The following is a 56,685-nucleotide window of genomic DNA, read 5'->3' as shown; positions in this document are numbered from 1 at the left end:
TCGCAATGCACGTAATGCTGGCCCAGTTCCTGGGCCAGAGCGTGACCCGGTTCGTCCTGCAGGTCGGCGATGACGACCTTGGCGCCGTTGGCCGTGAGCATGCGCACGGTGCCGGCACCCAGGCCGGAAGCGCCGCCGGTGACGATAAATACTTTGTTCGCGATTTCCATATGAGCTGCCTTGCGTGATTCCGATAGGGGGATTCCAGGGGCGCGCGGGTGCCGCTCAGCCCTGCAGGGCGCCGAGCAGGCGCTGGGTGATTTCGTCCACGCTGCCTACGCCGGAGATCTTGCGGTACGTGGGCGCGGCGGCCGGCTCGCGTGTCGACCAGCCTGAGTAGTAGTCGACCAGCGGGCGGGTCTGCTGCTGATAGACGCTCAGGCGGTTGCGCACGGTTTCCTCGCGGTCGTCGTCGCGCTGCACCAGCGGTTCGCCGGTGACATCGTCCTTGCCTTGCTCCTTGGGCGGATTAAATACCACATGGTAAGTGCGGCCGCTGGCCGGATGTACGCGGCGGCCGCCCATGCGGGTGATGATGTCGTCCTCGGGCACTTCGATCTCGACTACGTAGTCGAGTTTGACCCCGGCGTTCTTCAGGGCGTCGGCCTGCGGGATGGTGCGGGGAAAACCGTCGAATAGGTAGCCGGTTGCGCAGTCGGACTGCTTGAGGCGGTCCTGCACCAGGCCGATGATGATCTCGTCCGACACCAGGCCGCCCGCATCCATGATTTTCTTGGCGGCCAGGCCCAGCGGCGTGCCGGCCTTGACCGCGGCGCGCAGCATGTCGCCCGTCGATATCTGCGGAATGCCGTAACGCTGAGTCAGAAAAGCGGCTTGAGTGCCTTTACCGGCGCCGGGCGGTCCGAGCAGGATGAGACGCATTGTGTGGCTCCTAAGGGGATGTTGTATTCTTTTTGGGATGCCCGCGTGATGCTTGTTACGCACGGGCAACGCGAAATAATGAAGTTTTATAACCGATTTGCCGCGTACCAAGCCCGGACGCGCTCCAGGTCGGCAGGCGTGTCCACCCCGGCGGCCGGGGCCTGGCCCGCACGGTGTACCGCGATGGCGTGGCCATACTCCATGGCGCGCAGCTGTTCGAGCGATTCGAATTTTTCCAGCATGCCCTGCGGCAATTGCGGAAAACGGCGCAGAAAGGAAACGCGATAGGCGTAGATGCCGATATGGTGCAAAGCAGGGAAGCCCGCTGGCAGAGATGCCCGTTCGCCGTCGGGCCTCTCCAAGGCGAACGAGCCCCCTTGGGGGGCGGCAAGCGCGTAGCGTGCGGCGTGGGGACTCCATTCATCCCTGGCCCACGGTATGGGCGCGCGCGAGAAGTACAGGGCGCGGCCGTCCTGGCTGCACACCACTTTCACGGCATTGGGATTGAAGAGCGTTTCGACGTTGGCCAGAAGGCAGGCGCAGGTGGCGATCTCCGCCCATGGGGAGTCCGTCAGGCAAGCGGCCACCGCGTCGATGAGCGCGGGTTCGATGAGCGGCTCGTCGCCCTGCACATTGACCACCACGGCATCGTCGGGCAGGTCTAGCAACTGCACGGCCTCGGACAGGCGGTCGGTGCCGGTGGCGTGGTCGGCGCGGGTCATCAGCGCACGATGGCCGTGAGCCTGAACCGCGGCCAGCACGCGCGCATCGTCGGTGGCGACATGGACGCGGCTGGCGCCCGACTGGCTGGCCCGGTCTGCCACGCGCACCACCATGGGCTTGCCGGCGATGTCGGCAAGCGGCTTGTCCGGCAGGCGGGTCGAGGCAGATCGGGCGGGGATGAGTACGGTGTAGTCCACAGCGCGGCGAAATTCAGGCCGCGCAGGTCGGGACGGCCGTCGCGTCGAGGTCGCGGGCCTCGGGTTCCAGCATGACGGGGATACCGTCGCGCACGGGAAAGGCCAGACGGTCGGCCTGGCAGATCAGTTCTGCCTGCGCGCGGTCGAATTGCAGACGGCCCTTGCACAGGGGGCATACGAGGATGTCGAGCAAGCGGGATTCCATGCCCGGCATTCTAAAGCAGAAAGCCGTGGGGCAGGCCACGTCAGCCGCGATTGCGGTCGGTCTTGCGCACAATGGCCGCATTCAGCCAGGTCGTCAGGTCGAAGGGTTCGAAGCGTGCCTGTACGCCGACTTCCCACAGCCTGGCGTCGTCCAGCCGAGCGCATTTGATCGCGTCCTTTGCGGTGACCAGGATCTGTCCCGACTGCAGGCCGCCGAAAGGTGACTCGTCGTAAGCATAGTGATCGGGCAAGGGCAGCGTCTCGGCCAGGGCGATGCCGGCAGCGCGCAGCGTGTCGAAAAAGCGCTGCGGATTGCCGATGCCGGCCGCCGCCGCAACCGGCGGGCCGGCTGCGAAATCGGCCAAGGGGCGCGTATTGCCGTCCGCTAGGCATCGAGCCGCCCCGGGTTCGAGCCGCATGGATAGCTGCACAGGGCCGGCACGGGGGGAGCGCAGTCCCGTCGCCATCGCATTCGCATCGGGTTCGGACGGTGTCGATTTCAAATCGGCAGGCCTGGAGCCGAGGTTGGTGACCACGACATCGACCTCGTTCAGGCGCGACGGCGGCTCGCGCAGCGGGCCCGCGGGCAGCATGCGGCCGTTGCCCAGGCCGCGCTCGTCCTGCACCACGATTTCCACGTCGCGCGCCAACTGCAGGTGCTGCAGACCGTCGTCGGCGATGATGACATCGACGCCGGGGCAGGCGCGCAGCAGCGCCTGCGCAGCAAGGACGCGCCGCGGATGCACGGCCACAGGAACGGCGGCGGCGCGCGCGATGAGCGCCGGCTCGTCGCCATAAGCGGCCGGGTCCAGGTCCGCGCCCATGCCGACGCGCGGCTCGCTGCCCACGCGCGCACCGTAGCCTCGGCTGACCACGCCGGGTGTCCAGCCCTGCGCATGCAGGCCTTGCGCAATCGCGATCACGACGGGCGTCTTGCCGGTGCCCCCGACATAGAGATTGCCGACCACCACCACGGGCACTGGCGCGCGCCAGGCTGTCCTGCGACCGCTGCGATAGGCTTCGTGCTTGCGGCGCACGGCCAGGCCGGCGAGCCAGGACAGCGGGGCCAGCAGGCGGGACAGTAAGCCATCGTCCTGCCATTGCCGCTGCAGAGAGTCTCGGGCGTTCACGGTGGCCTGCTTATTGCGCAGAAGCGGTGCGCCGTTCAGGCTCGGCCCCGCTCATTGGGCGGTCTGGGCAGCGAAATTGAGCCGTTCGATACCGGCCTGCCGGGCCGCTTCCATCACGTTGACGACGGACTGGTGCGTGGACTGTGCATCGGCATTGATCACGAGCACGGGCGACGATTTGCCCTGCACGGCCTGCACCAGCGCCCGGGCGATGTCGGCCGTCGTGCTGCCGTCGATCAGCGTGCCATTGAGTGCGTAGTGGCCGTCCTGGCTGACGGCGATCTCGAGCGGGGTGGATTCCTGCTGCTCCGCCGCGGCCTGCGGCAGCGTGATCTTGAGCCGCGTGAAGTGGGCGAACGAGGTGGTGGCCGCCAGGAAAATTAGTATGACCAGCAGTACGTCGATGAGGGGAATCAGATTGATCTCGACCTCGTCGCGGCCGCGGCCCTCGCCCCGGAAGTTCATGCGCGCGACTCCAGGGCTGCCAGGTGTCGGGCCAGCTTGCCTGCCGTCTGTTCCATCGCGTTCAGCAGGCCATCGACGCGCGAGCGCAAGTAGCGGTGCGCGATCATGGCCGGGATGGCGATGAGAATGCCGAAGCAGGTGTTGTAGAGGGCCACCGAGATGCCGTGCGCCAGTTGCGCCGGATCGCTGACGCCAGGGGCGTAGGCGCTGAAGATGTCGATCATGCCCACCACCGTGCCGAACAGTCCCATTAGCGGGGCGACGGCAGCGATGGTGCCTATGGCCGGCACGAACCGGCCCAGGTCGTGGGCCACTGAACGGCCGACATCCTCGACCGCCATGCGCACTTCGGCGCGGGGCAGGCCGCGCTGGCGCAGTACTTCGGCCAATATGCGGCCCAGCGGCGAATTGCGTTCGAGCTGGGACAAGGCGTCGGGGCTGTCTTGCTGGTTGCGCAGCATGTCACGCACCTGTTCGGTCAGGTCGCGGGGCATCACCAGACTGCGGCGCAGGGACAGCAGACGTTCCACAATCAGGGCCAGCCCCAGTACGGAGGTGGCGAGCAGCGGCCAGATCGGCCAGCCGGCGGCTTCAAGGAGAGCTAGCAAAACGGGGGGCTCCGGTGCGACGAAAAGGAGTAAGGAGGCGGGCATGCCCAGCATGCAATCGGCCGATCCTTGCAAGGCGAGACTGTAATCGTCGGTCCGGGCCGAAGCAAGCCGAAGGCGCTGACGGGTACGTATCTTTTGTGTTTATCCTGGTGAGGATGCGCCCCAAAGCCCGCAAGGCATGCTTTAGCAGTTTCCCCTGCTACCAAGTTACCCACAATTTTTGTGGATAATTCTGTGCAAAACTAGCCCGCAAGCCGGTTTTCATGCGGGTTGGCGTGGGAGTCGACGAAAGCGGGTCAATTTGAAATGGTTTTTTTATTTATATAAATCAATAATTTACACGGAGAATATTGATTCTCCGGGCGGCAGTGGCGACAGAATAGAGGCTTGACAATCTTAAAACTCCGCACCACGCGCCCTGTGGACATATAGCTCCCCGGAAAGCCTTATGACAATTGGATTTGCAGTCACAGACGATGTATTTACGCGGGAGATCCTGACTGTCGCCCAGCTTAACCAGGCGGTGGGGCAACTGCTGGAGCAGAATGTCCCGCTCATGTGGGTTCGCGGCGAGGTGTCCAATTTCACGCAGGCCGCTTCCGGGCACTGGTACTTCACCCTCAAGGACAGCCGGGCTGCCGTGCGGGCCGTCATGTTCCGCAGCCGTGCCGGCGCGGTCGGCTTTGTGCCCAGGCCCGGCGACCAGGTGGAGGTTCGGGCGCGGGTATCGCTCTACGAGGCACGCGGTGATTTCCAGCTGCAGGCCGAAGGCATGCGGCGCGCCGGTCTGGGCAATCTGTACGAGGCCTTTCTGCGCCTGAAGGCGCAACTGGCCAGCGAAGGGCTGTTCGATGCCGAACGCAAGCGCGAACCCCTACGCCTGCCGCGCGCCATAGGCGTGGTGACCTCGCTGCACGCGGCCGCTCTGCGCGACGTGCTGTCGGCCCTGGCGCGGCGCGCCCCACAGGTGCCGGTGATCGTCTATCCCGCTCCGGTGCAGGGCGCGGACTCGGCGGCCAGGCTGGCGGCCCAGGTGGCGGTGGCCAACGCGCGTGGCGAGGTCGACACATTGCTGCTGGTGCGCGGCGGCGGCAGCATCGAGGACCTCTGGAGCTTCAACGATGAGCAACTGGCCCGTCAGGTGGCGGCCAGCCGCATTACCGTCATCAGCGGGGTGGGGCACGAGACCGACTTCACCATCGCGGATTTCGTGGCCGATGTGCGCGCGCCTACGCCCACCGCGGCCGCGGAACTGGCCTGCGCCCCGCGAACCGAGTTGTTGCGCGCGCTGGATCATGCGGCCCAGGCCCTGGTCCGGGCCCAGCGCCGCCGGCTCGATCAGGCTATGCAGCGACTGGACCGCGCCAGCGCGCAACTGGTTTCGCCGGCTCAGCGCCTGACCCGACAGGGTGAGCGGCTGGAGGCTTTGCGGCATCGGCTGGCGGCGGCTTGGCGCGCGCCGCAGGGCCGCCGCGCGGCGCGCGTGGCGTTGGCGGCGCAAAGTCTGGTGCATCGCGCGCCTGACGCGGTCCGGGCACGCGAACGCGTGCAGGGTCTGGCCGGTCGGCTAATCCGTGCCCAGGCCCGTCTGTTGGAGTCGCGCGGCGCGAAGCTGGCGGCGGCGGGCGGGCAGCTGCGCGCCTTCGATCCGCAAAATACGCTGGCGCGCGGCTATGCCATTGTGCGCGGTCCTGGCGGGGCCATTGTGCGCGCCGCCGCGCAGCTGCAGGCCGGCCAGCGCCTGATGCTGGCGTTCGGGCAAGGCGAGGCGCTGGCCGATGTCGTGCAGGTGGACGGAATTGATGCGTGATTTTGGGTTGTTTGCGGCGCAATCGATGAAGTTCTAACCCTTTTGGGGTTTTCCCTTCGGCAGGCCGGGACTAGCCGATACAATAGATTGGCTTGATTGCGGATAACACCGCAGGAACAAACACCGAGGAAACGATATGGCCCACACTCTGCCCCCCCTGCCTTACGCGATGGACGCGCTGGCTCCGTACATCTCGAAAGAAACGCTCGAATACCACTACGGCAAGCACCACCAGACCTACGTCACCAACCTGAACAACTTGATCCCCGGTACGGAGTTCGAGAGCCTGTCTCTGGAAGAGATCGTCAAGAAGTCATCGGGCGGCGTATTCAACAACGCGGCCCAGGTGTGGAACCATACGTTCTACTGGAACGGCATGAAGCCCCAGGGCGGCGGCGCTCCCGCCGGCAAGCTGGGCGATGCCATAAACGCCAAGTGGGGTTCGTTCGACGCTTTCAAGGAAGCCTTCACCAAGTCGGCCGTGGGCAACTTCGGTTCGGGCTGGACCTGGCTGGTCAAGAAGCCCGACGGCTCGCTTGACATCGTCAACACCAGCAATGCCGCCACGCCGCTGACCACCGCCGACGTGCCGCTGCTGACCTGCGACGTGTGGGAGCACGCCTACTATATCGACACCCGCAACGCCCGTCCCAAGTATCTGGAAAACTTCTGGGCCTTGGTTAACTGGGATTTCGCCGCCAAGAACCTGGACTGACCGCAACGGCCTGCGCGCAAGCCGCGCCTTGTCCGCTTTCGCCCAGCTTCGTGCGTTGCATGATGCGCGAGTCTGGGCGTATTGCATTGTTTTGAATTCTTTTCCTCGTGACGGTCTTCCCCCAATTCCGCTCTAACGAATCCCGGCCCATGACAGACTCCAACCGTACGATACCCACCCGGCTTCTTGATCGGATCCGCAGTCGAGTGCGCACCAAGTTGCGCCATATGGGGCGGCTGTCGCGCAAAAGCCTGCGCCTGGCCTTGCTCCTGATCGGCTCGGCGCTGGTGGCGCTGGTGTCCTTGGGTTTTGCCCGCTTGGCCGATATGGCCCTCGCGTGGAACCGCCGATGGACGAGCGAGTACGGATGGCTGGCCTTTGTCGCCCTGCCGCTGGGCCTGCTGGTCCTGCGCTGGCTCACGCTGCGCTTTGCGCCTTATTCCGGCGGCAGCGGCATTCCCCAGGTGATGGGCGCGCTGTCGCTGCCGCCCGGGCGCGCGCAATGGCGCCTGGTTTCCCTGCAGACAGTCTGGAAAATACCGCTGAGTTTCGCAGGCATGGCGCTGGGTGCCTCGATCGGCCGGGAAGGCCCCTCGGTGCAGGTGGGCGCCGCCGTGATGCTCGCCTGGAGTCGTCTGTGCCAGCGCCTGGGCGTGCCGCTGCGCGATTTCGATCTGCGCGAGTTGATCGCCGCGGGCGCCGCGGGCGGGCTGGCCGCGGCCTTCAACGCGCCGCTGGCCGGCGTGATGTTCGCCATCGAAGAGCTGGGGCGCGGCGTGTCCCTGCGCTGGCAGCGCCATGTGCTGGTTGCAGTGCTGACGGCGGGTTTTCTGGTTGTAGCCGTCGCCGGCAACAATCCGTATTTCGGCCATTTCAACGGCGAGACCTTCGCCCACGGCATGCTGGGCTGGACCCTCCTGTGCTGCCTGATAAACGGTGTGCTGGGGGGCGTTTTTGCCCGCTTGCTGGCGGGCAGCCTGGCGGAGAACCTGCCGCGCAAGCTGGGCACCTTGGTGCGGCGGCATCCTTACTGGATGGCAGCGGGAATGGGGCTGGCGCTGGCCTGTCTGGGCACGCTGACGGCCGGTTCCGTGTACGGTACGGGCTACGACGTGGCCGCCACCCTGTTGGCCGGCAAACCCGCGCCCGTCGACGGTTTTGGCCTGGCCAAGCTGTTCGCCACCGTGGCCTCGTACTGGGCCGGCATCCCCGGCGGCATCTTCACGCCGGCCTTGACCACCGGCGCGGGCATCGGCGCGCAGATCTGGCACTGGCTCGGCTCGGGCGTGGACCAGCGCGTTCTGGTGCTCTTGTCCATGGCGGCTTTCCTGGCGGCGGCCACCCAGGCGCCGCTCACGGCCAGCGTGGTCGTGATGGAAATGACGGGTAGCCAGCCCATGCTGTTCTGGCTGCTTGCCGCGTCGCTGGGCGCATCGGTGGTCTCCAAGCAGTTCAGCCCCCATCCTTTCTACCACCTGGTGGCCGGCCGCTTCCGGCGCCAGACGCTGGCGGCGGAGGCGGCGTTCGCCGCCAAGCCGTCCTGAGGCGCCGGCCGTGGCCGGCACGGTAAGATCGCGGGGTTGAGCCCTTCGGGGACGAGCCCCCCTTCACGCGATACCTACACGAGAGACAGACCATGACCACGCACGCCTTCATTTGTGATGCCGTACGCACTCCTTTCGGCCGCTATGGCGGCGCCTTGTCCCCGGTGCGGGCCGACGATCTGGCCGCCATCCCCCTGAAGGCGCTCATGGCGCGCAACCCGGGCGTGAAGTGGGAAGAGCTCGACGATGTGCTGTATGGCTGCGCCAACCAGGCCGGCGAGGACAACCGCAACGTTGCGCGCATGGCCTTGCTGTTGGCCGGCCTGCCCATCGAGGCGCCGGGCGCGACGATCAACCGCCTGTGCGGCTCCGGGCTGGACGCCGTGGGTTCTGCCGCGCGCGCGATCATCGCGGGCCAGGCCAGCCTGATGCTGGCCGGCGGCGTCGAAAGCATGAGCCGTGCGCCCTTCGTCATGGGCAAGGCCGATACGGCTTTCTCGCGCAACGCGGCCATCTACGACACCACCATAGGCTGGCGCTTTGTCAACAAGCTGCTCAAGGCCCAATACGGCGTCGATTCCATGCCCGAAACGGCCGAGAACGTCGCCACCGATTTTGGCATCGCTCGCCAGGATCAGGACAAGTTCGCCCTGGCCAGCCAGGAAAAGACGGTGCGCGCCCAGCAGTCCGGCTTTTTCGACGCCGAGATCACGCCGGTGATTATTGCCCAGAAAAAAGGCGATCCTGTCGTGGTTGCCAAGGACGAACATCCGCGCCAGACCAGTCTCGAATCTTTGGGCAAGCTCAAGCCGGTGGTGCGCGAAGGCGGCACGGTCACGGCCGGCAATGCATCGGGCGTGAACGACGGCGCCGCCGCGCTGCTTCTGACCGACGAGCAGGGCGCCGTGCGCCATGGCCTGACGCCGCGCGCCCGCGTGGTGAGCATGGCGACGGCCGGCGTCGCGCCGCGCATCATGGGCATGGGCCCCATGCCGGCGACGCGCAAGGTGCTCGCCCAGACGGGCTTGACCCTGGGCCAGCTCGATGTGATTGAATTGAACGAAGCGTTTGCCGCGCAAGGCTTGGCGGTGCTGCGCCAACTGGGCATCGCCGACAACGATCCGCGCGTCAATCCCAATGGCGGAGCGATTGCCCTGGGCCACCCACTGGGTGCCAGCGGCGCCCGCCTGGCGACCACGGCGATCAACCAGTTGCACGCCACAGGCGGCCGCTATGCGCTGTGCACGATGTGCATCGGCGTGGGGCAGGGGATTGCGCTGATTCTCGAGCGCGTCTGATCGGCTGTCGCCTTGACCTTCCAATAGCGGGTCAAGCCGACGCCGTGGTTTCTCAGTCGTTCACGGCAACTTTTCGATCTTGTCGCCGGCTTTGATTCCCTTGGCGGCGAACCACCCTTGCGCCATTTCCAGCGCGTAGCGTACCGGTTTGAGCGAGCAGTGGCTGTCGTCGGTCTCGGCGGCCATGTCTTCGATGTTGACGATGACGCCGTGGTCGTCCATGAAGGCGATCGACAGCGGCAGCGGCGTATTGTGCATCCAGAAGCACTGCTTGGCCGGTGCCTCGAAGACAAACAGCATGCCGTCGTTGCCGGGCAGGTTCGAGCGGAACATCAGGCCGCGCTCGCGTTCGCTTTCGGTGCTGGCGACCTCGGCGTGGATCACCTGGATGCCAGCCTCCAGGCCGACGATGGGCAGCGGAGCCTGTGGGGCGCTTTGTTGGGCCCGGGCCGCCGTGGCGGCCAGCGAGGCTGCGAGCAGGGTGGCGGCCAGCAGGCCTTGGTGTACGGCGAAACGGTGCTTGGCGAACGACGGCATGTACGGCGGATTCGGGAGTCGTAAATAAAAAAGGCGAGGGGAAAAACCCTCGCCTGGCATGATACTTTGAAGATCAGGCCGCGGTGATGTTCAGCGCCTGCTTGCCCTTGGGACCCTGGATGATTTCGAACGAAACCTTCTGGCCTTCTTTCAGGGTTTTGAAGCCATTCATCTGGATGGATGAAAAATGGGCGAACAAATCCTCACCGCCGTCGTCGGGCGTGATAAAGCCGAAACCTTTCGCGTCGTTGAACCATTTGACGGTGCCGGTGGCTTTGGGATTGTTTCCCGGGACAGCGGATGTGTCAGACATGCGGACTGCCTCTTGTATCGTATGTTGAACTGAATGTTCGGCAAGTTGCCGCACTTTCCCGGCGTCAAGTCTGGCGTAACCGGTAAATCGCCTGCAAGCCCCCGAATATCTCCGATAATGCTTTGATTTTCTTTTAATAGTCAAGTATGGAAACTGCGTATGTCTATGTGTAATCCCCGGTAATTTGACTAAAATCAGCAACCTTATGAGTTCGACATTGGATACCCAGCAGGGTCAGGCCGTGGAAACGGCGCCGGCCAAGACCGCGCCACCGCCCATGTACCAGGTGGTCCTGCTCAACGACGACTACACGCCCATGGAGTTCGTGGTCAAAGTGCTGCAGAAGTTCTTCGGCAAGAACCACGAGGACGCCACGCGCATCATGCTTGCCGTGCATAACGAAGGCCGAGGCGTTTGCGGTGTCTATCCGCGCGACGTGGCCGCCACGCGTATCGCTCAGGTATCGCAATATGCCCGAGCCCGTCAGCATCCCTTGCAGTGCGTAATGGAACCCGTCTAGAACGAAAAGGCTCGTTTGCCCGAAGGCGTTCTTGTCCTGCCGGCGGCAGCTCATCCGCAAAAAGGCGGAAAACACGGGTAATCCTGGCGGTCTTGTTCCGATCGATGCGTGGGGTCCATGCGGTATGCTGGTTCCGTCGTGGCGGGCATTGATGCTTATCCATGACAGTCCGTATGGGAAATCCCGGATACGGGCTGGCGATAGGCATAGAATAAGCAATGCGGTACGCGCGCTTTGCGTGTGTGCTTTTTAGTCAGGCAGTTTGGTAAGCCCTGCGGCAAGACCCGGAGGAAGCGTGATTTCCCAAGAACTTGAAGTCAGCCTGCACATGGCATTTGTCGAGGCGCGCTCGGCCCGGCATGAATTCATCACGGTGGAGCACCTGCTGCTGTCGCTGATGGACAATGCCTCGGCCATCGAGGTGCTCAAGGCATGTGCCGCGAATCTGGATGACCTGCGCCGCAACCTGCGCCAGTTCGTTTCAGAGAACACCCCCGTAATCCCCAGCGGATCCGAGGTCGATACCCAGCCCACGCTGGGCTTTCAGCGGGTGATCCAGCGCGCCATCATGCACGTCTCGGCCGGCGGCACCGGCAAGAAGCCGGTTACCGGCGCCAACGTGCTGGTCGCCATCTTCGGCGAGAAGGATTCCCACGCCGTCTACTATCTGCAGCAGCAGGGCGTCACGCGCCTGGACGTCGTCAATTTCCTGTCGCACGGTATCACCAAGCAGTCCCAGGACGAGCCGGTTCCCCAGAAAGAGCAACAGTCCGGCCCGGAAGAGCAGGGCGGCGAGAGCCGCCAGTCGCCCCTGGATCAGTACGCCACCGATCTGAATGCATCCGCCCTGGCCGGCCGCATCGATCCGCTCATCGGCCGCGAGCACGAGGTCGAGCGCGTGATCCAGGTGCTTTGCCGCCGTCGCAAGAACAACCCGCTGCTGGTCGGTGAGGCTGGTGTGGGCAAGACCGCCATCGCCGAAGGTCTGGCCTGGCGCATTACGCGCGGCGAGGTGCCCGACATACTGCAGTCGGCACAGGTCTACGCGCTGGACATGGGTTCGCTCCTGGCCGGCACCAAGTACCGCGGTGATTTCGAGCAGCGCCTGAAAGGCGTACTCAAGCAACTGCGCGGCAACCCCGATGCGATTCTCTTCATCGACGAGATCCACACGCTGATCGGCGCGGGTTCGGCTTCGGGCGGCACGCTCGATGCCTCCAATCTGCTCAAGCCTGCGCTGTCCTCGGGACAGCTCAAGTGCATCGGCGCCACCACTTATACCGAATACCGCGGCGTATTCGAGAAAGACGCTGCCCTGTCGCGCCGCTTCCAGAAGATCGACGTGCCCGAGCCCAGCGTCGAGCAGACGATACAGATCCTGCGCGGTCTGAAGACGCGCTTCGAAGAGCACCATAGCGTGCGCTATTCAGCCGCGGCGCTGACTGCCGCCGCCGAGCTGTCGGCTCGCTACATCAACGAGCGCTTCCTGCCCGACAAGGCTATTGACGTCATTGACGAGGCCGGTGCGGCCCAGCGTCTTCTGGCCGCATCCAAGCGCAAGAAGGTGATCGGCAAGGCCGAGATCGAAAGCATCGTATCCAAGATCGCGCGCATTCCGCCGCAGTCCGTCTCGCATGACGACCGCAGCAAGCTCGCCACGCTCGAGCGCGACCTCAAGACGGTGGTGTTCGGCCAGGACCAAGCCATCGAAGCGCTGGCCGGTGCCATCAAAATGGCGCGCTCCGGTCTGGGCAAGCCCGACAAGCCCATCGGTGCTTTCCTTTTTTCCGGCCCCACCGGCGTGGGCAAGACGGAAGTGGCCAAGCAACTGGCGTTCACCCTGGGCGTGGAGTTGGTGCGCTTCGATATGTCGGAGTACATGGAGCGCCATGCGGTGTCGCGCCTGATCGGCGCGCCGCCCGGATACGTCGGTTTCGACCAGGGAGGCCTGCTCACCGAGGCGATCACCAAGCAGCCGCACTGTGTGCTGCTGCTCGACGAAATCGAAAAGGCGCATCCCGACATCTTCAACATTCTGCTGCAGGTCATGGATCACGGCACGCTGACGGACAACAACGGGCGCCGCGCCGACTTCCGCAACGTCATCATCATCATGACGACCAACGCGGGCGCCGAGATGCTCAACCGCCCAACCATCGGCTTTTCCAACACCCGCATGGCGGGCGACGAGATGGTTGAGATCAAGCGCATGTTCACGCCGGAGTTCCGCAACCGCCTGGACGCGATCATTCCCTTCGGCTCGCTCACGCGCGACATCATCCTACGCGTGGTCGACAAGTTCCTCATGGAACTCGAAGACCAACTGCACCAGCGGCGTGTGGAGGTCGTCTTCACGGACCGCTTGCGCGAACACCTTGCCAAAGCGGGCTTCGATCCGGTCATGGGCGCGCGTCCGATGCAGCGACTTATCCAGGACACCATTCGTCGCGCGCTGGCCGACGAGCTGCTGTTCGGCAAGCTGGTCGATGGCGGGTCGGTCAACGTCGACATCGACGAGTCGGACAAGGTCATTCTCGATTTCGAGGACAACAACAAGCCCACGGGCAGTTCGACGCCTTCCGAGGAAGTCGCGTTGGCCGAGTAGGTCTTGGACGATCGGCCCTTTGACGATCGGCAGCGGGACGACGTCCAGCCGCTGATCGCCTGCGAGCATTGCGCCGGCGTCCATCGTCGGCGCGCCTTGCAGCACGGTGAACTTGCGGCCTGCGAGCGTTGCGGCACGGTGCTGTGGCGCTACAGCCGCCTTACCCTGAACGACTGGCTCGCCCTCGCCGTGGCGAGCCTCATTGTGTTCTGCGTCGCCAATGCCTTTCCCGTGGCGCGCATCGAGATCTACGGCGCCGAGCGCGGCGCCACCTTGCTCGATGCGATAGGCATCACCTGGCAGCAGCATCATTGGGCCGTGGCCTTCATGACCGGTATGGTTGGTTTCATGCTGCCGCTTCTGCAACTGCTGGCCTTGCTGTGGGTATTGTTGCCCTTGTCCCGCGGCCGGATGCCGGCCGACATGGCGCAGGTCTGCCGGCTTCTGGGCTGGCTGCAGCCCTGGAGCATGGTGCCGGTGTTTCTGCTGGGCGTCATCGTGGCCCTGGTCAAGCTGGCCAGTTCGGTGCAGGTGCATGTGGGCCTGGGGTTGCCGGCCTTCGGCGTGCTTACCGTGCTGCTCACCATCGTGGGCCGGCTTTCTCCCCAGGCGCTGTGGCGCCACGCCGAGGACGCCGGTCTGGCCCACACGCCCGAGCCGCAATGTAAGCCGGGCCATCTGCTCGCGGGCTGCCATGCCTGCGGACTGGTGCAGGATCTGGCCGAACCCGTATCCGATGCCGATGACCGCGCGCAGCACTGCATGCGTTGCCATGCCGTGCTGCATAAGCGCAAGCCGCAGTCCCTGGCGCGCACCTGGGCGTTGATGCTGACCGCGGCCATCCTCTACATACCGGCCAATATTCTGCCCGTCATGCGCATCGCCACGGTCGTGGGCGACAGCGGTCATACGATCCTGGGCGGGGTTGTCGAACTCTGGCGCGGCGGCGCCTGGGACATCGCGCTCATCGTGTTCGTGGCCAGCGTGGTCGTGCCGATGACCAAGCTTTTGGCTCTGCTGCTGCTGGTCCTGCGCGTGCAATGGGGCGATGCCACGGGCTTGCGGGCCCGCACGCGCATGTACGAAATGGTCGAAATCATCGGCCAGTGGTCCATGCTTGATGTGTTCGTCGTGATTCTGTTGTCGGCGCTGGCGGATTTCCCCGGGCTGATGCGCATCAGCGCGGACACCGGCGCGGCGGCGTTCGGCTTGGTGGTGGTGCTGACCATGTTGGCGGCCATGAGCTTCGATCCGCGCAGCGCCTGGGATGCCGAGCCAGCAGCCGGCGCATCGGCGCATTTGAAGGAGTCGCATTGAATGGCTGACCAGACCTCATCCCCGGACAAACCCGCCGTGCTGTCCGCTGCGGTGCGCAAGTCCAGGCGCCGCATTTCCTGGATCTGGCTCGTGCCTTTGGTGGCGGCTCTGGCGGGCGTGTCGATGGTGTTGCACGCGTGGCTGAAGGCCGGACCCGACATCACCATTCAGTTCGACACCGCCGAAGGTCTGGTCGCGGGCCAGACCCAGGTGCGCTACAAGGACGTAGTCATAGGCACGGTGCAGCGCATCTACTTCAGCGACGATCGCAGCAAGGTCATGGTCGAGGCTGCGCTGAACAAGGATGCCGCCGATATCGCGCGCCAGGGTACGCGGTTCTGGGTGGTGCGGCCACGGCTGGGGTTCAGCGGTGTGTCGGGACTGGGCACGCTGCTGTCGGGCGCCTATATCGACGTAGACGTACCCAAGAACGCCAGGGCGGTCGAGCAGGACGATTTCGTCGGCCTGGAGACGCCGCCCCCCATTACGCACGACCGGGCCGGCAAGATTTTTACGCTCAGAGCCGAAAACCTGGGTTCGCTGGACGTGGGTTCGCCGGTGTATTTCCGGCGCATCAGTGTAGGACGCGTGGTGGGCTACCGGCTCGAGCCTTCGGGCGCGGCGGTGGACGTCGACGTCTTTGTCGATGCGCCCAACGACCGTTTCGTGACGAGGGCGACGCGTTTCTGGAACGCCAGCGGCGTGGACGTGTCGGTCAACGGCGATGGAGTGAAGATGCGCACCGAGTCGCTGGTTTCGCTGCTTCTTGGCGGCGTCGCCTTTGATACGCCAGCAGATGACGGCCACGACAAGCCGGCTGCCGCGAATACGGAATTCAAGCTATACGCCGGCCAGGCCGAAGCACAGTCGGTGCCGCGCGGTTTCGCCTATCCCGTGCAGATGCGTTTCAACCAATCGGTGCGCGGCCTTTCGGTAGGCGCGACGGTCGAGTTCCAGGGCATTGCGCTGGGCAAGGTCACGGCCATCGAAATCGCCTACGACATGAAGAAGCGGCATCTGTATACGGTGGTCGATGCCACGCTGTATCCTGAATTGCTGGGACAGGTGCTCGAGAACATCGAGACCCGCTTTGGCAGCAACAAGAAGGACTCCGCCGATCAAATGCTGGCTGCGATGATCCGCTACGGCATGCGCGCGCAACTGCGGCCGGTCAACCTGCTCAGTGGGCAACTCTATGTCGCGATCGATAATTTCCCCAATGCGCCGCCCGTGCAGTTCGTGCATAGCGACCCGCCCGTCATCCCCACGGTGCCGGGCCAGCTCGACCAATTGCAGGAGCAGGTGGGCAATATCCTGAACAAGCTGGACAAAGTACCCTTTGACCAGATCGGCACGGCTCTGCGCGACACGCTGAGCAACACGTCGCACCTGATGAAGCAGCTGGACACGCAGGTCGCGCCGCAGGCCCGCGACATGTTCAAGCAGGCGCAGATGTCCTTGCAGTCGCTCAACCAGCTGATCGCTCCCGATGCGTCGCTGCCGAGCAATACGCAGAACGCCATGGTGCAGATCGACCGGGCAGCCCGGTCGCTGCGCGCGCTGGCCGATTACCTGCAGACCCATCCCGAGGCCCTGCTGCGCGGCCGGGGTCCGGATCCCATCCCAGGCGCGGGCCCATCGAAGCACTGACGAGAGACGACGAGCCGCATCATGATCAAGGCAGAAACCATTCCTGGCAGGTTCCTGGGCGCGCTGGCGGTCCTGGCCGCCTTGTCCGGCTGCGCTGGCTCGCCGCCGGTGCGCTACTACACCCTGACGGCGCCTGAGCAGGCGATCGCGCCGGCGGCCGGGTCGGCCGGCTACGCCATCGACGTCGCGCCGGTATCCGTGCCGGCGCAAGCCGACCAGCCGCAGCTCATGCTGCGCAGCGGCTCCGGTGAACTCACGGCTCAGTATTCCGACCGTTGGAGCGCGCCGCTGCCCAACGAGCTGCGCAACGCGCTGTCCATCGTCATGACCAGGCAGCTCGGCGTACCCGACATACGGCGTCTCGCATCGCCGCCCGGCCTGCCGGTGTGGCGGGTGCAGGTGGACGTCCAGCGTTTCGACGCGTCCACGGCCGGTCCGGCGGTGATCGACGCCACCTGGCGGGTGCGGCCGTTGCAAGGCACGGGAGCAGGTTTGCTGTGCCGCAGCCGGGTCGAAGTGCCGGTGCAGATGCCGTCCGGCAGCACCGATCTGGCGCCTGTGGTTGTTGCCGAGCAGAAGGCGGTTGCCCTGCTGGGCTTTGCCATCGCCTCGGCGGTGCGGTCGCAAGGAAAGCAGGCGATTGCTGTGTCGACAGTGGGACATGCCCAGCAGTGCATGCGCTAAGCCAATAGCTGCAGCGGATATTTAAATTACAGGTTAACCATGATTCCCTATGAGGGCTGACTGACGTAGGATTTCGGTGCTACCAAAACGGCAATGCAGGCTAACCAAGTGGGGCGATCTCACTGTCCCAGGGCGCTTGTATTGAGGATATGCCTAAGGTTATGACCGCAATTTCTGCAGTTTCAGCCGAGCCAGCGCCCATACTTCGCGGCCGGTTCTATTGGGCGCGTTTTCTGCATCGTGTCTTCGTGGCGCTGATGTACCTGTTCATCCTCTGCCCGTTGATTGTCGTGGTCTGGCTGAGCTTCTTCAAAGACGCCATTCTTTACTTCCCGCCTTCCGGCTATACGCTCAAGTGGTACACCAAGGCCTGGGCCAACCAGGCCTTTGCCGACGGATTCGTGTTCAGCCTGCAGGTGGCGTTGCTGGCTGCCGTGTGTGGTGTTGTCATCGGCATGCTGGCGGCCGTGGGCATCAGCCGTTACCGCTTCAGGGGGGCTGGCGCGGTCAACACGCTGCTGCTGTCGCCCTTGCTCGTTCCCGGCATCGTTGCCGGCGTGGCGATCTACCTGTTCTACCTCGGGGCGGAAAACTTCTTCAACATGGATATCGTGGGCACTTACGGCGGCCTGGTCGTCGCCCATGTGTGCCTGACCATTCCTTGGACCGTCAAGCTGGTCACGGCCAGCATGTCCGGACTGGATCCTTCCATCGAAGAGGCGGCGCGCAACCTGGGCGCCAACGGGCGCGTGGCCTTACTTCGGATCACCTTGCCCATGTTGCGGCCGGCCATTGTCGCCTCGGCCCTCTTCAGTTTCGTGGTGTCCTTCGAAAACCTGGAGCTGTCGCTGTCGCTGGTGGGGCCTGGCCACACGACGCTGCCCATCGCCATCATGCAATACCTCGAATTCACCCTGGATCCGACTATCGCGGTGGTGGCGACGGTGCAGATTGTGCTGCTGGGTATGGTGATGCTGGTGACCGATCGTTTTGTCAAACTCAGTCAGGTGGTATAGCAACGTGGCAAAAGTTTCCCTGGACAGGCTCAAGAAGCAGTTCGGCGGCGCGGTCGCCGTCAGCGATTTCTCCCTTGAAATTTCGGATGGCGAGCTGGTGGCCTTCCTGGGACCGAGCGGCTGTGGCAAGACCACGACGCTGCGCATGATCGCCGGTTTCGTCGAACCCACGGCAGGCACGATACGCATCGGCGAGACCGACGTCACTATGCTGCCCGCTCATAAACGCAATACAGGCATGGTGTTTCAGCGCTATGCCCTGTTTCCGCATATGACCGTGGCGCAGAACGTGTCGTTCGGCCTGGAGATGTCCAGGATGCCCGCCTCCGAGCGGGCGGCCCGCATACGCACCGTGCTCGATATGGTTCGCATGTCCGATCTGAGTGATCGCTACCCCAGGCAACTGTCGGGTGGCCAGCAGCAGCGCGTGGCTATCGCCCGCGCGCTGGCCATCGAGCCCAAGGTCTTTCTGCTCGACGAGCCTCTGTCAAATCTGGACGCCAAGCTTCGCGTCGAAGTCCGTGAGGAAATCCGGGCCTTGCAGCAACGCCTGGGGCTTACCACCGTCTTTGTCACGCACGATCAGGAGGAGGCGCTGGCGATCGCCGATCGCATGGCCATCATGCACGATGGCAAGGTGCAGCAGGTGGGAGCGCCGCAGGAACTGTACGAGCGTCCTGCGAATTTGTTTGTGGCGGATTTTCTGGGCAAGATGAATTTCTTCACCGGCGGCATGGACGGCGATACGGCGTTCGTCACATCGGCCCACATGCGTGTGTCGGTAGCCAGTGCGTTGTCCAATGCCACGCATCTAGGGGTGCGGCCTGAGCGTACGCGCTTGTCAATACATCCGGTGCCGGGCAATGCCTTGCCCGGCACGGTCGAGTCGACGGTGTACCTGGGGTCCCAGATCGAGGTGAAGGTCAAGCTGGACAGCGGTGCGTCGGTGCTGGCCCAGGTGACCAATGCCGCCGAGCGTGAAGTGTCGGGCCGGCCGGGCGAGCGGGTGCATGTTTGCTTCCAGCCGGCCGACTGCGTTCTTTTCGCTGGTTGAGACGCCAATATGCAATCCGGTTCTTTGCGCACGCCGCGTTATCTGGGTCCCAGCTTGGCTTTTCCGGCCTCGCTGTTGGTTTTGCTGATCATCATCGCGCCCCTTGGGCTGATGTTTAGGTACAGCCTAAACCATTTCGACAAAGTCCAGCTGATGCAGCAGGCCTTTACTGCCCAGAATTACGTGCGTTTCTTCGCGGACCCTTACTATCGCGAGGTGTTCTACTCTACGGTCTGGGTCGCGGCGCTGTGCACCGCGCTGTCCTTGGTGCTGGGTTTTCCGGTTGCCTATTTCCTGGCACGAACGCGCAGCCGCTTCAAAAGCACGTTCATCATCCTGCTGGTGTTCTCCCTGATGGTGGGCAATGTGGTGCGGGCCGCCGGCTGGATGATCATCCTGGGCCGGGCGGGCGTACTCAACGCAATCCTGGTACATCTGGGCTTTGCGAGCCGGGATTTCATGTATACGAAGACTGCCGTCGTGGTGGGCTGCACGGCGGTCGTCATGCCCTATTTCATCCTGACTTTGCAGAGTGTGCTGGAAGGCATCGACTTCTCGATAGAAGAGGCTGCCCAGAACCTGGGCGCGAATTTCTTCACGGCCTTTCGGCGCGTCGTCCTGCCGGTCGCCACGCCGGGCGTGGCAGCGGGTACGGTACTGATCTTCATCCTATGCATGAACGCCTATGCTACGCCGGTGCTGCTGGGCGGAACCAGCATCACGATGATGGCGCCCGCGCTCTATGACCAGATGACCCGCAGTTCCAACTGGCCTTTCGGATCGGCCATCGCACTGATTCTGGTTTTTGCGACCTTGGTGATGGCCTTGTTTTCGAATTGGCTGATACACCGGCGGTATGTAAAGACCATGACTTCCTGATTTTCTTGCGGCGACCTAGTCGCATATGGAGCAACGCAAATGACCGCAGTGCTGTTCAAGAATGCCTCTTTGCTGGATCCTATGGAATCCGAACTGCAGGAGGGCGTCGATGTCCTGGTCGAAGATGGCCGGGTCAAGGAAGTCTCCGACAAGCCATTGCAGATGAACGGGGCGCAGACCATCGAGCTTGCCGGCAGAACGCTCATGCCGGGCTTGATTGACCTGCATGTACATGTCATGGCGACGCAGCTGAACCTGAGCTCGCAGGGCCTGCTGCCCGATGCGCTGGTCATGATGCGCGCGGTGCCCATCATGGCCGCCATGCTGCGACGCGGCTTCACCACGGTGCGCGATGCCGGCGGAGCGGGGATAGGTTTGAAGACTGCCGTCGAGGAAGGCACGGTGCAAGGTCCGCGCCTGTTCATCTCGGGCCGGGCCATCAGCCAGACCGGCGGCCACGGCGATCCGCGTCCGCGCTCCGATCATCTGCGCCCCATGAGTTTTTGCGGCTGCTGCTTTCGCGCCGGCGACATCGGCCGGGTGGCCGATGGCGTGGACAATGTGCGGCTGGCCGTGCGCCAGGAGTTTCAGATGGGCGCGGACCAGATCAAGATCATGGCTTCCGGCGGCGTGGCCTCGCCCACCGACCCGATTGCCGCCTACGGCTATTCCGAAGACGAAATCCGTGCGATTGTCCAAGAGGCCGCCGCTCGGCAAACCTATGTCATGGCGCACTCGTATACCGCCGATGCCATCGAGCGCGCGGTGCGCCTGGGAGTGCGGACCATCGAGCACGGCAATCTGATCGATGAACGCGTTGCCAGGATCATGGCCGAGCGGGGCGCTTTCGTGGTGCCGACCCTGGTGACCTACGAGGCGCTGGCCAATGAGGGAGCCAGCTACGGCCTGCCGCCGGACAGCGTCGCCAAGATCGAGACGGTGCGCGAAGCCGGCCTGCATTCGCTGGAAATCTACAAAAGATGTGGCGTGAAGATGGGCTACGGCTCGGACCTGCTGGGGCCGTCGCAGCGTCTGCAAAGCGACGAATTCCGCATCCGCGCCCAGGTGCTTTCCGCGCAGGAAGTCATCCAGAGTGCGACCACGATCGCCGCGCAGGTGCTGCGAATGGAGGGCCAGCTCGGTCGCATCGTTGCGGGCGCGTTGGCCGACATGCTGGTGGTCGATGGCGACCCCTACCGCGATTTGTCCTGCCTGTCGGGGCAGGGCGAGCGCATTCCTCTTGTGATGAAGGCCGGCCATATCCATCACAACGATCTTGCTAACTGAGCCTGCCATACCATCTGACGTTCAAACAGAGGTTCATCATGTCCTCGGATAACCCCTACGCCCAGGCGCAAGTCGGCGAAGAAACCATTGCCTCGAATCTGGCCAAGGGATTCAAACCCCCTGTGGCGGCTACCGGCCGCGATCGTGGCGACGGACCCTTCGCCCGGTTGGTGCTGCGCGGCGCCACGCTTATCGACGGCACGGGCGCGCCGCCCTGGGGGCCGGTGGATATCGTGGTCGAGAATTCGCGCATTACGGCCATCGTCAATGTCGGCACGCCGCACAAACCCATCAATCCCGATCGCCGTCCCGCTGCGGGGGATTACGAGATCGACTGTCACGGAAAATATGTCACGCCGGGTCTGATCGATTCGCATGGCCATATCGGCACGCCCTATCACGCGATGAGCGGGGAGGTACCGCCGGCCGACTACATTTACAAGCTGTGGCTGGCGCATGGCGTGACCACGGTGCGCGAGATGGGCAGCATGAACGGCTTGACCTGGACGCTGGAACAGAAGGGTCTGGCCGCGAGCAATCAAATCGCGGCGCCCCATCTGATCGCGCACACCGTATTCCCGGCAATCAATGACCGCGTCAAAACCATTCATACGCCCGAGCAGGGGCGCGATTGGGTGCGCCGGCTCAAGGCGCGTGGCGGCGATGGTATCAAGTTTTTCGGTGCGCCCCCGGCCATCATGCAGGCCGCGCTGGATGAAGCGGCGAAAGTGGGCCTGCGCTCGGGCTGCCACCATGCGCAGATGGCCGTGACGCGTGTCAACGCCTTGAAGTCGGCGCAGTGGGGCCTGACCAGTTCGGAGCATTATTACGGCCTGCCCGAGGCTCTGTTCGAAAACAGGGTCGTCCAGAACTATCCCACCGACTACAACTACAGCGACGAATACTATCGCTTCTCGCTGGCCGGCCAGACTTTTATGCAGGCGGCCAAGCCCGGCAGCGCGAAGTGGCGCGAGGTGATGGACAAGTTCCTGGAACTGGGACACACCTTCGTCCCGACTTTCAACATCTATGACGCCAACCGCGACCTGATGCGGGCGCGGCGCGCCGACTGGCATGACGACTACACCTGGAAGGCCGTGTGGAAGTATTTCCAGCCGCAACGCGGCGGCCATGGCGCCTACTGGTATCGCTGGAGCACCACCAACGAAATTGAGTGGAAGCAGAACTACCAGTTGTGGATGCAGTTCATCAACGAGTACAAGAATCTGGGAGGGCGGGTCTGTGCCGGCAGCGATTCGGGCTTCATCTTCCAGATTTACGGTTTCGGCCTGATCCGCGAGCTGGAGCTATTGCAGGAATCGGGTTTCCATCCGCTGGAGGTGCTGCGTGCGGCCACCATGTTGGGTGCCGAACTGCTGGGCGTAGACGAGGAGACCGGTTCGATCGACGTGGGCAAGCGCGCCGACCTGCTTATCCACGAGCAGAATCCGCTGGAAGACTTCAAGCTGCTCTATGGCACCGGCGCGATGCGGCTGAACGATGCGACCGGCAAGGTTGAGTGGAAGCGAGCCTTGCGCTACACCGTCAAGGCGGGTGTGGTGTACGACACCGAGCAGCTTCTGGCCGATGTGCGCAAAATGGTCGAGGGCAGCTGGGAAGGAGACCCCGATGGCCCCCCGCACCGGCGCTGAGCTTGAGCCGCCGGCACCGGTGGATCTGGTCATCCTGTCGGGTTTCCTGGGCAGCGGCAAGACCAGCCTGCTTGTGGATTTTCTTCGCGGCGAGAACTCCGGCGATACGGGCGTGATTGTCAATGAAGCGGGCGAAATCGGCATAGACGGGGCCATCGTTTCCGACAGCGTCGCGGACATCCCGATGACGCTGCTGGCCAGCGGCTGCGTATGCTGCTCGCTGCGCAGCAGCCTGGTCGATACCGTCCACGCCTTGATCGAGGCGCCACGTCCTCTGGGCCGGGGACCTTTGACGCGCATTGTCCTCGAAACCAGCGGGCTGTCCCGGCCGGGGCCCATCATCGCCTCACTGGCCGATCCGGAGCTGGTCCGGCGCAATCTGCGCCTTTCAGTGCTGGCGACTTACGATTGCCAAGCCTACGCCGGGCGCGAAACGCAGTTCGAGGAAGCGGCAGCGCAATTGGCGGCGGCACAATGCATCGTGCTGACCAAGGTGGACCAGGTCCCTGTCGCGTCGCTCGCGGAACATGCCGCGCGGGCACGAGGATTTAATCCCCTGGCGCGGATCGTGGCCCATGACGATCGTGCTGTCGCGGTGCGCGAGGCGTTCGCGGCCCTGCCCGGCGTGCAGTCCGGCGAGCTTGCCCTGCAGGCCCTGTTCGCGGCAGGGCGGCGCGAGGTCGGCATGCCTCACCCCCGGATACGCGTCTGGACAGGAACGCCGCGCGCGGCGATGGACTGGGACGACTTTTCCATGTGGCTGGATGATCTGGCCGGGTTCTGCGGCGAACGCCTGCTGCGCGTCAAAGCGCTGCTGAAGGTGAGCGACTGTCCCGAACCCATCCTGATCCAGAGCGTGGGCACTACCTTCGGCATGCCGCGGCGCATGGCCGCGCCCGATGGCAAGGATGTATTGGTCGTGATTACGCGCGACCTGGAACTGGCCGACTTGCAGAGCGTGGCGCCGGACGGGCCCGTCAGCCTGCAGGCCCTGGTTTGAAGTACCGTTTTTTTTGACGTTGCAGTTTGCGTTTCCCCATGTAGGGCGGTTTGCTCCGCCTCCTTGATGACCGACGTACGACACCGAGAGAGAACAGCCATGACTTCGAACAATACGGATCGCCGTGATTTCCTTAAGGCCGCGGCCGGACTGGGTTTGGCAACAACGTTGCCCATGATTCCGGGCCTGTCCCGCGCCGCCGGCGGCAGCGTGGTGGTGGGTACCTGGGGCGGCGATTATGAAAACCTCCTGCAGCAGATCATCTCGCCCATCTTGAAGAAGCAGGGCGTAGATGTGGTTTTCGATACCGGTAATTCGGAGCCACGCATCACCAAGTTGCGGGCAGAGAAGAATTCCCGCCGCGGCAGCATGGACGTGCCGCTGCTGAGCGATCTGGACATGTACCAGGTATCCCTGTCCGATGTGTTGGCGCCCATCAAGGATAATGCCCAGCATATTCCCAACCTGGTCAACGTCTACGATCAGTTCAGGACGCCGTATTCGATTCCGCATATTTTCAGTGCGATGGTCTTGGTCTACAGCACAAAGAAATTTCCCACGCCGCCGACTTCCATCGATGTCATGCTCGATCCCAAGAACAAGGGCGGCACGGGTTTTTCCGACATCCTGTTCTCGCCCAATGCCTTGTTCGTGGGCGCGGGCGCCAGCCCCGCAGGGCGCATCAAGAGCTTCCAACCTGGCATCGACTTTCTCAAGAAGCTCAAGAAGAATGCGCCCCACGTCTATCCGTCGAACGAAGCGGTGGCCGCGGCCTTCAAGTCGGGCGAGATATGGATTTCTGCCATGTGGAAAGCGCGGGCCCTGCAATGGCGCGACGCCGGTCTGCCGGTGGATTTCGTGATGCCCAAGGAAGGCTCGATCCCGGTGACCTTCGAGGCGGCGGTAGCCAAAAATTCGCGCAATAAGGGCGCGGCCTGGGATTATTTGAACGCTATGCTCGATCCGATGGGCCAGGTGCAATTCGCCAAGGCCATGGGTTATGCCCCGACGGTGCGCAATGCGCCGATGTCGGATGAACTGCGCAAGCGCGTCGGCTTTACCGAGGACGAGTTGAAGACGCTGCGTCCTTACGACTTGGCTGCCCTGAACGCGGCCAAATCTGACTACCTCGATTTCTGGAATAAATCCTTCAAGGTAGGTCTATGAGGCATCTCCCCTGAGCGGCGTGCATTTTTCGGTGCGCAGCAGGCAAGGCCGTCCCGTTCGGAACGGCCTTCTTCGTTCCTTTCATGGAGCGGCCCTCCTCAGGGTTGACGAAAATCCTTGTTTTATTGGGGGTTAACCCTATTTATAATTAGGTGCAACCTTTTTAAGATGACGAGTATTCCTCACAGCATCGGTTGTTCCTGTCATGGCCAATATCACTCTGGGTGTCAAAGTAGACGACGCGCTTCGCGACCGGCTCAAAGCCGCGGCACAGAAGCTCAACTGCACGCCGCACTGGCTGCATAAACAGGCCCTGGCGGCCTATATCGAGAAAATCGAGCGCGGCCAGCTGCCTCCCGAAGTGGCCTACTTTTCCCAGGATAGGGCCGAAGGTGAAACCGGCGAGAGCGAAGCCGACCAACCCGTGCCGCCTTTCTTCGAGTTCGGGCAGGAAGTGCAACCGCAATCCGTGCTGCGGGCGGCCATTACCGCTGCCTATCGCCGGCCCGAGCCGGAATGCGTGCCGCTGCTGCTGGGTCAGGCGCGCATCGCCAACCCGGAAAAAATCCGCGCCATGGCCACCGGTCTGGTCCAGACCCTGCGCGGCAAGCGCACGGGCGGGGGCGTGGAAGGCTTGCTGCAGGAATTTTCGCTATCCAGCCAGGAAGGCGTGGCGCTGATGTGCCTGGCCGAGGCGCTGCTGCGCATTCCCGACCGCGCCACACGCGACGTGCTTATTCGCGACAAGATCGCCCGCGGCGACTGGAAGTCGCATACCGGCGGACGCCAGTCGCTCTTTGTCAACGCAGCCACCTGGGGCCTGATGATCACGGGCAAGCTGGTGGCGGTCAACAGCGAGCAGGGTCTGTCTTCCGCGCTCACGCGCCTGATCGGCAAGGGCGGCGAACCGCTCATCCGCCAGGGCGTGAACATGGCCATGCGCATGATGGGCGAGCAGTTCGTCTCAGGCCAGACCATCGCCGAGGCGCTGGCCAACAACCGCAAGCTGGAAGCCCAGGGTTTTCGCCATTCCTACGACATGCTGGGCGAAGCGGCGCTGACTCAAGCAGACGCCGATCGCTACCATGCCGACTACGAGCAGGCCATCCATGCCATCGGCAAGTCGGCCGCCGGCCGGGGTATCTACGAAGGCCCGGGCATCTCGATCAAACTTTCGGCTCTGCATCCGCGCTATTCGCGCGCGCAGCGCGAACGGGTCATGCAGCAGCTGCTGCCGCGCATGCTGGCACTGGCCGTCCTGGCTCGCAGCTACGACATCGGCCTGAACATCGACGCCGAGGAAGCTGACCGCCTGGAGCTCTCGCTCGATTTGCTCGAAGCCCTGTGCCACGCGCCGCAGCTCGACGGCTGGAACGGCATTGGCTTTGTCATCCAGGCCTACCAGAAGCGCGCGCCCTTTGTCATCGACTACGTCATCGACCTGGCGCGCCGCAGCCACCACCGCCTGATGGTGCGCCTGGTCAAGGGCGCCTACTGGGACAGCGAGATCAAGCGCGCCCAGGTCGACGGCCTGGAAGGCTATCCCGTCTATACGCGCAAGGTCTACACCGACGTGGCCTACCTAGCTTGCGCGCGCAAGCTGCTGGGCGCGCCGGATGCGATCTACCCGCAGTTCGCCACGCACAATGCCTACACACTCTCGGCCATCTATCAGCTTGCCGGGCAGAACTACTACGCCGGCCAGTACGAATTCCAGTGTCTGCACGGCATGGGCGAATCCCTCTATGAAGAGGTGGTCGGTCCGGTGGCGCAGGGCAAGCTCAACCGGCCTTGCCGCATCTATGCGCCGGTCGGCACGCACGAGACCTTGCTCGCCTACCTGGTGCGCCGCCTGCTGGAGAATGGCGCCAACACCTCTTTTGTCAACCTGATCGGCGACGATTCGGTGCCGGTGGAGCAACTGGTGATCGACCCGGTCGAAGCGGCTTCGCGCATCGTGCCCCTGGGCGCGCCGCACGAGAAAATTCCGTTGCCGCGTGAACTCTACGGTCCGGCCGATGCGGGTGTACGCGTGAACTCGGCAGGCCTGGATCTGAGCAACGAGCATCGTCTGGGCTCGCTCGCCGCCGCCTTGCTGGCCAGCGCCGCCAACCCATGGCGCGCCGCACCCATGCTCGACCCAGCGCAGCGCTGGGACGAGTCGCGCGCGGCGGATGTGCGCAACCCCGCCGATCACCGCGACCGGGTAGGGCAGGTCATTGAGGCCACGCCCGAAGAAGCCGACGTTGCCCTGCGGGCCGCGAGCAAGACGGCGCCGATCTGGCATGCCACGCCCGTTGCCGAGCGCGCCGGCTGTCTGCTGCGGGCGGCCCAGCTTCTGGAAGAGCGCATGCAAGGCTTGCTGGGCCTGATCGTGCGCGAAGCCGGCAAGTCCCTGCCCAACGCCATCGCCGAAGTGCGCGAGGCCGTCGACTTCCTGCGCTACTACGCTGCCCAGGTGCAGCGCGAATTCAGCAACGACACCCACAGGCCCTTGGGCACCGTGCTCTGCATCAGCCCCTGGAACTTCCCCCTGGCTATTTTCACCGGCCAGGTGGCGGCGGCGCTGGCCGCGGGCAATGCGGTCATCGCCAAGCCGGCCGAGCAGACGCCTCTTATTGCAGCGCAGATGGTTGCCATTCTGCGCGAGGCCGGCGTTCCGGCCGGCGCGGTGCAGATGCTGCCCGGACGCGGCGAAACCGTGGGCGCCGCGCTGGTCGCCAGCGACGCCGTCCACGGCGTGATGTTCACCGGCTCGACCGAAGTGGCGCGCCTGATCGCCCGCACCCTGGCCGAGCGCCTGGACGCGGACGGCCACGTTATTCCGTTGATCGCCGAGACCGGCGGGCAGAACGCCATGATCGTTGACTCTTCGGCGCTGGCCGAGCAGGTCGTGATCGACGTGGTCAATTCGGCCTACGACTCGGCGGGCCAGCGCTGCTCGGCCCTGCGGGTGCTGTACCTGCAGGAAGACTGCGCCGACCATGTGCTGGCCATGCTCAAGGGCGCCATGCGCGAACTGCGCGTGAGCAATCCGGACCTGCTCAGCACCGACGTCGGGCCGGTCATCGACGCCCAGGCCGGCCATGTCATACGCCAGCACATCGAGGCCATGCGCGCCGCGGGCCATGCGATCTCGCAGATCGAACTGGACGACCGCTGCCGGCACGGCACCTTCGTGCCGCCCACGCTCATCGAGATCGACAGTCTGGAAGAACTGCAGCGCGAAGTCTTCGGCCCCGTCCTGCATGTGCTGCGCTACCGGCGCGACGGCCTGGACGCGCTGCTCGACCAGATCAACGCGACTGGATACGGCCTGACCTTCGGTGTGCACACCCGCATCGATGAGACCGTGCACCACGTCACCGAGCGTGTGCATGCGGGCAACCTCTACGTCAACCGCAACGTCGTCGGCGCAGTGGTGGGCGTGCAGCCCTTCGGCGGCGAAGGGCTGTCGGGAACCGGCCCCAAGGCCGGCGGGCCACTCTACCTTTACCGTCTGCTGTCGATGCGCCCTGAAACGGTAGCGGCCGCACTGGAAAGCGCGGCGCGCAGCGAGAACGGCCTGATATTGGCCGGCCCGACAGGCGAGCTCAACACCTATCGCCTGAAACCGCGCGGCCGGGTGTTGGGCATCGCAGCCACGCAGGCCGGCGTACAGGCGCAGTGGCAGGCTGCTCAGTCCACGGGCAATGTCCTGCTGCTGCTGGATACGCCCCAAGCCAGGGCGTGGCAGAAGGCACAGGGTAAGCAGGCCAAGGGTGCGTCCGTTACGCTGCTTGCCGACAGCGATGTCGACAGCGCCGATTTCGAAGCCGTGCTGTTCGAAGGCGACAGCGACGCGCTGCGCGTCTGGAACCGTCGCGTGGCGCTGCGGCCGGGTGCCATCGTCTCGGTACAGGGCCTGAGTTCCGATGCCGTGGCGGCCGCAGCGGGCTATGCGACCGAGCGGCTTTACGCCGAGAAATCCCTGAGCATCAATACGGCGGCGGCCGGAGGCAATGCCAGCCTGATGACCATCGGGTAGGTGCAGACCCGCGCTATTGCGGGGCTTCGTATTCGGCGCGCGGACGCAGCAGGAACGCCTGCGTGCGTTGCGCCATGACGTGCGCCGCCCAGCCCGCGGTGCGTCCCACGATCCAGATGGTCGTGGCCAACCGTCGGGCAGTCTCAGCGCGCGGGCCAGTTATCGAAGGTGCAGATGCTGGCGGCTGGTCTGGGCGTGTCGATCGGCGGCCTGGTGAAGACCTACGTCGCGCGTTGGGGATGTCCGCGGCCGAATCGGCGCATTCAGTTCAGTAACCCATCGGGGTAGGCAATCAGGCCGCGACAGGCTCCACTGTGGCCCGCTGGCGCTTGACCATCAGCGCGATCACCGCGGCGATGATGCCCGTGGCGCCCGATACCACGAAGGCCATCAGATAGCTGCCGGTGGCCTGGCGGATGGCGCCGCCCATCCAGGCAGCCGTGGCGGCGCCGATCTGGTGGCCGGCGACGATCCAGCCGAACACAATCGGGGCGTCGCGCTCGCCGAAGGCGTCGGTGGCCAGGCGCAGCGTGGGCGGCACGGTGGCGATCCAGTCCAGGCCGTAGAACACGGCGAAGATGGACAGGCTGTAGAACGAGAAGTTGGTATAGGGCAGGATGATCAGCGACACGCCGCGCAGGCCGTAATAGACGAAGAGCAGCCTGCGCGGATCGTAACGGTCGGTGAGCCAGCCCGAGGCGGTGGTGCCGATCAGATCGAACACGCCCATCAGCGACAACAGGCCGGCGGCGGCGACCGGCGCGATGCCGTGGTCGCCGCACAATGCGATCAAGTGCGTGCCCACCAGGCCGTTGGTGGTGAAGCCGCAGACCCAGAAGGTGGCGAAGAGATACCAGAAAGCCGTGGTGCGGCTGGCGCGCTTGAGCGCGCCGAACGTGGTGGCCATGAAACCGATCCGCGGCGCGGCGGGCGCCGGCGGGTTGGCCGGATCGCTGCCGTAAGGCAGCAGGTTCACGTCGGCGGGGCGATTGGGCACCAGCTTCCAGACCAGCGGCACCATGACCAGCATGGCGATGGCCACGGCCCAGACGGCGCGCCGCCAATCGCTGGACGAGGCCAGCGCGGCCAGCACCGGCAGGAAGATCAGGTTGCCCGTGGCGGTGCTGGCCGTGAGTATGCCCATGGCCAGTCCGCGATGCCTGACGAACCAGCGGTTGGCGATGGTGGCGCCCAGCACGGTGGCAACGGCGCCCGAGGCGATGCCCGAGAACAGGCCCCACAGCGCGATCAGATGCCAGGTCTGGGTCATGTAGGCGCTGGCCGCGCTGGATACGGCCATGGCGACCAGCGACACCAGCACGACGCGGCGCAGGCCGAAGTGATCCATGGCCGTCGCCGCGAAGGGGCCGACCATACCGTAGAAGAAGATGCCGATGGCGGCCGCCAGCGAGATGACCGAACGGCTCCAGCCGAAGGCCTGCCGCAGCGGATCAAGCAGCACGCTGGGCGTGGAGCGCAGGCCGGCCGAAAACAGCAGGCAGAAGAAAATGACGCCGACCACGACGAAGGCGTAGCGTTGGCCCAGGCGGGGAACGGGAGCGGTATGGGTGGGAATGCGCATGGAATGTTGCTGGTCGGTACGTTGGGGTCGGACTATAATACGTACCGGTCAGTAACATCGTCAAGTCGTATTGCGGACTTCCAAGATCCCGCTTGGGACGGAATCCGTTCAAGCAGAAAGCAGCAGATATGGCAAAAGAAAAACGCCCAGAAATCCCGCCGCTGCGCGCCGCCGACCGCATCCGTCGCAGCGCGCGGGATCTGTTCTATCACCAGGGTATCCGCGCCGTGGGGGTGGATGCCATTGTGGCCAAGGCGGGCGTGACCAAGCCCAGTCTCTACCGCACCTTTGCCTCCAAAGACGAGTTGGCGGCGGCCTACCTGCGCGACTATGAGGTGGATTTCTGGCGCCGCTTCGATGCGTCCATAGCCGCACACCCGGGCGATCCGCGGGCGCAGATCCTGGCTTATTTCACCGGCCTGGCCGAAAGGGCCGACAGGCCGGATTATCGCGGCTGCGGCCTGACCAATGCCTGCATTGAGTATCCCGAACCCGACCATCCCGCCCGGCTGGTGTCGGTAGCCAACAAACGCGAGGTGCGCGAGCGTCTGGTGGACATGGCGCGCAGCATGGGCGCGCGCGACCCTGAAATGCTGGGTGACGGCTTGCAGTTGCTGATGGAGGGCGCTTACGCATCCAGCCAGTTGCTTGGCGCAGACGGGCCGGTACGGAGTCTGGTGGCGGCCGCGGCGCGCCTGATCGATGCCTGCCGGGATGTGTAATCGCATTTTTTCCGCCCAATGAAAACGGCCGCCCGGAAATCCGGGCGGCCGTTTTTTGCAGGAGAGCGTCCCGGCTTAGCCGTGGTAGGCCGATTCGCCGTGCGTCGTGATGTCCAGGCCTTCGCGTTCTTCGTCTTCCGGTACGCGCAGGCCGCAAAGCTTGTCGGCGATCTTGTAGGCGATCCAGGCCACGACGCCGGACCACACCAGCGTGGTGACGATGGCTTCGAGCTGGATCACCAATTGGCCGCCGATGGCGCCCAGGCTGTCCAGGGTCGTGCCGCCCAGCGCCTTGGCGCTGAGCACGCCGGTCAGCAAGGCGCCGCAAATGCCGCCCACGCCATGCACGCCGAACACGTCAAGCGCGTCGTCCGCACGCAGGATGCGCTTCAGGCCGTTGACGCCCCACACGCAGATGATGCCCACGAGGATGCCCAGAACGAAGGCGCCCACGGGTCCCACGAAGCCGGCGGCCGGGGTGATGCCCACCAGGCCGGCGACGGCGCCGGAGGCGGCACCCAGCATGGAAGGCTTGCTCTTGATCACCCATTCGGTGAAAAGCCAGGCCAGCGAGGCGGCGGCGGTCGCGATCATGGTGTTGAAGAAGGCCAGTGTGGCCAGTTCGTTCGACGCGACGGCCGAACCGGCATTGAAGCCGAACCAGCCCACCCACAGCAGCATGGCGCCGATATAGGTCATGACCAGGTTGTGCGGCTGCATGGATTCGCGGCCGTAGCCGACACGCTTGCCGATCACATAGGAGCCCACCAGGCCGGCGATACCGGCGTTGATGTGCACCACCGTGCCGCCGGCGAAGTCCAGGGCGCCCGCGGCCGCGAAGAGGCCCGAGGTTCCTTTCTGGCCCGTGGGTACGGCATACCAGACCATGTGCGCGATGGGCACATAGGCGAAGGTGAACCAGATCGCCGTGAAGACCAGTACGGCCGAGAAGCGAGCTCGCTCGGCGAAGCTGCCCACGATAAGCGCGCAGGTGATGCCGGCGAAGGTGGCCTGGAAGGATGCGTACAGCAGCTCGGTAATCGTGCTGTTCATGGAGTATTTGCCGGTACCCGGCGTGAACATGCCCGAGAAGAACACGCGCGAGAAACCGCCGAAGAAAGCATTGCCGTCGGTGAACGCCAGGGAGTAGCCGTAGGCGAACCAGAGGATCAGGCCCAGCGTGAAGGTACAGGTAACCTGCATCAGCACGGACAGCATGTTCTTGCTGCGCACCAGGCCGCCGTAGAACAGGCCCAGGCCCGGCACGGCCATCATCAGCACGAGCAGGGTCGAGACCAGCATCCAGGAAATATCTGCTTTATCCATTATCTAGAACTCCAGTTTTTGGGTAATTCGTCGTGACTGCGCCAAGCGCGTCCTTACAGCGCCGCTTCGCCGGACTCGCCGGTGCGGATGCGGATGACCTGTTCGAGGGAGGAGACGAAGATCTTGCCGTCGCCGATCTTGCCAGTGCGTGCCGCCTGCTCGATGGCTTCGACAGCCTGGTCGACCTGATTTTCGGGAACGGCCGCCTCCACGCGCACCTTGGGCAGGAAGTCCACCACGTATTCGGCACCGCGATAGAGTTCGGTATGGCCTTTCTGGCGGCCGAAGCCTTTGACCTCTGTGACGGTCAGGCCCTGGACGCCGATGCTGGACAGGGCCATCCGCACTTCGTCTAGCTTGAAGGGCTTGATGATGGCAGTGATGAGTTTCATGGCGGTTCCTTGTGTGATTGCGTGGTAGCACCAAACCAAAAGCAAAAGCCGTGCCAACTATTGGAACGCCATGTTGCAAAGCGATTCGCCGGTGTGGCGCCATATTGGTGCATGACATGTGCTTTATTGGTGCGAAAGGCCCCGATTCATGGCACAAAGATGGGCGTGTGGTGCGTCGACCCTATGCGATGAAACTTTGTAGCAAATTGCAAAATATTCCCCCGGGGTCGCTTCGAGGCATTTCCCCTGCCGAATCGGTTACGGGTGAGATACGCGGCTTTACAAGCCGGATTTGTGCGGTGCCAGACAATCGTGAATACTATGACGCAGGCGATAGGCAATGCGCCTTTGCGGCCCGCCGGCAGGTGGGCCGATTCTTTTTGCCGCCGGGCGCTGTGCGGGGCAAGCATCCTCCTCGCGAGGCCACAGGCCTGAAAAGGCAGGGCAAGGCTGGCGGGACTACACTGGCACCATCGGCTATATCAGCACGGAGGCAGCCATGAACCGCACCCAATGGATGGAAGATCTGCAGAAGAATATTTCCGAACTCTTTGCCAAGAGTCCGGCCGCGGATATCGAGCGCAACGTCCGTTCGATGGTGACCCAGGCCTTTGTACGCCTGGACCTGGTCACGCGGGAAGAGTTCGACGTGCAGGCTGACATGCTGGCTCGCGCGCGGACCAAGGTGGATCAGTTGGGCGAGCAACTGCGGCAACTGCAATCCCGGCTCGATGCCCTCGAATCCGGCAAGACCACGGCCGAATAATCCCATCGCGGCGCCGGCCGTCCGCGGCGGGCGACACCCATGCAAATGACCGACACGGCGGACAGGGTCGCGCCGCAAGACCGGGCCTCCGAGCATCTGGACGAACTGGCCGCGCGTCTGCTCGCCGAAGGACAGGCATTGCTGGCGGCCGGTCAGGCCGCGGCCGCGATCACGCCGCTGCAGCAGGCGACGGTAGCGCGGCCGCTCGAGGCCGGCATCTACGAGTTGCTGGCCCAGGCCATGCAGTCTGCTGACCATGCGGCCGATGCCATGGCGGCGCGCATCGCCGCCACGGCGATCAGGCAGCGCGCGGCGCCGGACATCATCGCCATCGGCGCTTCCTATGCCCGCCACAAGCAATGGGACGCGGCGGGCTACTGGTTCCTGCGCGCGCTGCTGCTCAATCCGGATATCGCGGACACGCACCTGCACATGGGCATCGCCTTGCGCGAACTGGGGCGCGAGCAAGAGTCGGAAACCTGTGCGCGCAATGCCTGCATGCGGCAGTCGATTTTCATCGATCATGCCTGGCCGATGCAGCGGCGCAGCATTCTGCTGCTGTGCACTAGCGGCCATGACAACGTGCCGCTCCAGTTCCTCATGCCCAGTCCGACCAATCGGCAGATACGCTGGGCCGTCGAGTTCGGCATCGTCGGGCCGGTACGGGAACTGCCGCCCTACGATCTGGTGTTCAACGTCATCGGCGACCCGGATCGGGCGCCGCAGGGCTTGGCGGCGGCGGCGCGTTTCGTGCCGCAGGCCGGCAAGCCTGTGCTCAATCCGCCAGAGCGCATCGCGCTGACTTCACGCGACCAGATTCCGCTGCTGCTTGCGGGTCTGGAAGGCGTCCATATGCCGCCCACGGTGCGCTGGGACAGTGGTTCGGGTCCGGACCTGGCCGCCTCGATCGCGGCAGCTGGTTTGCAATATCCCGTGACTTTGCGGCCCGTGGGCAAGCATGGGGGCGCCGGGCTTCGGCGTCTGGAGACGCCGCAAGAGGCCGACGATGCGGGCGGCCAGGGGCAGTCGTGCGAGCATTACCTGAGCGTGTATTGCGACTACCGCTCGCCCGATGGGTATTTTCGCAAGTACCGGGTGGTATTTGTGGACCGCGAGCCGCTGCCGTATCACCTGGCCATCGGGGGGCAGTGGGTGCTGCATTACGTGACGGCGGACATGCGCTCGGATGCCTGGAAGACCGAGGAGGAGCGCCGTTTTCTGGACGATCCGCAGGCGGCGCTGGGCGCGGCGGCCTGGAGGGCGCTGGGCGAGATCGGTCGGCGCCTGGATCTGGATTACTGTGGCGTGGACTTTTCGCTGCTGCCCGATGGCCGCGTGCTGGTGTTCGAGGCCAACGCCACCATGCTGGTGCATCCGGAAAACGCGGAAGACCAGGCCCTGCGTTTCAAAAATCCGTATGTGCAGCGCATTTTCGAGGCATTCGAAGGCATGCTGGCGCGGCGAATGGCCCAGGGGGCGCAGTAGCGACGATGACAAGAGAAGGATTGCAGGAGAAAGTGCAGGCCGTGCCATCCCAGGCCGCCTGCAAATGCTGCGGCGGCGCCAGCCGTTTGTGCGGCGCAGTCGACTTCTCGCGCTCTTGCGAGGACCGGACAGCGGCAGGCGGGCACGTCGAGCCGGATGCCGCAGTGCCCATCGCTTATTTTTGCTGCAGCCAATGCGGTTTCATCTTTACGCAGGCGATGGACGGATGGAGCGCGCAGGATTTTTCCGACTATATCTACAACGACCAGTACGTCCGGCACGATCCCGACTATCTCGGCAAGCGTCCGGTCATGAACGCGGATTTCATCGCCCAGCGCTTTCCGGAGATGGCATGGGGAACGGTGCTGGATTTCGGCTCCGGCCTCGGCCTGCTCGAGAAGGAACTGAGGTCGCGCGGTTTTGCGCACGTCGATTCCTGCGATCCGTATGCGGACCAGCCGGGCATGCGCCAGGCCGCCGAACGCAATTACCAGACAGTGGTGTGCTTCGAGGTGTTCGAGCATCATCCTCGGCCGCATGAACTGATGTCGTCCTTGAAGCAATTTCTGGTCGACGACGGCGCGATTTTATTCAGTACTTTGCTGATCACCGAGTCGGTGATGGCCGACGGTATCGAGAAATGGTGGTATTGCGCGCCGCGCAACGGACACATCTCGCTCTTTACTTCGCGCGCCCTGCAGATTCTTGCCAGGCAGCACGGATTGAACTTTGGCTCATTTAACGACAACCTGCACATCTTCTATCAAGGCCCGGTTCCGGCTTGGGCGGTGAAATTCATCCAGGACCCTCCCGAGCAAGGCAGCGCGTCCCGCACCGGCTCGGCGACGGCCCTGATCGTCCAAGGGCGCAAACTGCTCGAAGCCGGGCTGACCGATCAGGCCATGGACGTGCTGGAACAGGCTTCGACCTATGATCCGCTGAACCCCGAGGTCCATTGTTTGTACGCGCAGGCCCTGCAGGCGGCGGGCCTGCCCTTCAATGCCGAGGTTGCGCGCCTGGGCTTCGAGGCGCTGCAGCGCAATTGCGCTACCGACCTGTGCGAGCTGGGCCAGGCACTTTTGCAGCGTGGCCAATGGAATATGGCCAGCTACTGGTACAAGCGCGCCATGCTGCTGGACCCCAATCTGGTCCAGGCCTATCTGGGCATGGGCAAGGCCATGCTCGAACTGGACCGCGGCCAGGAGGCCGAGCACTTTGCCCACCAGGCGCATCAACTCCAATCGCTGTACGTCGACGCGGATCTGCCGACCCAGCGGCGCAGTGTGCTGATCCTATGCAGCAGCGGCCTGAACGATGTGCCGGTGAAGTTCCTGATACCCACTGAGTACAACCGCCAGATACGCTGGGCCATCGAATACGGCATTACGGGGCCCATCCGGGAGCTGCCGCCCTACGACCTGATCTTCAATGCCATCGGTGATGCGGACAAGGCGTCCTGGGGTCTGAAGGTCGCGGCAGCCCTGCTCGCGACGGCCGACAAGCCGGTGCTCAATCCTCCGGAGCGCGTCATGCGGACCTCACGCGACCAGATCGCGGCCCTGCTGTCGGGCATCGAGGGGGCCATCATGCCGCCCACGGTGCGCTGGGACAGTGGTTCGGGTCCGGACCTGGCCGCCTCGATCGCGGCAGCTGGTTTGCAATATCCCGTGACTTTGCGGCCCGTGGGCAAGCATGGGGGCGCCGGGCTTCGGCGTCTGGAGACGCCGCAAGAGGCCGACGATGCGGGCGGCCAGGGGCAGTCGTGCGAGCATTACCTGAGCGTGTATTGCGACTACCGCTCGCCCGATGGGTATTTTCGCAAGTACCGGGTGGTATTTGTGGACCGCGAGCCGCTGCCGTATCACCTGGCCATCGGGGGGCAGTGGGTGCTGCATTACGTGACGGCGGACATGCGCTCGGATGCCTGGAAGACCGAGGAGGAGCGCCGTTTTCTGGACGATCCGCAGGCGGCGCTGGGCGCGGCGGCCTGGAGGGCGCTGGGCGAGATCGGTCGGCGCCTGGATCTGGATTACTGTGGCGTGGACTTTTCGCTGCTGCCCGATGGCCGCGTGCTGGTGTTCGAGGCCAACGCCACCATGCTGGTGCACATGGAAAGCCCTGGCGATCCGGTGCTTGGCTTCAAGAACTGTTATGTGCAGCGCATCTACGATGCCGTCGAGCGCATGCTGGCACGCAGGATGACCTAGCGCGCCCGGCGCAAGGCCCTAGCCGATTTTGTTGGCCAATTGGCCGGGGCTGGCCGGCAGTTCGATCAGACTGCGGATATTGTTCAGCATCGCCTGCGAGGTGCCCGGGTTCTGCTGCGCGCTGTCGAGCAGGTCCAGCAGATTCGTGGACCAGGAGCTGCGGCTGGGGTCGATGGTGTTCTCTTGCAGCTGGCCCATCTCATACATTTTCGTATGCACGGACGCGCTGGCGGACTGGTTCAAGGTGGCCAGTGCCAGCTTGCCGTTGGCGTAGCGAATGGTCGTCTGGCTCTGCGCGCTGTCGTTGATCTGGGTGTAGTAATAATTCTGCGATGCCTTGTCGCCGTCGAGTGCGAGCAGGGTGCCGGCCCGCAACGGCGCGTGATAGCTGGCATTGAGTTGGGACTGCTGCGTCTGGGTGATCGTGTAGTTGTACCGGTTGCTGGCCTGTTCGGTGGTGTGCTGCGACACGCGGTACGAGAAGCTGTCCACCTCGCCCGGGTTCATGGGGTTGGGCGATTGGGCGGCCTGCGTTACCGAAGCGCTGAAGTCGGCCAGGCCGGTCATCATGCTGTGGGCCGCGTCGCCGATCACCCCCAACTGCGGCGAGGAACCGGAAGACGCCGTTGCGTCGTTGCTGTTCAGCGACTGGAACGCCGCGGAAAACATGGCGATGAGCCTGGCATTGCCATGTCCGCGCGTGCCTTCGGCGGCGAACTGCTGCAGGTAGTTGTCGATTGCCTGGGCCTGCTGGCTGGCGCTGCCCAGGATAGCGGTATTGGACGTGTCCACGCTGATCTGCATGGACCCGAGCGGACCGCTGGTCTGCAGCGAGCGCTGCGTGCCGTCGATGTGCAAAGCCAGGCTCTGCGCGCCTTGGCCGGTTGGGTCGACGGATGCATTCAGGTCGACCGAGGCGAAGACGCTGGAATTGAACTGCCGCAAGAGTCCGCTCAGATCGAGTGTGGGCTGATCCGACGAGGTCAGGCCGTCGATGGCTTGCTGCAAGCCGCCGGCCATCTTCGACAGGGCCGAACGATCTGCATCGCTGAGCTTGCCGCCGGTAACGGTGATAGCGGCCGCGAGTCCGTTGTTCTGGTCGCCAAGCGTGATCTGCACCCTGGCGCCGTCGCGCAGGGCGACGCCGAGCGAAACCTGGTTGTTGGCCCCCGTGTGCAAGGCGGACTGCATCGCCCTTGCCAGCGAAGTGCTGGGCACGGCGTTGGTGGACGGCAGGTACACCGATTGCGAGAAATCGTTTTGGCCTCCGCCCAGCTGCTGCAGCATGAGCTGGCCCAGGCCCTGCAGGCGTCCCGAGAGCGTCGAGGCTGAGAAATTGCGCGCCATCGTCTGACTGATCCCGTCCACTGCATTGGTTTCCCAGACAGGTTGCGTCGCGGGAACCGCGTAGGTCAGCGGCGGCATGGGCGGGATGCCGGCAATCGATACCAGGGTAGACGAGGCAGTTGCCTGCGGCGGGCGGCTTTCGGCCGAGGAGCCGGAAGCGGTCTGTACTGCTTGCGTCTGCGCCAGGACGGACGCAGCCACGGAGGCGATGGCGGTCATTCGATACCCCTGGCGCGCCCGAACTGCGATTCGGCTGCCGAGATTGTTGTCATCGACTAACGGCCGGGTGCGCCAGAAGTTAAGCAGCCTGCGCCGCGCCGGGGCGACTGATGCGGGCGAGCTACAGTCGTTCTCGCTGATGCAGACCCGTCGGTGCGGGTTCTCGGGCAAATGCAATCCGCACAATTGCCCTGTGGCATTTCCATCCCGCCTCGTCCTGTCGATCCGCGGCCTGCCCGCATACTGCGTTGTTCCATGTCACAGCCGAGGCATTGTCATGACTCTAGCCGTTCTTGCCAGCCGTGCCCTGGTGGGTCTGGATGCTCCCGCCGTGCGGGTGGAAACCCATGTGGGCAGCGGATTGCCCGCCTTCCATGTCGTGGGCCTGCCAGAGGCCGAAGTGCGCGAAAGCCGCGAGCGCGTGCGCGCCGCGCTGGTCAATAGCGGTTATGAGTTTCCCGCCGGACGAATCATCGTCAATCTTTCGCCCGCCGATCTGCCCAAGGATTCGGCGCGCTTTGATCTGCCCATCGCGCTGGGTGTGCTGCTGGCTTCGGGCCAGCTGTCGCCGCCGCCTGGGCAGCCGCCCGAGGCGCTGGCCGATCTGGTGCTCGCCGCCGAGCTGTCGCTGACCGGTGCGCTGGTGCCGGTGGCCTCTGTCCTGCCGCTGGCCCTGGGGTTGGCGCGCGAGCGCCCCGGCGCGGCGATGATCCTGCCCTCAGGCAGCGCTGGCATCGCGGCCTGGGTGCCGGGCCTGCGCGTTTACGTGGCGCGCACCCTGGCCGAAGTCGCGGCGCATCTGGCGGGGACCGCGTCCCTGCCGCTGGCCGAGCCAGCCGCGCGGTTGCCGGCCGAGGCGCCGCCTTGCTTGTCTGATGTCAGAGGGCAGGCCGGCGCGCGTCGCGCGCTCGAAATCTGCGCCGCGGGCGGCCATAGCCTGCTCATGAGCGGGCCGCCCGGCGCCGGCAAAAGCATGCTGGCCCAGCGCCTGCCGGGCCTGTTGCCGCCGCTGTCTCCGGTACAGGCTATGGAGGTCGCAGCCTTGAACGGGCTGGCGCATGGCGGCGCGCGCATAACGGGTATTGCGCAGCAGCCCCCAATCAGATCGCCGCACCATCTGGTTTCATCGGCGGCGCTGATCGGAGGCGGATCCCGCCCCCGGCCGGGGGAGATCAGCCTGGCCCATCACGGTATCTTGTTTCTCGACGAATTGCCCGAGTTCCGGCGCGAAGCGCTGGAGGCCTTGCGCGAACCGATGGAGACCGGACGGGTCGCCATTTCGAGAGCGCTGCGGCAGGTGGAGTACCCCTGCGCGTTCCAACTGGTGGCGGCGATGAATCCCTGCCCCTGCGGCTGGCGCGGCCATCCCGCGCGCCCCTGCCGTTGCACGCCCGACCAGGTGGCGCGCTATACCGCCAAGCTTTCCGGGCCCTTGCTCGATCGCATCGACCTGCATGTCTCGATGCCGCCTGCCGATCCGGCTTTACTGGACGGGGCCGCGGGCGAGACGTCCGCGGCGGTGCGCGAGCGCGTCATGCGCTGTCGCGCGCGTCAGCAGGCCCGGCAGCACGGGCTGAACGCCCGGCTTGCGGGTAGGGATCTGGAGCACCACTGTGCGATGTCGGACGCGGCCCGCGATCTGCTGCGCCAGGCCCAGCAAAGACTGGACGGTTCGGCGCGGGCCCGGCACCGGGCTTTGCGCGTGGCGCGCACCTTGGCCGACCTGGAGGAGTCGGAGCGCATTGAGGTGCGCCATGTGGCCGAGGCGGTGCAATACCGCATGGCCGCGAAGGGTCAGGCGTAGGCAACCCGATGGCATCCGGTTCAAGTGAAGTAGATCGTGTCGTCTTTGTAGCCCATGTGCTGCAGTACGAGATCCTCCGTGCGGATCGCGATCAGATTCTCCCTGAACGGAAAATAGCGATACCCCAAATTATCGAGCATAGCTTTGATTCGCGCCGGGTCGGATGTGATGATCTCGACCGGCAATATCGGCTTGAGTGTCTATAGTGGTGTATTGCGGACTCCGCGTAGCGCTTCGGCGTGCATTCCATCGACATCGCGCTTGAGAAGGTCGACGCGGTGCAGCCCGATCGAATCGATGCCGACCCTAGGCACGCTGGCCCCCACGGTCGGGAGGTACAGAGATGCGTTGACCGATATCCTCGGTGTTCTCCCCCTGGCGCAATTCGAGACTGCCCAAGCTGGCATGCACGAAATAGTTCGGCTCAGGGATGCTCAACTCGTCGTCGCATTCGGCCAGCGCGAAAGCGACAGTCGGCTTCGCCTTGCGCGGCACGGCGCTCACAGGCAGCCAGGCCCAGCGTTCAGCGTTCATGACTAGCGCCAGGTCGGGGGTTATGCCGATTGTCTGGCCGATGCGCCGCGCTTGGCTGATAGCTGATTGACCGAGGCGACTGCGAGGTTCCATGTCGTCATGGGCTAGAGTAGACTTGCCAGGTTTTTGCCATAGGGCAGCGCCAGACTGCCCCGGCGCACTATGAGGAGACAGTCGTGAGCACCATCGATTCGGGTCTTTCCTACGCTGCGGGGCCTGTCGAGGTTCCTTTGATCGAACAGACCATAGGCGATTTCTTCGACGCCATGGCCGATAGTCAGCCCCAGCGCGAGGCGCTGGTCTGTCGCCACGAGGGTAAACGCTATACCTACCGAGAATTGCAAGTCGAGGCCGGCCGCCTGGCCAGCGCCTTGCTGGCGTCGGATCTGGCGCCCGGCGATCGGGTGGGCATCTGGTCGCACAACAATTCCGCCTGGGTATTGATGCAGCTGGCCACGGCCAAGGCGGGGCTGATCCTGGTCAACATCAACCCGGCCTACCGCACCGCCGAGGTCGAGTATGCGCTGAACAAGGTGGCTTGCAAGCTGCTGGTGACCATGTCCACCTTCAAGACCAGCAACTACCTGGCCATGCTGCGCGAACTGGCGCCCGAACTGGACACGGCCAGCGCAGGCCAACTGCAGTCGGCGCGCCTGCCGCACCTGCGCCGCGTGGTGTGGATAGACCAGGCGGGGCAGGGGGGCGAGGAACCCGGCATGCAGCGCTTCTCCGCGCTGCTGGCCGCGGGCGATCCGGCCGATGCGCGCGTGCGCCAGGTGCAGCGCGGACTGAAGAACACCGACCCGATCAATATCCAGTTCACCAGCGGCACCACGGGCTTTCCCAAGGGCGCCACGCTCACGCACCGCAATATCCTCAACAATGGCTTTTTCATCGGCGAGTGCATGAGGCTCACCCCCGAGGACCGCCTGTGCATCCCGGTGCCGCTATATCATTGCTTTGGCATGGTGCTGGGCAATCTGGCGTGTCTCACCCACGGCTCGGCCATCGTCTACCCCAACGATGGCTTCGATCCCCTGCTGGTCCTGGAAACCGTACAGGCCGAGCGCTGCACCGGGCTGCACGGGGTGCCCACCATGTTCATCGCCGAGCTCGATCACCCGCGCTTTGCCGAGTTCGACCTGTCCACGCTGCGCACCGGCATCATGGCCGGCTCGCCGTGCCCCATCGAGGTGATGAAGCGGGTGGTGGGCTTGATGCACATGGGCGAAGTCACCATTGCCTATGGCATGACCGAGACCAGCCCGGTCAGCTGCCAGAGCGCTACTGACACGCCGCAGGAAAAACGCGTGTCCACGGTAGGCCGGGTGCATCCGCATCTGGAGGTGAAAGTCGTCGACCCGGGTACCGGCGCCACGGTGCCGCGCGGCGCAACGGGCGAGCTGTGTACGCGCGGCTATTCCGTCATGCACGGCTATTGGGAAGACGAAGCCAAGACACGCGAGGCCATCGACGACGCGCATTGGATGCACACCGGCGACTTGGCCACCATGGACGACGAAGGCTATGTGAACATCGTCGGTCGCATCAAAGACATGGTCATCCGCGGCGGCGAGAACCTCTACCCGCGCGAGATCGAGGAGTTCCTCTACCGCCATCCCGCCATCCAGGACGTGCAGGTGGTGGGCTTGCCCGACCCGAAATACGGCGAGGAACTCTGCGCCTGGATCATCGTCAAGCCGGGCCAGACGCTGGCCGAAGAGACCGTGCGCGACTTTTGCAAAGGGCAGATCGCCCACCAGAAGATCCCGCGCTACATCCGCTTCGTCGGCGAGTTCCCCATGACGGTGACCGGCAAGATCCAGAAGTTCAAGATCCGCGAAACCATGCGCAGCGAGCTCGGGCTGGACGAGGTGAAGACCGCCTGATCGTCCGCAGGACTTCCAGCGTCGTAGTCGTAAAATTTACGGTGAGGCATCTTTTTCGTCACAAAGCAGGGCGGGTACAACCGGCGGGATTGTCTTTCGATGGTTTTTTGCCATATAATCAAAGGCTTTCCCGGATTTGTGCCGGGAAATTGCGATGTGGCGCGGGTCAGGCATGTGGAAAAGCCGGTTGAGAAACCCTTCCGGCGGAGAGCTGCCAGCCGCAAGTTCCGGGCGTAACAAGCCGGGGCACCCGACCACGAATTCACCGACCCCACGGCCGCCGATGCGGCCCGAAGGGTAATTCAACTGGAAAGCAGGAATCATCATGCCCAAGATGAAAACCAAGAAAAGCGCTTCCAAGCGCTTTCAGGTTCGCGGCAGCGGATCGATCAAGCGCGGTCAGGCGTTCAAGCGCCACATCCTGACCAAGAAGACCACCAAGAACAAGCGCCAGCTGCGTGGCTCGGCCGCTGTTCATGAAACCAACGTCGCGTCCGTGCGCGCGATGATGCCTTACGCTTGATAGGAGACCACCATGCCTCGCGTTAAACGTGGTGTTACCGCCCGTGCCCGTCACAAGAAAGTCATCAACGCCGCCAAGGGCTATCGTGGCCGCCGCGGCAATGTATTTCGTATCGCCAAGCAGGCGGTCATGCGTGCCGGCCAATATGCCTACCGCGATCGCCGCAACAAGAAGCGCACCTTCCGCGCCCTGTGGATCACCCGTATCAACGCCGCCGTGCGTGAACAGGGCATGAGCTACAGCGTGTTCATCGCCGGCCTGAAAAAGGCCGCGATCGAACTCGATCGCAAGGTGCTGGCCGACCTGGCCGTGCGCGACAAGGCCGGCTTTGCCGCCATCGTGCAACAGGTCAGGGCCGCTCTGGGCGCGTAAGCCTCAAAGGCAAGCAATAAACCGGTGCGCCTGATCGCGCACCGCGCCTCAGATGGGGCTGGGGTCGATCTCCAGCCCCATTTGTATTTTCGGGGTCCGCCAAGACCCTGCCCATAGCTCCGACAAGTTGTGCGACGCTCATGAGTACATCGCTGGACGACCTGGTTGCCCAGGCTGAAGAAAATTTCGCGCAGGCCAAGGACGGCACCGCGCTGGAAAACGCCAAAGCGCGTTTCCTGGGCAAGGAGGGCGCTTTGACGGTGCTGCTCAAGGGCCTGGGCGCGTTGTCCGCGCAAGATAAGCGCGACACGGGCGCACGCATCAACCAGGCCAAGCAGAGGATCGAAGCCTTGCTCAATGAGCGCCGCGCCGGTTTGGCGCAGGCCGAGCTCGATGCGCGTCTGGCCTTCGAGACCATCGACGTCACGCTGCCCGGCCGCGGCAGGCTTCCCGGCGGCATCCACCCGGTGATCCGCACCTGGGAACGGGTCGAGCAGATATTTCGCTCCATCGGTTTCGACGTGGCCAGCGGCCCCGAGATCGAGAACGACTGGACCAACTTCACTGCATTGAACAGTCCGCCGGACCATCCCGCACGCTCGATGCAGGACACCTTCTACGTCGATATGAACGGCAGCGACGGCCAGCCGCTGCTTCTGCGCACGCACACCAGCCCCATGCAAGTGCGCTATGCGCGCATGCACAAGGACCATCCGCCGATCAAGGTCATCGCGCCGGGCCGCACCTATCGCGTCGACAGCGATGCCACGCACTCACCCATGTTCCACCAGGTCGAAGGCCTGTGGATAGCCGAGGACATCTCGTTCGCCGACCTGAAGGGTGTGTACACCGATTTCCTGCGCTGCTTTTTCGAAAGCGACGATCTGGTGGTGCGCTTTCGCCCGTCTTTCTTTCCCTTCACGGAACCTTCGGCCGAGATCGACATGATGTTCACGTCTGGCCCCAACAAGGGCCGCTGGCTGGAGATCTCGGGCTCGGGCCAGGTGCATCCGCAAGTGGTGCGCAATTTCGGGCTCGATCCCGAGCGCTATATCGGTTTTGCCTTCGGCTCGGGCCTGGAGCGCCTGACCATGCTGCGCTACGGCGTCAACGACCTGCGCCAGTTCTACGAAGGCGACCTGCGCTTTCTGCGCCAGTTCAACGAATAAAGAGCGGAATATGAGACCCCTACGTTCACTGCGTTCACTGCCCCCCGCGGGGGCGCATCAGCCCCTTGGGGCGGCCCGGCGGAGCTGATATGCAATTTCCCGAATCCTGGCTGCGTGCGCTGGTCGACCCCAATTTGTCCACCGATGAGCTCGCGCACAAGCTCACCATGGCCGGCCTGGAGGTCGACGACCTTCAGCCCGCTGTGCCGCCGTTCTCCGGTGTGGTGGTGGCACGCATTGAAGAAATCGCGCCGCATCCGGACGCTGACAAACTGCGCGTGTGCAAGGTCGACGACGGTTCGGGCGAGCTCCTGCAGATCGTCTGCGGTGCGCCCAACGCGGCGGCCGGCATCACCGTGCCGCTGGCGCGCATCGGCGCCCGGCTGCCTGGCGACATGAAGATTGGCAAGGCCAAGATGCGCGGCGTCGAGTCCTTCGGCATGTTGTGCTCGGCCCGCGAGCTGGGCATGTCGCAGGACCATAGCGGCCTGATGGTCCTGCCCGAATCGATCGAGCCGGGTACCGACATCCGCCAGGCGCTCGACCTGGAAGACATGGTCTTCACCCTCAAGCTCACGCCCAACCGCGCCGATTGCCTGTCCATCATGGGTGTGGCGCGCGAAGTGGTCGCGCTCACCGGCGCGACCATGCACTTGCCCGAGATGGCGCCGGTGGCGGTCGCCATCGGCGACCGCCTGCCCGTGAAGGTGAGTGCTCCCGATCTGTGCGGGCGTTTCGCCGGCCGCGTGATCCGCGGCGTCAACGCCCGCGCGGCGACGCCCGACTGGATGAAGACGCGCCTGGAGCGGGCTGGCATGCGCTCGATCTCAGCCCTGGTGGACATTTCCAACTACGTCATGCTGGAGCTGGGCCGTCCCACCCATGTGTTCGACCTGGACAAGGTGCCGGGCGAACTGGAGGTGCGCTGGGGCCGCACGGGCGAAAGCCTGGAACTGCTCAACGGCCAGACCATCGCGCTGGATGAAACCGTAGGTGTGATCACCGCCGGCGGCCAAGTCGAGAGCCTGGCCGGCATCATGGGCGGCCAGGCCACCTCGGTCACGCTGGATACGCGGAACATCTTCGTCGAGGCGGCTTTCTGGTGGGCCGAGGCCATCGCCGGACGGCCGCGCCGCTTCAAGCTCAGCTCTGAAGCCAGCCACCGCTACGAGCGCGGCGTGGACTACGCCACGATCCCCGAACACCTGGAGCGCATCACCGCGCTGATCCTGCAGATCTGCGGCGGCCAAGCCGGCCCGCTGCAAGACCAGGTGCTCAAGCTGCCCGAGCGAGCGCCCGTGCGCATGCGCCTGGCGCGCTGCCGGCGTGTGCTGGGCGTGCCGGTCACGGGCGAGGAAGTCGCCGACATCTTCACGCGCCTGAGCCTGCCGTTCGTGCCCGAGGGGGACGACTTCATCGTCACGCCGCCGTCCTATCGCTTTGACATCAACATCGAAGAAGACCTCATCGAAGAAGTGGCCCGCATCCACGGTTTCGAGCGCATTCCCGACGTGCCGCCCATGGCGCGTGCCAAGATGCGCGCCGAGCCCGAGACGCATCGCGGTCCGCACGCGCTGCGCCGCCTGGTCGCGGCGCGCGACTACCAGGAGGTCGTCAACTACAGCTTCGTCCAAGCCGACTGGGAACGTGACTACGCGGGCAACGATGCCCCCGTGCGTCTGCTCAACCCCATCGCCAGCCATATGTCGGTGATGCGTTCGAGTCTGATCGCAGGTCTGGTCGCCAATGTCCGTCACAATGCCAACCGCAAGCAGACGCGCGTGCGCGTGTTCGAGCTGGGCGGGGTGTTCCTGCGCGACGCCTCGGTCGTCGACGGCCCCTTGTCCGTCGCGGGCGTGGATCAGCCCATGCGCCTGGCGGGCGCCGCCTGGGGTCCGGCCGTGGCCGAGCAATGGGGCGAGGCCGCGCGCCACGTCGATTTCTACGACGTGAAGATGGACGTCCAGGCCCTGTTCGGCGCGCGCGCCGACAAATTGCGCTTCGCGGCTGACAGGCATCCCGCGCTGCATCCCGGACGCAGCGCCCGCATCGAGTTGGACGGCCAGGCCGTGGGCTGGATAGGCGAGCTGCATCCGCGCTGGGCGCAGCAGGCCGAGCTGGCGCACGCACCCGTGGTGTTCGAGCTGGATGTCGCCGCGCTGCAGGCCGGCGTCATGCCCGCGGTGGGTGAGATTTCGCGCCAGCCCGTGGTGTTGCGTGATCTGGCCTTGTGGGTCAAGGCCGAGACACCGGCCCAGGCGCTTCTGGATGCCGTGGCCAAGGCAGTCAAGGCCGATGCAAAGCTCGCGCTGGTGCGCGACGTACGCCTGTTTGACGTGTGGCGCGAGAAGCACCAGGACGGCCCGGCCGCAGCCGAGAAAAGCCTTGCCTTCCGCTTCTGGCTGCAAGACACTGAAGTCACGCTGGACGAAGCACGCGTGTCCGAATGTATGGCGCGCCTGCTGCAGGCCTTGTCGGCTGCGCACGGCGCGCGGCTGCGGGATTGATCCAGAGCACGTGTCGATACAAGAACATAGGGGATCCAATGCTTGCCGAACCGCGCACGCTCACCAAGGCTGAACTGGCTGAACTGCTCTTCGAGCGGGTCGGCTTGAACAAGCGTGAAGCCAAGGACATCGTCGATACTTTCTTCCAAGAAATCCGCGAGGCCCTGGCCCGTGGCGACTCGGTCAAGCTCTCGGGCTTTGGCAACTTTCAGGTGCGCGACAAGCCCCCGCGTCCAGGTCGCAACCCCAAGACGGGCGAGACCATTCCCATCGCGGCGCGGCGCGTGGTCACTTTCCACGCCAGCCAGAAACTCAAGAGCGTGGTCGAGCAGGCACCCGCCGAGGACGAACTCGGTCTTGATGAAGAGGCATAATCCTTCCCATGCCCCGTCCTGAAAACATCGAGGTCGTGCTGCCTCCCATCCCTGCCAAGCGCTATTTCACGATCGGCGAAGTCAGCGATCTTTGCGGCGTCAAACCGCACGTGCTGCGCTATTGGGAGCAGGAATTTACCCAGCTCAAGCCGGTCAAGCGGCGCGGCAACCGGCGCTACTACCAGCACCATGAGGTGCTGCTTATTCGCCGTATCCGTTCTTTGCTGTACGAACAGGGTTTCACCATCAGCGGCGCGCGCAACCGCCTGGGTGACACGCGTGGCGATACCGCGGTGAATGATCCGGATGCCGCGGTGCGCCTGAGCCCTGGCGAACTGCAAGCGCTGCGCGCGGAACTGACGCAGATCGCCGATATCCTGGGCCAGGCGTCGAAGTCGGATTCGTGAACCTTGGCGTTTGAGTACCGTACACAATTTATGCTATAGTTTCGTTCTTTCGGGGCGTAGCGCAGCCTGGTAGCGCACTTGCATGGGGTGCAAGGGGTCGCGAGTTCGAATCCCGCCGTCCCGACCAGTAGTACCAAGGGAGTTAGTGATAGTAGTCACTAACTCCCTTATTTCTTTGCGGGACTTTTGCGGGACTTTTTCATCACGCTCTCCTTTTCAGAATGGTCAGTGACGGGCTTCGGGTATCCGTTAGCGCGACACGATTTGAGTAATCGATCAACTTGGCCAGCTCTGCGGATGAATAGTGGGAAGTAACGCTACCGTCCGTATGCCCCAGTAGCGACTTGCGATCCTCTTCCGGCACATCGGCAGCCCGTAGGCGCCGGCCATATGTATGCTTCAGGTCGTGGACTCGCAAATGAGCAAACCCCCAATGCGCGGGTTGCCTTTTCTCCTTCTCCCATCGTGCGGCGGCTCTTTTGCGGGCATTTTTCCAAGCCGTATCGTTCATCCTGTGCAAAGGCGATCCGTCGTAAGGGAACACCCAGTCTTCATCAATACCTCGTTGGCCTTCAATGATGGAACGAGCCACCTCGTTCAGCACGACCAAGCGATCTTCCCGATTCTTCACCCCAGCAGTTTCCGACCTACCGCCAAAATTGGCAGGGATGAGAAAAACGCTGGTATTCAACTCGGGAACGGGGATCTCCCAATTCCAGTTCAGTTTGCAGACTTCCTGCTCTCTGCTGCCGGTGTTGACTTTGTACAGGGCCATCTTCGACAGATGATCTGGTAGCTCAGCAAAAAAAACGGCCTGTTCCTCCCATGACAGCGGGTAGGGCAGTCGTTGCGTTGATTTTTCGTCAAGCATTTCAATCATCGGTACTGCGTCAAGCCAGGGGCGCTTCTGATCATCCCGCCACTTGCGCGAGGCCAGATTCAAAATCCGTACCACCCGTTGCAAAGCGATGTTGATCGTCCGCGGCGCTCTGCCCTGTTCGCGCCTGTCTTCGATATAGGGCTGCAAAGCTTCATCATCGATCTCATGAATGAACAAATCCCCGATATAGGGGTCGAGCTGCTTTAAGAAGATTGCGCTGTGGGCTATGGAAGGCTGATGTGCGTATTCCTCCAGAAATCGGGTTGCGGCTTCTCGCCAGAGCCGGCGCTGGCGAACACCGAAAACCGTTTCCTTTCGGATTCCTTCTAAGCGCCGGATTAGATAGGCTTCGGCTTCTTGCCGGTCGCCCGTTCCAGTGCTTTCGCAAAGGCGTCCAAAGTTTCGGACCTGTTTATCGATGTGCCAGATGCCTTTCCTGAATAGAAGGCCTGGGATTGTTTTTTGCCCCATAGTTTTGATGCTCCGAGACTATGGCGGCGCTCGCTGCGAGGGATATCGTTACCCGCGGAGCTGCGCTTGTCAATTTGTTGTGCCTCATGAGATTGACGGAACCAGGTTGCCCATTCATCTAGCTGTTCACGATCAAACGCGATACCTTGTTTGCCGATGGGTAGCTCGGTTAAAAAAGGACGAACAGTCTTGTTGAATACCGCACGGCACATGCCCAAATAGGCAGGCGCCTTTCCCATTCGGATATAGCGCGCGGGAGGGTTCATGGAAGACTGCGACTTCATGGTGAACCTCCAATAGCGGGATCGTTGGGAGCCTGGCTAAGCGAGGACGGAAAATCCGGCAGATCGTCCCCAATCGCACCGTTCCAGGACCACCAGCCGTCCTTTCCGTAGGTTTCGTCGTAGTAGGCCGACTTCTCGGCCTTACGCGACTGGTAATCAGCCGAGGTCATCCCCCAGACTTCCATGGGCATCGGAGCCCCGACATCCTTGAGCCAGAAATCGGGAAATGTCACGTCGTCGGCATCGAAGCGCAGTGGCTTCTCGAAACGCCGTTGTTCAGCAACCAACTTCTCTGCGACCAGTACTTCGAAGCTGGAATCGACGGGGATCCAGTCCTGCGATACCGACATCAGCGAGACGTCGACGACCTGGGCCGTCGTGTTTCCGCCTGAGGACTTGGGCGGATCCGTCTGGACGATGACGATCGAAGGGTTTCCCGATCGCCAGGCGTTGATTTCGCGCGAGAACCGCTTCTGAAGCACATCCCAGATTTCCGTGCTCATTAGCAGGTGCGGAATTCCGTGGTAGGTCGAGATCGGCAAGGTCGACGCCGTCTCCGATTCCTCGTGATGCTTGGCCAGTGGCGCGATCACGACCAGGCGGCGGCGCTCAGTGCTGGCTGCTCGACTCTTGGCTTCGTTTACCACCGCTTGCTTGCCACCGGCCGGCGCACCGATCAAGAGGTTCTGCGACAACTTGATGCGACCTGCATAAGTGCTGGTGGCTACGCGCTGCAGGTGATAGTGGACCAGGCCCATCGTCCTCTTGTCTTTCCCTGGCGACCATGTGTTCAAGCCCGCCTGCGTCCAGAGGAAATGCAGCAGCCCAAGAAGCGACATGCTGGTCTGGCCAGGCTTGCGGTTCGCTTGTGCCGACTTTGCCTCAGATTGCTCCGCATCCTCTGGCGCCTTGGTCGAGCGCTGCTGCAGGCCGATCTTGAGTTTGATTTTCGTATTCCCGTCGTCCAACTCTTCGACCACGCCGCGGCGGTAGGCACCCATTCCTGAGGCCTTCGGATCAGCTCCCCAGAACACACAGTCTTCCGCATGTTCGGGGCCGGTGTCTGGAAAGCGAGCCAGATGGAATTTGTCGATTGCCGCAATACTGTGAATCGATAAGCGCTTTTCGCCTTCACCAGCACACAAGCAACGAAGCACGGCCTTGCCATGCGACATCACAAGCACCTTCTTCCAGCCTTCGGCAAACTGTTCCTCTTGCTGAAACGCCGGCGAATAGGTTTTGGTATCCCCGCCAAGAGCGATCTCGACGGGGTAAGTTTTGAACTCTTTCATGATTTCCCGTCGAGTAAGGCGACGATGTTTAGCGGCTAAACACATGCTGCTTTAGCCGCTAAACAGCGCTCGGTTTCATCGTTGAAAAGCAGGAATTACATAAGGGCGACCAGTGCGCAAATAGAAAATGGTCCGTTTCTACACCAATCGATCCCTTATCTCAGGAGCCGGCGATGGCCGAACTCTGCCGCAATCATGGCGCGGGTAGCCCAGCTACATCGCTTCCATATTCGACGCCTTTGGCTGCATACCAGCCTTGAGGCATTTCCAGCGCATAGCGCACCGGTTTGCCCGAGCAGTGACCGACGTTGGTTTCCGGCGCCATGTCTTGGATACTTATGATCTTTCCTCCGTCGTTCATGAAAGCAATCGACAGGGGAAGCGGCGTGTTGTGCATCCAGAAGCATTGAGGTTGAAGTTTCTGAAAGACGAAGAGCATGCCTTGATTGTCTGGCAGACTCTTGCGGAACATCAGTCCGCGTTCTTGTTCTTCCGGAGTGAGGGCAACTTCGGCTTGTACTGGTTGCGAGCCAACCTGAAGCTGGATGCTCGGCAGCTGTGATTGGGGATGCGGTTGAAGGTAGCCCCTGATTTCAAACGTCATCGCGATTGAGACAATCAGGATTACGATCAGACCCCTCCATGAAACCCAGCTCGGCAATGGGTGGCGCATGGTTCCTTCCTTGGATTTGAGCATTCGAATCGGAGCACTCTGGGGTCCTCCACGACGCAATGATTAGCGGCTAAACCATCAAGTGTTTAGCCGCTAAACATTGAAGTGAAAGTAGGGTGGCGAATGCCGATTCGGATGCCGCCAGCGAGATACCACGACGCGGGCGGCGACTTAGAGACTTGCACTCCGCAGCGCCGTTGGTCTCCGGTGCTGGTGTTCTCCGACATTACTCGCCATGTCAGTGTTGGAAGAGGCGCTTGTTGAAGGTGCCGTGGACGGATTCCCGAAATCCACACCACCTCCTTGCTTGAAGACCTTAACTTCGGCTACTTCAGACCTGTGAACTAACAGGTCTGGCCTGGGCGGCGGCGTCCTATGAGACTGGCGACGGCCTGCAGGCCAAAACATACAAGACCATTGCGCCGGTGCATCTCTGCAACACACCTAGGGGCTTATCGCCGGCGATCTACTCGCGGCCGGCGCACTCCGCACGAATGCCTTGGCGTGAAACCTCTCCTGTGTTGGCAGGGGATTTCTCAATGGCTTTTGCTGGGACTTTTGTGTCAGGGCGACCAGCAGTTCTACACGCCTAAGGTCATCGAGCGACGACAACGGGCGTGGAGAGTCCCCAAACGGCAGCGACAAAGTGCATGCCGAACATGTTTACGATTCGGTGATTAAAGAGCTGACTCGAATAATAACTAAAGTAATTTTAACGGTCAATAAATTGACATTTATTAACAATTATTAAAGTTGTTATGTTGCGAAATATTGACGAATAGCTGTCTTGTGATTGTTTATTTCGAGGCTATTCCTGGCTCGGAATAAAACATCAACACAGCAGCCTTGCTCAGGATTGCCGGGGCGGTCGGTTTAATAGTCTGGGCTGTGGGCTTAAAGCGCGCCAGCAATGAAGTCAGCTAGTCGCTGATCGAGTTCTTCCTTTTTGGAAGGCTTGAGTTGCTCGAAGTCTTCTAGTCTCGAAATTTTGAACGGCCAATATCCGTCATATTTCGGAATATCGTCAGCGTAAGCAAGACGAAGAACGGATATCTCCAGGGCCTCTGCGATATCGAAGAGGCGACTAGTGGCGCCGCCTTTCTCAATTTTATTTAGGGCGGCCTGAGAGAGGTTGCTGGAGAGCGCGGATACCTTCTGCGCCAACTTTTGTTGGGTGAGCCCCAACTCAATTCGGCGGGCTTTGATCCTAGCGCCTGTCGCTATAAGGTCCATGCCTAAGGCTATTACCTAAGTTGTATAGACCCAACTAGGGAAACCGACCTGATCCTTGTGTGAAAATAACTATAGTTATAAAATAAGCCCACCATGATCAAAAAATTCCATTTCAGTCTTAAGCAACATGGCCCTTCGTACGCAGGGCTATTGAAGGCGCAGCAGCTTGCAGGTGGCACTCAGGCTGACTTAGCCAAAGTGCTTGATGTGTCTCAGGCCGCTATCTCAAAAATGATGAGAAGTAAGAAACCTCTGAAGGCCGAGGACTGCATCAAATTGATGAATGCTCTCGGCATTTCGCGAGAGGAAATGCGACCGACAGATTACTGGGAAGTATGGCCGGAATTAAAGGCCCCAGAAGATCGCAAAGATATCTAGCAGTGAAAGCGATGTTTAGCCGCTAAACCCTGGCGAGAGAGGCGGCGAATCAAGGCGGTGTTTAGCCGCTAAACACACAGGAGAAATTCATGAAAACAGCAGTCGTAGCCCAAGGTAAAGGCGGTGTCGGTAAGACCGCAACCGCAGCCCATATAGCTTGGTACGGCGTCGAGTCGGGCCTGCGCGTGCTGGCCATCGATCTGGACACTGGCAATTTGTCCAAGTCACTGACCGCGGCGGCTTGCGGGATCGCGGCGAGCCAGCTTTTCAGTCCGAGCGAGGTGATCGGTTTAGCCGCTAAACCGGCTGACGGCCCCAGGCTAGACCTGATCGTCGCGGACCGATTGCTTGCGAATCTGATCTACATGCCACTGGATCAAGCGCGGGAGAACTTGTCGTCACAGATGGCCAAGCTTTCCGATGCCTACGATCTTTGCGTGATCGACACGGCGCCCGGCCTGAGCATTGCCCTAGGCAGCGCGTTGCATGCGGCCGATGCAGTTATCGCGCCGGTGGAGATGGAGGTGTATTCCATTGAAGGAATCAAGGACATGCTCGGCATCATCCTAATGGCCAAAGAGATCAATCCTGATCTGCAGTTCCTGGGCATCCTGCCAAGCCGTGTGGACCTGCGCAACCCACGGCAAGTACAGATCCTGGCGCAAGTGCAAGAGGCGCATGGGAATCTGCTCACGCCATTCAAGGTGGGGCTCCGTTCCTCGGTGGCTGATGCCTTGGCGTTAGGTCAGCCGGTTTGGAAGAGCCGCAAGACGTCGGCCCGAGCGGCTGCGACCGAAATGCGCCAGATGGGCGCCTATATCCTGAACAAACTCGGATTGATCAACGAAAACTTGGGAGACGCGCAATGAGTTTAGCCGCTAAACACTCAAGCAAAACCTCGTCCACCGGCCTGGATCTAAACGGCCTGGGTGACCTGGCTTCGATGCTCGGCAAACCGGTCCAAAAAGCCGGCCGCCCGATGGATATCCCGTTGGACAAGATCAAGCTGCGCCCGCAAGTGCGTACGGCTGAGAATCCTGGCCTCACGCCCGAGAGCATCGCCGAGATCGGCGCATCGATTGCCGAGCACGGTGTGAAAACGCCCATCTCTGTGTGCGACGATCCCGACAACCCCGGGGAGTACTTCGTCAACCACGGTGAGCGACGCTATCGCGGTTCCCTTTGGGCCAAAAAGGATACGATCCCGGCCTTCATCGATAACGATCACGATGAAGACGACCAGATCATCGAGAACATCCAGCGCGAGAATCTGACCCCCCGCGAGATTGCTGACTACATGGGACGCAAGCTGTCGCAGGGGACGACGCAGGCAGAAATTGCCAAGACGCTCGGGAAGACCCGCGGGTATGTCTCGCAGTACGTCGGGATGCTTCACCTACCCGATCCGATCGCGCAGGCAGTCACTGACGGTCGAGTGAATGACGTCACCGTGGCCAACGAGTTGGCTCGAGCCTACCGTGAGGATCCTCAAGCGGTCGACGCGGTGCTACAGCAAGGAAGCTTAGCCGCGAATCAAGGACTGGAAGGCGAGGGGGAAGTGGCGAGTTTAGCGGCTAAACAAACTATTAGCCGTGGCGCTGCTAAGGCGGTGCGCGACAAAATCGCGCTGGCGAATAAAGCCAAGAAAAAGCCCAAGAATGCCAACGAAAAAACTGCTGACTACAAGCGCGTCGAGCGTGCCATGGCCGATCATCTGGGCACGGCGGTGATCCTCGCGCCGGGTAAGAAAGATACCGCCCAGCTCATCATCAAAGTGCATTCCTGGGAGCATTTCGACGGCCTGCTCGATCGCATGGGCATGGGCAAGCTTCTGAGCCAGTCCGATGAAGTTTAGCGGCTAAACCTTGAACATCAGACCAAGGAAAATCACCTCATGACAGTCGTTGCACAACTCCATCAAAACCTGCCGGGCGCACTTGTCATGGCTTTGGCTGGGCCGATCTTGGGCCACCTGGTGGCCACGTTCGCCGAAGACCTGCTCTTGAACTTGTCGTCGTCGCTGCCAGCTGGGTCGTCAGTTCAAGGCCAGCAATCCCTAAACCCCTTCTGCGTCATTCTTGCCGCGACAACCGTCATGCTGCTACTGGTCGGGCTGACGTTCGGGGCGACCGATATCTCACTCATTGTCGATCTGTTCGGCGCCGTCCTCATCGTCCTGGCAGCAGTCGACCAGCTGAGCGGGTTTCTCCCCAACCTCCTGACGATCCCTCTTTTGATCTTCGGGCTGGAGATGAACGCCTGGCATCTGTTTACGTCGTTCACGGATGCCTGCGTTGGAGCCGCAGCTGGGTTCCTAACGATAATCGCCGCCAGTGCAATCTGTCGACTCCAAAAAGGGCAGGCAGGGTTCGGTGCCGGGGACGCCAAGATGCTCGCCGCCATTGGCGCCTGGGTCGGCTTGCAGGGTGTGCTGCTCACGGCGGCGCTGGCCGTGTTCCTGGCCAGCCTGTCGCTGTTTGCATCGGGCTGGAGATCTACGACTCTAAGACCAGAAGATACCCACTATTCATTATCACCTCAGCGGCAGGCATTCGGGCCATT

54 protein-coding genes and 1 tRNA gene (2 of these 55 only partly in view) are annotated in these 56,685 nt (G+C 63.1%); 34 read left to right on the top strand and 21 right to left on the bottom strand.

Annotation, left to right across the window (positions count from 1 at the left end; genetic code table 11):
- From H143_RS0118790 to H143_RS0118760, 7 genes are all read right to left on the bottom strand, one after another.
- A protein-coding gene (locus tag H143_RS0118790) for a 3-hydroxyacyl-CoA dehydrogenase (RefSeq protein ID WP_019939814.1) crosses the window boundary here: on the bottom strand, positions 1-170 show its beginning. The gene continues 589 nt to the left of window position 1, outside the view; 170 of the gene's 759 nt are visible here — the first part of the coding sequence; its start codon is at positions 168-170; its stop codon lies beyond the left edge, outside the window.
- Between the two features lie 55 nt (positions 171-225).
- Positions 226-882 carry an adenylate kinase gene (gene adk, locus H143_RS0118785; protein ID WP_019939813.1) on the bottom strand — a complete coding sequence of 219 codons (657 nt, stop codon included), beginning with the start codon at positions 880-882 and terminating at the stop codon, positions 226-228.
- An 86-nt stretch (positions 883-968) separates the two neighbouring features.
- Positions 969-1,802: a 3-deoxy-manno-octulosonate cytidylyltransferase gene (kdsB, locus tag H143_RS0118780; protein WP_019939812.1), complete on the bottom strand. Its 834-nt coding sequence runs from the start codon at positions 1,800-1,802 to the stop codon at positions 969-971.
- Positions 1,803-1,815: 13 nt separating this feature from the next.
- Positions 1,816-2,007, bottom strand: coding sequence for a Trm112 family protein (locus H143_RS0118775; RefSeq protein ID WP_026350237.1), 192 nt, complete (start codon positions 2,005-2,007; stop codon positions 1,816-1,818).
- Between the two features lie 40 nt (positions 2,008-2,047).
- Entirely contained in the window at positions 2,048-3,136 is a 1,089-nt protein-coding gene (lpxK, locus tag H143_RS0118770; protein ID WP_019939810.1) for a tetraacyldisaccharide 4'-kinase, read from the bottom strand.
- A gap of 51 nt (positions 3,137-3,187) precedes the next feature.
- Positions 3,188-3,601, bottom strand: a complete 414-nt coding sequence (locus tag H143_RS0118765; protein WP_019939809.1) for a biopolymer transporter ExbD — start codon at positions 3,599-3,601, stop codon at positions 3,188-3,190.
- A complete protein-coding gene (locus tag H143_RS0118760; protein WP_026350236.1) occupies positions 3,598-4,209 on the bottom strand; it encodes a MotA/TolQ/ExbB proton channel family protein in 612 nt (203 codons plus the stop codon). The genes H143_RS0118765 and H143_RS0118760 overlap by 4 nt, the downstream gene beginning before the upstream one ends.
- Positions 4,210-4,660: 451 nt before the next feature.
- Between H143_RS0118760 and xseA the strand changes: the two genes are divergently transcribed.
- The 4 genes from xseA to pcaF all read left to right on the top strand — a co-directional run bounded on the left by xseA (position 4,661) and on the right by pcaF (position 9,579).
- On the top strand, positions 4,661-6,022 hold the full coding sequence (xseA, locus tag H143_RS0118755) for an exodeoxyribonuclease VII large subunit (RefSeq protein WP_019939807.1): 1,362 nt from the start codon (positions 4,661-4,663) through the stop codon (positions 6,020-6,022).
- A 136-nt stretch (positions 6,023-6,158) separates the two neighbouring features.
- Positions 6,159-6,737 (top strand): superoxide dismutase [Fe], encoded by a 579-nt coding sequence (gene sodB, locus H143_RS0118750; RefSeq protein WP_019939806.1) that lies wholly within the window; start codon positions 6,159-6,161, stop codon positions 6,735-6,737.
- A gap of 149 nt (positions 6,738-6,886) precedes the next feature.
- Entirely contained in the window at positions 6,887-8,281 is a 1,395-nt protein-coding gene (locus tag H143_RS0118745; RefSeq protein ID WP_026350235.1) for a chloride channel protein, read from the top strand.
- Between the two features lie 92 nt (positions 8,282-8,373).
- Entirely contained in the window at positions 8,374-9,579 is a 1,206-nt protein-coding gene (gene pcaF / locus H143_RS0118740; protein ID WP_019939804.1) for a 3-oxoadipyl-CoA thiolase, read from the top strand.
- A 60-nt stretch (positions 9,580-9,639) separates the two neighbouring features.
- Here pcaF and H143_RS0118735 read toward each other — a convergent pair whose 3' ends face one another.
- Both H143_RS0118735 and H143_RS0118730 read right to left on the bottom strand, forming a co-directional pair.
- The gene (locus H143_RS0118735; RefSeq protein WP_019939803.1) at positions 9,640-10,116 is read right to left on the bottom strand and encodes a DUF192 domain-containing protein; all 477 of its coding nucleotides are present in this window, start codon (positions 10,114-10,116) and stop codon (positions 9,640-9,642) included.
- A gap of 73 nt (positions 10,117-10,189) precedes the next feature.
- Complete coding sequence (locus H143_RS0118730) at positions 10,190-10,429, bottom strand: cold-shock protein (RefSeq protein WP_019939802.1); 240 nt, start codon at positions 10,427-10,429, stop codon at positions 10,190-10,192.
- Positions 10,430-10,634: 205 nt separating this feature from the next.
- Between H143_RS0118730 and clpS the strand changes: the two genes are divergently transcribed.
- From clpS to putA, 13 genes are all read left to right on the top strand, one after another.
- Positions 10,635-10,949 carry an ATP-dependent Clp protease adapter ClpS gene (gene clpS, locus H143_RS0118725; RefSeq protein WP_026350233.1) on the top strand — a complete coding sequence of 105 codons (315 nt, stop codon included), beginning with the start codon at positions 10,635-10,637 and terminating at the stop codon, positions 10,947-10,949.
- A gap of 295 nt (positions 10,950-11,244) precedes the next feature.
- The gene (clpA, locus tag H143_RS0118720) at positions 11,245-13,554 is read left to right on the top strand and encodes an ATP-dependent Clp protease ATP-binding subunit ClpA (RefSeq protein WP_026350232.1); all 2,310 of its coding nucleotides are present in this window, start codon (positions 11,245-11,247) and stop codon (positions 13,552-13,554) included.
- Between the two features lie 3 nt (positions 13,555-13,557).
- A complete protein-coding gene (locus tag H143_RS0118715; RefSeq protein ID WP_019939799.1) occupies positions 13,558-14,871 on the top strand; it encodes a paraquat-inducible protein A in 1,314 nt (437 codons plus the stop codon).
- Positions 14,872-16,521 carry an intermembrane transport protein PqiB gene (locus H143_RS0118710; protein ID WP_019939798.1) on the top strand — a complete coding sequence of 550 codons (1,650 nt, stop codon included), beginning with the start codon at positions 14,872-14,874 and terminating at the stop codon, positions 16,519-16,521.
- 21 nt (positions 16,522-16,542) lie between these two features.
- Positions 16,543-17,205, top strand: a complete 663-nt coding sequence (locus H143_RS21195; RefSeq protein WP_019939797.1) for a membrane integrity-associated transporter subunit PqiC — start codon at positions 16,543-16,545, stop codon at positions 17,203-17,205.
- 161 nt (positions 17,206-17,366) lie between these two features.
- Positions 17,367-18,221, top strand: a complete 855-nt coding sequence (locus H143_RS0118700; RefSeq protein ID WP_019939796.1) for an ABC transporter permease — start codon at positions 17,367-17,369, stop codon at positions 18,219-18,221.
- Positions 18,222-18,225: 4 nt separating this feature from the next.
- Entirely contained in the window at positions 18,226-19,275 is a 1,050-nt protein-coding gene (locus H143_RS0118695) for an ABC transporter ATP-binding protein (RefSeq protein ID WP_019939795.1), read from the top strand.
- A 9-nt stretch (positions 19,276-19,284) separates the two neighbouring features.
- Entirely contained in the window at positions 19,285-20,154 is an 870-nt protein-coding gene (locus H143_RS0118690; protein ID WP_019939794.1) for an ABC transporter permease, read from the top strand.
- Positions 20,155-20,193: 39 nt separating this feature from the next.
- Positions 20,194-21,441 carry an amidohydrolase family protein gene (locus H143_RS0118685; RefSeq protein ID WP_019939793.1) on the top strand — a complete coding sequence of 416 codons (1,248 nt, stop codon included), beginning with the start codon at positions 20,194-20,196 and terminating at the stop codon, positions 21,439-21,441.
- A gap of 38 nt (positions 21,442-21,479) precedes the next feature.
- The gene (locus tag H143_RS0118680; RefSeq protein ID WP_019939792.1) at positions 21,480-23,093 is read left to right on the top strand and encodes an amidohydrolase family protein; all 1,614 of its coding nucleotides are present in this window, start codon (positions 21,480-21,482) and stop codon (positions 23,091-23,093) included.
- Entirely contained in the window at positions 23,071-24,093 is a 1,023-nt protein-coding gene (locus H143_RS0118675) for a GTP-binding protein (protein WP_019939791.1), read from the top strand. The genes H143_RS0118680 and H143_RS0118675 overlap by 23 nt, the downstream gene beginning before the upstream one ends.
- 99 nt (positions 24,094-24,192) lie before the next feature.
- Positions 24,193-25,260 carry a PotD/PotF family extracellular solute-binding protein gene (locus H143_RS0118670; RefSeq protein WP_026350229.1) on the top strand — a complete coding sequence of 356 codons (1,068 nt, stop codon included), beginning with the start codon at positions 24,193-24,195 and terminating at the stop codon, positions 25,258-25,260.
- Positions 25,261-25,465: 205 nt separating this feature from the next.
- The gene (gene putA, locus H143_RS0118665) at positions 25,466-29,287 is read left to right on the top strand and encodes a trifunctional transcriptional regulator/proline dehydrogenase/L-glutamate gamma-semialdehyde dehydrogenase (RefSeq protein WP_019939789.1); all 3,822 of its coding nucleotides are present in this window, start codon (positions 25,466-25,468) and stop codon (positions 29,285-29,287) included.
- A gap of 13 nt (positions 29,288-29,300) precedes the next feature.
- Here putA and H143_RS22615 read toward each other — a convergent pair whose 3' ends face one another.
- Both H143_RS22615 and H143_RS0118655 read right to left on the bottom strand, forming a co-directional pair.
- Positions 29,301-29,417, bottom strand: a complete 117-nt coding sequence (locus H143_RS22615; protein WP_019939788.1) for a citrate/2-methylcitrate synthase — start codon at positions 29,415-29,417, stop codon at positions 29,301-29,303.
- Positions 29,418-29,579: 162 nt separating this feature from the next.
- Positions 29,580-30,869 carry an MFS transporter gene (locus tag H143_RS0118655; protein WP_019939787.1) on the bottom strand — a complete coding sequence of 430 codons (1,290 nt, stop codon included), beginning with the start codon at positions 30,867-30,869 and terminating at the stop codon, positions 29,580-29,582.
- Positions 30,870-30,997: 128 nt separating this feature from the next.
- Here H143_RS0118655 and H143_RS0118650 point away from each other — a divergent pair, with 128 nt between their 5' ends.
- Entirely contained in the window at positions 30,998-31,591 is a 594-nt protein-coding gene (locus H143_RS0118650) for a TetR/AcrR family transcriptional regulator (RefSeq protein ID WP_019939786.1), read from the top strand.
- 75 nt (positions 31,592-31,666) lie between these two features.
- Here H143_RS0118650 and H143_RS0118645 read toward each other — a convergent pair whose 3' ends face one another.
- A complete protein-coding gene (locus tag H143_RS0118645; protein ID WP_026350227.1) occupies positions 31,667-32,917 on the bottom strand; it encodes an ammonium transporter in 1,251 nt (416 codons plus the stop codon).
- A 53-nt stretch (positions 32,918-32,970) separates the two neighbouring features.
- Positions 32,971-33,309, bottom strand: a complete 339-nt coding sequence (glnK, locus tag H143_RS0118640) for a P-II family nitrogen regulator (RefSeq protein ID WP_019939784.1) — start codon at positions 33,307-33,309, stop codon at positions 32,971-32,973.
- Between the two features lie 499 nt (positions 33,310-33,808).
- Between glnK and H143_RS0118635 the strand changes: the two genes are divergently transcribed.
- Genes H143_RS0118635 through H143_RS22240 form a run of 3 tightly spaced genes read left to right on the top strand, consistent with a single transcriptional unit; the run spans position 33,809 to position 37,767 of the window.
- Positions 33,809-34,075, top strand: coding sequence for an accessory factor UbiK family protein (locus tag H143_RS0118635; protein ID WP_019939783.1), 267 nt, complete (start codon positions 33,809-33,811; stop codon positions 34,073-34,075).
- 39 nt (positions 34,076-34,114) lie between these two features.
- Entirely contained in the window at positions 34,115-35,560 is a 1,446-nt protein-coding gene (locus tag H143_RS21775; protein ID WP_155803447.1) for a hypothetical protein, read from the top strand.
- Between the two features lie 5 nt (positions 35,561-35,565).
- Complete coding sequence (locus H143_RS22240; protein WP_081627101.1) at positions 35,566-37,767, top strand: methyltransferase domain-containing protein; 2,202 nt, start codon at positions 35,566-35,568, stop codon at positions 37,765-37,767.
- Between the two features lie 18 nt (positions 37,768-37,785).
- Here the strand turns inward: H143_RS22240 and H143_RS0118615 are convergent, their stop codons facing one another.
- A complete protein-coding gene (locus H143_RS0118615) occupies positions 37,786-39,333 on the bottom strand; it encodes a hypothetical protein (RefSeq protein ID WP_019939780.1) in 1,548 nt (515 codons plus the stop codon).
- Between the two features lie 277 nt (positions 39,334-39,610).
- Between H143_RS0118615 and H143_RS0118610 the strand changes: the two genes are divergently transcribed.
- Positions 39,611-41,137 (top strand): YifB family Mg chelatase-like AAA ATPase, encoded by a 1,527-nt coding sequence (locus H143_RS0118610; RefSeq protein ID WP_019939779.1) that lies wholly within the window; start codon positions 39,611-39,613, stop codon positions 41,135-41,137.
- 306 nt (positions 41,138-41,443) lie between these two features.
- On the opposite strand, the gene H143_RS21770 is transcribed toward H143_RS0118610, so the two are convergent.
- The gene (locus tag H143_RS21770; protein ID WP_019939777.1) at positions 41,444-41,764 is read right to left on the bottom strand and encodes a hypothetical protein; all 321 of its coding nucleotides are present in this window, start codon (positions 41,762-41,764) and stop codon (positions 41,444-41,446) included.
- Between the two features lie 83 nt (positions 41,765-41,847).
- Between H143_RS21770 and H143_RS0118595 the strand changes: the two genes are divergently transcribed.
- On the top strand, positions 41,848-43,560 hold the full coding sequence (locus H143_RS0118595) for an AMP-binding protein (RefSeq protein WP_019939776.1): 1,713 nt from the start codon (positions 41,848-41,850) through the stop codon (positions 43,558-43,560).
- Positions 43,561-43,596: 36 nt separating this feature from the next.
- On the opposite strand, the gene H143_RS22610 is transcribed toward H143_RS0118595, so the two are convergent.
- On the bottom strand, positions 43,597-43,887 hold the full coding sequence (locus H143_RS22610; RefSeq protein WP_231378524.1) for a hypothetical protein: 291 nt from the start codon (positions 43,885-43,887) through the stop codon (positions 43,597-43,599).
- On the opposite strand from H143_RS22610, the gene rpmI reads away from it, so the two are divergent.
- The 7 genes from rpmI to H143_RS0118560 all read left to right on the top strand — a co-directional run bounded on the left by rpmI (position 43,886) and on the right by H143_RS0118560 (position 49,039).
- Positions 43,886-44,083, top strand: coding sequence for a 50S ribosomal protein L35 (rpmI, locus tag H143_RS0118590; RefSeq protein WP_019939775.1), 198 nt, complete (start codon positions 43,886-43,888; stop codon positions 44,081-44,083). The genes H143_RS22610 and rpmI overlap by 2 nt on opposite strands.
- 12 nt (positions 44,084-44,095) lie before the next feature.
- Entirely contained in the window at positions 44,096-44,455 is a 360-nt protein-coding gene (gene rplT / locus H143_RS0118585) for a 50S ribosomal protein L20 (RefSeq protein WP_019939774.1), read from the top strand.
- 140 nt (positions 44,456-44,595) lie between these two features.
- Positions 44,596-45,624: a phenylalanine--tRNA ligase subunit alpha gene (pheS, locus tag H143_RS0118580; protein ID WP_019939773.1), complete on the top strand. Its 1,029-nt coding sequence runs from the start codon at positions 44,596-44,598 to the stop codon at positions 45,622-45,624.
- An 89-nt stretch (positions 45,625-45,713) separates the two neighbouring features.
- On the top strand, positions 45,714-48,131 hold the full coding sequence (gene pheT / locus H143_RS0118575) for a phenylalanine--tRNA ligase subunit beta (protein WP_019939772.1): 2,418 nt from the start codon (positions 45,714-45,716) through the stop codon (positions 48,129-48,131).
- 26 nt (positions 48,132-48,157) lie between these two features.
- Positions 48,158-48,505: an integration host factor subunit alpha gene (locus H143_RS0118570; protein WP_026350225.1), complete on the top strand. Its 348-nt coding sequence runs from the start codon at positions 48,158-48,160 to the stop codon at positions 48,503-48,505.
- Between the two features lie 8 nt (positions 48,506-48,513).
- The gene (locus H143_RS0118565) at positions 48,514-48,912 is read left to right on the top strand and encodes a MerR family transcriptional regulator (RefSeq protein WP_019939770.1); all 399 of its coding nucleotides are present in this window, start codon (positions 48,514-48,516) and stop codon (positions 48,910-48,912) included.
- Positions 48,913-48,962: 50 nt separating this feature from the next.
- Positions 48,963-49,039, top strand: a tRNA-Pro gene (locus H143_RS0118560).
- Between the two features lie 75 nt (positions 49,040-49,114).
- Here the strand turns inward: H143_RS0118560 and H143_RS0118555 are convergent.
- The 5 genes from H143_RS0118555 to H143_RS21170 all read right to left on the bottom strand — a co-directional run bounded on the left by H143_RS0118555 (position 49,115) and on the right by H143_RS21170 (position 53,745).
- Complete coding sequence (locus H143_RS0118555; protein ID WP_231378576.1) at positions 49,115-50,212, bottom strand: tyrosine-type recombinase/integrase; 1,098 nt, start codon at positions 50,210-50,212, stop codon at positions 49,115-49,117.
- Positions 50,131-50,547, bottom strand: a complete 417-nt coding sequence (locus tag H143_RS23080) for a hypothetical protein (RefSeq protein WP_231378523.1) — start codon at positions 50,545-50,547, stop codon at positions 50,131-50,133. The genes H143_RS0118555 and H143_RS23080 overlap by 82 nt, the downstream gene beginning before the upstream one ends.
- Positions 50,544-51,839 (bottom strand): DUF1173 family protein, encoded by a 1,296-nt coding sequence (locus H143_RS0118550; RefSeq protein WP_019939768.1) that lies wholly within the window; start codon positions 51,837-51,839, stop codon positions 50,544-50,546. Before H143_RS0118550 ends, H143_RS23080 begins: the two co-directional genes overlap by 4 nt.
- 193 nt (positions 51,840-52,032) lie before the next feature.
- Positions 52,033-52,536, bottom strand: coding sequence for a DUF192 domain-containing protein (locus H143_RS0118545; protein ID WP_033365671.1), 504 nt, complete (start codon positions 52,534-52,536; stop codon positions 52,033-52,035).
- A gap of 870 nt (positions 52,537-53,406) precedes the next feature.
- On the bottom strand, positions 53,407-53,745 hold the full coding sequence (locus H143_RS21170; RefSeq protein ID WP_019939765.1) for a helix-turn-helix domain-containing protein: 339 nt from the start codon (positions 53,743-53,745) through the stop codon (positions 53,407-53,409).
- Positions 53,746-53,838: 93 nt separating this feature from the next.
- Here H143_RS21170 and H143_RS0118535 point away from each other — a divergent pair, with 93 nt between their 5' ends.
- From H143_RS0118535 to H143_RS21765, 4 genes are all read left to right on the top strand, one after another.
- Entirely contained in the window at positions 53,839-54,123 is a 285-nt protein-coding gene (locus H143_RS0118535) for a helix-turn-helix domain-containing protein (RefSeq protein ID WP_019939764.1), read from the top strand.
- An 89-nt stretch (positions 54,124-54,212) separates the two neighbouring features.
- Positions 54,213-54,992 (top strand): ParA family protein, encoded by a 780-nt coding sequence (locus tag H143_RS0118530; RefSeq protein WP_019939763.1) that lies wholly within the window; start codon positions 54,213-54,215, stop codon positions 54,990-54,992.
- Positions 54,989-55,978: a ParB/RepB/Spo0J family partition protein gene (locus H143_RS21165; RefSeq protein WP_019939762.1), complete on the top strand. Its 990-nt coding sequence runs from the start codon at positions 54,989-54,991 to the stop codon at positions 55,976-55,978. The genes H143_RS0118530 and H143_RS21165 overlap by 4 nt, the downstream gene beginning before the upstream one ends.
- A gap of 39 nt (positions 55,979-56,017) precedes the next feature.
- A protein-coding gene (locus tag H143_RS21765) for an A24 family peptidase (protein ID WP_019939761.1) crosses the window boundary here: on the top strand, positions 56,018-56,685 show its 5' portion. Its footprint extends 58 nt past the window's final position; only the first 668 of its 726 coding nucleotides appear in the window; its start codon is at positions 56,018-56,020; the stop codon falls past the right edge of the window.

The organism is Bordetella sp. FB-8 (assembly GCF_000382185.1).
Lineage (GTDB): Bacteria > Pseudomonadota > Gammaproteobacteria > Burkholderiales > Burkholderiaceae_B > Bordetella.
This window is presented reverse-complemented; position numbering and strand designations above follow the sequence as displayed.

What these genes read in the sequence shown, in the direction of transcription:
- H143_RS23080 (WP_231378523.1), bottom strand. Translation starts at nt 50,547, where the DNA reads ATGAAGTCGCAGTCTTCCATGAACCCTCCCGCGCGCTATATCCGAATG.
- adk (WP_019939813.1), bottom strand. Translation starts at nt 882, where the DNA reads ATGCGTCTCATCCTGCTCGGACCGCCCGGCGCCGGTAAAGGCACTCAA.
- H143_RS0118700 (WP_019939796.1), top strand. Translation starts at nt 17,367, where the DNA reads ATGACCGCAATTTCTGCAGTTTCAGCCGAGCCAGCGCCCATACTTCGC.
- H143_RS21165 (WP_019939762.1), top strand. Translation starts at nt 54,989, where the DNA reads ATGAGTTTAGCCGCTAAACACTCAAGCAAAACCTCGTCCACCGGCCTG.
- H143_RS0118530 (WP_019939763.1), top strand. Translation starts at nt 54,213, where the DNA reads ATGAAAACAGCAGTCGTAGCCCAAGGTAAAGGCGGTGTCGGTAAGACC.
- H143_RS0118675 (WP_019939791.1), top strand. Translation starts at nt 23,071, where the DNA reads ATGGCCCCCCGCACCGGCGCTGAGCTTGAGCCGCCGGCACCGGTGGAT.
- H143_RS0118565 (WP_019939770.1), top strand. Translation starts at nt 48,514, where the DNA reads ATGCCCCGTCCTGAAAACATCGAGGTCGTGCTGCCTCCCATCCCTGCC.
- H143_RS0118635 (WP_019939783.1), top strand. Translation starts at nt 33,809, where the DNA reads ATGAACCGCACCCAATGGATGGAAGATCTGCAGAAGAATATTTCCGAA.
- H143_RS22240 (WP_081627101.1), top strand. Translation starts at nt 35,566, where the DNA reads ATGACAAGAGAAGGATTGCAGGAGAAAGTGCAGGCCGTGCCATCCCAG.
- H143_RS0118535 (WP_019939764.1), top strand. Translation starts at nt 53,839, where the DNA reads ATGATCAAAAAATTCCATTTCAGTCTTAAGCAACATGGCCCTTCGTAC.
- H143_RS0118645 (WP_026350227.1), bottom strand. Translation starts at nt 32,917, where the DNA reads ATGGATAAAGCAGATATTTCCTGGATGCTGGTCTCGACCCTGCTCGTG.
- H143_RS21775 (WP_155803447.1), top strand. Translation starts at nt 34,115, where the DNA reads ATGCAAATGACCGACACGGCGGACAGGGTCGCGCCGCAAGACCGGGCC.
- H143_RS0118765 (WP_019939809.1), bottom strand. Translation starts at nt 3,601, where the DNA reads ATGAACTTCCGGGGCGAGGGCCGCGGCCGCGACGAGGTCGAGATCAAT.
- H143_RS22610 (WP_231378524.1), bottom strand. Translation starts at nt 43,887, where the DNA reads ATGATGATTCCTGCTTTCCAGTTGAATTACCCTTCGGGCCGCATCGGC.
- rpmI (WP_019939775.1), top strand. Translation starts at nt 43,886, where the DNA reads ATGCCCAAGATGAAAACCAAGAAAAGCGCTTCCAAGCGCTTTCAGGTT.
- H143_RS0118610 (WP_019939779.1), top strand. Translation starts at nt 39,611, where the DNA reads ATGACTCTAGCCGTTCTTGCCAGCCGTGCCCTGGTGGGTCTGGATGCT.
- glnK (WP_019939784.1), bottom strand. Translation starts at nt 33,309, where the DNA reads ATGAAACTCATCACTGCCATCATCAAGCCCTTCAAGCTAGACGAAGTG.
- H143_RS0118615 (WP_019939780.1), bottom strand. Translation starts at nt 39,333, where the DNA reads ATGACCGCCATCGCCTCCGTGGCTGCGTCCGTCCTGGCGCAGACGCAA.
- H143_RS0118655 (WP_019939787.1), bottom strand. Translation starts at nt 30,869, where the DNA reads ATGCGCATTCCCACCCATACCGCTCCCGTTCCCCGCCTGGGCCAACGC.
- H143_RS21770 (WP_019939777.1), bottom strand. Translation starts at nt 41,764, where the DNA reads ATGGAACCTCGCAGTCGCCTCGGTCAATCAGCTATCAGCCAAGCGCGG.
- pcaF (WP_019939804.1), top strand. Translation starts at nt 8,374, where the DNA reads ATGACCACGCACGCCTTCATTTGTGATGCCGTACGCACTCCTTTCGGC.
- pheT (WP_019939772.1), top strand. Translation starts at nt 45,714, where the DNA reads ATGCAATTTCCCGAATCCTGGCTGCGTGCGCTGGTCGACCCCAATTTG.
- clpS (WP_026350233.1), top strand. Translation starts at nt 10,635, where the DNA reads ATGAGTTCGACATTGGATACCCAGCAGGGTCAGGCCGTGGAAACGGCG.
- H143_RS0118670 (WP_026350229.1), top strand. Translation starts at nt 24,193, where the DNA reads ATGACTTCGAACAATACGGATCGCCGTGATTTCCTTAAGGCCGCGGCC.
- H143_RS0118545 (WP_033365671.1), bottom strand. Translation starts at nt 52,536, where the DNA reads ATGCTCAAATCCAAGGAAGGAACCATGCGCCACCCATTGCCGAGCTGG.
- rplT (WP_019939774.1), top strand. Translation starts at nt 44,096, where the DNA reads ATGCCTCGCGTTAAACGTGGTGTTACCGCCCGTGCCCGTCACAAGAAA.
- H143_RS0118650 (WP_019939786.1), top strand. Translation starts at nt 30,998, where the DNA reads ATGGCAAAAGAAAAACGCCCAGAAATCCCGCCGCTGCGCGCCGCCGAC.
- H143_RS21195 (WP_019939797.1), top strand. Translation starts at nt 16,543, where the DNA reads ATGATCAAGGCAGAAACCATTCCTGGCAGGTTCCTGGGCGCGCTGGCG.
- pheS (WP_019939773.1), top strand. Translation starts at nt 44,596, where the DNA reads ATGAGTACATCGCTGGACGACCTGGTTGCCCAGGCTGAAGAAAATTTC.
- H143_RS0118680 (WP_019939792.1), top strand. Translation starts at nt 21,480, where the DNA reads ATGTCCTCGGATAACCCCTACGCCCAGGCGCAAGTCGGCGAAGAAACC.
- sodB (WP_019939806.1), top strand. Translation starts at nt 6,159, where the DNA reads ATGGCCCACACTCTGCCCCCCCTGCCTTACGCGATGGACGCGCTGGCT.
- xseA (WP_019939807.1), top strand. Translation starts at nt 4,661, where the DNA reads ATGACAATTGGATTTGCAGTCACAGACGATGTATTTACGCGGGAGATC.
- putA (WP_019939789.1), top strand. Translation starts at nt 25,466, where the DNA reads ATGGCCAATATCACTCTGGGTGTCAAAGTAGACGACGCGCTTCGCGAC.
- H143_RS0118690 (WP_019939794.1), top strand. Translation starts at nt 19,285, where the DNA reads ATGCAATCCGGTTCTTTGCGCACGCCGCGTTATCTGGGTCCCAGCTTG.
- H143_RS0118735 (WP_019939803.1), bottom strand. Translation starts at nt 10,116, where the DNA reads ATGCCGTCGTTCGCCAAGCACCGTTTCGCCGTACACCAAGGCCTGCTG.
- H143_RS0118550 (WP_019939768.1), bottom strand. Translation starts at nt 51,839, where the DNA reads ATGAAAGAGTTCAAAACTTACCCCGTCGAGATCGCTCTTGGCGGGGAT.
- H143_RS0118685 (WP_019939793.1), top strand. Translation starts at nt 20,194, where the DNA reads ATGACCGCAGTGCTGTTCAAGAATGCCTCTTTGCTGGATCCTATGGAA.
- H143_RS0118710 (WP_019939798.1), top strand. Translation starts at nt 14,872, where the DNA reads ATGGCTGACCAGACCTCATCCCCGGACAAACCCGCCGTGCTGTCCGCT.
- H143_RS21170 (WP_019939765.1), bottom strand. Translation starts at nt 53,745, where the DNA reads ATGGACCTTATAGCGACAGGCGCTAGGATCAAAGCCCGCCGAATTGAG.
- H143_RS0118775 (WP_026350237.1), bottom strand. Translation starts at nt 2,007, where the DNA reads ATGGAATCCCGCTTGCTCGACATCCTCGTATGCCCCCTGTGCAAGGGC.
- H143_RS0118745 (WP_026350235.1), top strand. Translation starts at nt 6,887, where the DNA reads ATGACAGACTCCAACCGTACGATACCCACCCGGCTTCTTGATCGGATC.
- H143_RS0118730 (WP_019939802.1), bottom strand. Translation starts at nt 10,429, where the DNA reads ATGTCTGACACATCCGCTGTCCCGGGAAACAATCCCAAAGCCACCGGC.